The sequence below is a fragment of the Cellvibrio sp. PSBB023 genome (assembly GCF_002007605.1).
GTDB lineage: Bacteria > Pseudomonadota > Gammaproteobacteria > Pseudomonadales > Cellvibrionaceae > Cellvibrio.
Window position 1 is genome coordinate 3,096,715 of record NZ_CP019799.1, and the last position, 57,671, is coordinate 3,154,385.

Annotated in this window: 42 protein-coding genes (2 of these 42 only partly in view); 14 read left to right on the forward strand and 28 right to left on the reverse strand. The window is 51.4% G+C overall.

The annotated features are described in order from the left end of the window. Positions 1-2,098 carry the final stretch of an alpha-2-macroglobulin gene (locus B0D95_RS13500; protein WP_078044380.1) on the forward strand. The gene continues 3,563 nt to the left of window position 1, outside the view, so the window shows 2,098 of its 5,661 coding nt (coding positions 3,564-5,661); the start codon falls outside the window, past its left edge; the stop codon is at positions 2,096-2,098. 210 nt (positions 2,099-2,308) lie between these two features. On the opposite strand, the gene B0D95_RS13505 is transcribed toward B0D95_RS13500, so the two are convergent. Genes B0D95_RS13505 through B0D95_RS13530 form a run of 6 tightly spaced genes read right to left on the reverse strand, consistent with a single transcriptional unit; the run spans position 2,309 to position 9,496 of the window. Then, complete coding sequence (locus tag B0D95_RS13505) at positions 2,309-3,187, reverse strand: dienelactone hydrolase family protein (RefSeq protein WP_078044381.1); 879 nt, start codon at positions 3,185-3,187, stop codon at positions 2,309-2,311. A gap of 27 nt (positions 3,188-3,214) precedes the next feature. Further along, positions 3,215-3,874, reverse strand: a complete 660-nt coding sequence (locus tag B0D95_RS13510; RefSeq protein WP_246841607.1) for a cytochrome b/b6 domain-containing protein — start codon at positions 3,872-3,874, stop codon at positions 3,215-3,217. Positions 3,875-3,886: 12 nt separating this feature from the next. After that, the gene (locus tag B0D95_RS13515; RefSeq protein WP_078044383.1) at positions 3,887-4,363 is read right to left on the reverse strand and encodes a cytochrome c; all 477 of its coding nucleotides are present in this window, start codon (positions 4,361-4,363) and stop codon (positions 3,887-3,889) included. Beyond that, the gene (locus B0D95_RS13520; RefSeq protein WP_246841608.1) at positions 4,360-5,700 is read right to left on the reverse strand and encodes an ankyrin repeat domain-containing protein; all 1,341 of its coding nucleotides are present in this window, start codon (positions 5,698-5,700) and stop codon (positions 4,360-4,362) included. Before B0D95_RS13520 ends, B0D95_RS13515 begins: the two co-directional genes overlap by 4 nt. Before the next feature lie 21 nt (positions 5,701-5,721). Continuing rightward, complete coding sequence (locus B0D95_RS13525; protein WP_078044385.1) at positions 5,722-7,077, reverse strand: DUF1552 domain-containing protein; 1,356 nt, start codon at positions 7,075-7,077, stop codon at positions 5,722-5,724. Then, on the reverse strand, positions 7,049-9,496 hold the full coding sequence (locus B0D95_RS13530) for a DUF1592 domain-containing protein (protein WP_078045764.1): 2,448 nt from the start codon (positions 9,494-9,496) through the stop codon (positions 7,049-7,051). The genes B0D95_RS13525 and B0D95_RS13530 overlap by 29 nt, the downstream gene beginning before the upstream one ends. A 545-nt stretch (positions 9,497-10,041) precedes the next feature. On the opposite strand from B0D95_RS13530, the gene B0D95_RS13535 reads away from it, so the two are divergent. The 3 genes from B0D95_RS13535 (at position 10,042) to B0D95_RS13545 (ending at position 20,571) form a co-directional block, all read left to right on the forward strand. Continuing rightward, positions 10,042-17,280 (forward strand): FG-GAP-like repeat-containing protein, encoded by a 7,239-nt coding sequence (locus tag B0D95_RS13535; protein WP_078044386.1) that lies wholly within the window; start codon positions 10,042-10,044, stop codon positions 17,278-17,280. A gap of 9 nt (positions 17,281-17,289) precedes the next feature. Further along, the gene (locus tag B0D95_RS13540; protein WP_078044387.1) at positions 17,290-17,586 is read left to right on the forward strand and encodes a DUF1963 domain-containing protein; all 297 of its coding nucleotides are present in this window, start codon (positions 17,290-17,292) and stop codon (positions 17,584-17,586) included. 396 nt (positions 17,587-17,982) lie between these two features. Next, positions 17,983-20,571 (forward strand): exo 1,3/1,4-beta-D-glucan glucohydrolase, encoded by a 2,589-nt coding sequence (locus B0D95_RS13545; protein ID WP_078044388.1) that lies wholly within the window; start codon positions 17,983-17,985, stop codon positions 20,569-20,571. 85 nt (positions 20,572-20,656) lie between these two features. On the opposite strand, the gene B0D95_RS13550 is transcribed toward B0D95_RS13545, so the two are convergent. The 6 genes from B0D95_RS13550 to prlC form a co-directional block, all read right to left on the reverse strand. After that, positions 20,657-23,392 carry a TonB-dependent receptor gene (locus B0D95_RS13550; RefSeq protein ID WP_078044389.1) on the reverse strand — a complete coding sequence of 912 codons (2,736 nt, stop codon included), beginning with the start codon at positions 23,390-23,392 and terminating at the stop codon, positions 20,657-20,659. 338 nt (positions 23,393-23,730) lie between these two features. Continuing rightward, positions 23,731-25,164, reverse strand: coding sequence for a tryptophan halogenase family protein (locus B0D95_RS13555; protein WP_246841792.1), 1,434 nt, complete (start codon positions 25,162-25,164; stop codon positions 23,731-23,733). Between the two features lie 215 nt (positions 25,165-25,379). Further along, complete coding sequence (locus B0D95_RS13560; RefSeq protein WP_078044391.1) at positions 25,380-26,105, reverse strand: SapC family protein; 726 nt, start codon at positions 26,103-26,105, stop codon at positions 25,380-25,382. Positions 26,106-26,260: 155 nt separating this feature from the next. Next, positions 26,261-29,278: a TonB-dependent receptor gene (locus B0D95_RS13565; protein ID WP_078044392.1), complete on the reverse strand. Its 3,018-nt coding sequence runs from the start codon at positions 29,276-29,278 to the stop codon at positions 26,261-26,263. 368 nt (positions 29,279-29,646) lie between these two features. Next, positions 29,647-29,901, reverse strand: a complete 255-nt coding sequence (locus B0D95_RS13570; protein WP_078044393.1) for a YheV family putative zinc ribbon protein — start codon at positions 29,899-29,901, stop codon at positions 29,647-29,649. Beyond that, positions 29,901-31,958 (reverse strand): oligopeptidase A, encoded by a 2,058-nt coding sequence (gene prlC, locus B0D95_RS13575; protein WP_078044394.1) that lies wholly within the window; start codon positions 31,956-31,958, stop codon positions 29,901-29,903. Before prlC ends, B0D95_RS13570 begins: the two co-directional genes overlap by 1 nt. Positions 31,959-32,040: 82 nt before the next feature. Here prlC and B0D95_RS13580 point away from each other — a divergent pair, with 82 nt between their 5' ends. Next, complete coding sequence (locus B0D95_RS13580) at positions 32,041-32,595, forward strand: gamma carbonic anhydrase family protein (protein ID WP_078044395.1); 555 nt, start codon at positions 32,041-32,043, stop codon at positions 32,593-32,595. Beyond that, complete coding sequence (locus B0D95_RS13585) at positions 32,592-33,263, forward strand: fumarylacetoacetate hydrolase family protein (RefSeq protein ID WP_078044396.1); 672 nt, start codon at positions 32,592-32,594, stop codon at positions 33,261-33,263. The genes B0D95_RS13580 and B0D95_RS13585 overlap by 4 nt, the downstream gene beginning before the upstream one ends. A 2-nt stretch (positions 33,264-33,265) precedes the next feature. Here the strand turns inward: B0D95_RS13585 and B0D95_RS13590 are convergent, their stop codons facing one another. Together B0D95_RS13590 and B0D95_RS13595 are read right to left on the reverse strand one after the other, a co-directional pair. Continuing rightward, the gene (locus tag B0D95_RS13590) at positions 33,266-33,958 is read right to left on the reverse strand and encodes a pirin family protein (protein WP_078044397.1); all 693 of its coding nucleotides are present in this window, start codon (positions 33,956-33,958) and stop codon (positions 33,266-33,268) included. 86 nt (positions 33,959-34,044) lie between these two features. Continuing rightward, on the reverse strand, positions 34,045-34,479 hold the full coding sequence (locus B0D95_RS13595; protein WP_078044398.1) for a DoxX family protein: 435 nt from the start codon (positions 34,477-34,479) through the stop codon (positions 34,045-34,047). 175 nt (positions 34,480-34,654) lie between these two features. On the opposite strand from B0D95_RS13595, the gene B0D95_RS13600 reads away from it, so the two are divergent. Further along, a complete protein-coding gene (locus tag B0D95_RS13600) occupies positions 34,655-35,575 on the forward strand; it encodes a LysR family transcriptional regulator (protein ID WP_078044399.1) in 921 nt (306 codons plus the stop codon). Here the strand turns inward: B0D95_RS13600 and B0D95_RS13605 are convergent. The 7 genes from B0D95_RS13605 to B0D95_RS13635 all read right to left on the reverse strand — a co-directional run bounded on the left by B0D95_RS13605 (position 35,569) and on the right by B0D95_RS13635 (position 41,870). Then, positions 35,569-35,994: a YqaA family protein gene (locus B0D95_RS13605; protein WP_078044400.1), complete on the reverse strand. Its 426-nt coding sequence runs from the start codon at positions 35,992-35,994 to the stop codon at positions 35,569-35,571. The two genes, B0D95_RS13600 and B0D95_RS13605, sit on opposite strands and share 7 nt — an antisense overlap. Positions 35,995-36,016: 22 nt before the next feature. Next, positions 36,017-36,946, reverse strand: a complete 930-nt coding sequence (locus tag B0D95_RS13610) for an amino acid ABC transporter substrate-binding protein (RefSeq protein WP_149867916.1) — start codon at positions 36,944-36,946, stop codon at positions 36,017-36,019. Positions 36,947-36,950: 4 nt separating this feature from the next. Continuing rightward, entirely contained in the window at positions 36,951-37,781 is an 831-nt protein-coding gene (gene aroE, locus B0D95_RS13615; RefSeq protein WP_078044402.1) for a shikimate dehydrogenase, read from the reverse strand. 91 nt (positions 37,782-37,872) lie between these two features. Continuing rightward, positions 37,873-38,793, reverse strand: a complete 921-nt coding sequence (gene hemF, locus B0D95_RS13620; protein WP_078044403.1) for an oxygen-dependent coproporphyrinogen oxidase — start codon at positions 38,791-38,793, stop codon at positions 37,873-37,875. Between the two features lie 120 nt (positions 38,794-38,913). Beyond that, the gene (locus B0D95_RS13625) at positions 38,914-39,483 is read right to left on the reverse strand and encodes a Sua5/YciO/YrdC/YwlC family protein (protein ID WP_078044404.1); all 570 of its coding nucleotides are present in this window, start codon (positions 39,481-39,483) and stop codon (positions 38,914-38,916) included. Between the two features lie 105 nt (positions 39,484-39,588). Then, a complete protein-coding gene (gene dprA / locus B0D95_RS13630; protein ID WP_078044405.1) occupies positions 39,589-40,773 on the reverse strand; it encodes a DNA-processing protein DprA in 1,185 nt (394 codons plus the stop codon). A 53-nt stretch (positions 40,774-40,826) separates the two neighbouring features. After that, entirely contained in the window at positions 40,827-41,870 is a 1,044-nt protein-coding gene (locus B0D95_RS13635; protein WP_078044406.1) for a LysM peptidoglycan-binding domain-containing protein, read from the reverse strand. Between the two features lie 154 nt (positions 41,871-42,024). Between B0D95_RS13635 and def the strand changes: the two genes are divergently transcribed. From def to B0D95_RS13665, 6 genes are all read left to right on the forward strand, one after another. Next, on the forward strand, positions 42,025-42,534 hold the full coding sequence (gene def, locus B0D95_RS13640; protein ID WP_078044407.1) for a peptide deformylase: 510 nt from the start codon (positions 42,025-42,027) through the stop codon (positions 42,532-42,534). An 84-nt stretch (positions 42,535-42,618) separates the two neighbouring features. Then, positions 42,619-43,590, forward strand: a complete 972-nt coding sequence (fmt, locus tag B0D95_RS13645) for a methionyl-tRNA formyltransferase (RefSeq protein ID WP_078044408.1) — start codon at positions 42,619-42,621, stop codon at positions 43,588-43,590. After that, a complete protein-coding gene (gene rsmB / locus B0D95_RS13650; protein ID WP_078044409.1) occupies positions 43,584-44,882 on the forward strand; it encodes a 16S rRNA (cytosine(967)-C(5))-methyltransferase RsmB in 1,299 nt (432 codons plus the stop codon). The genes fmt and rsmB overlap by 7 nt, the downstream gene beginning before the upstream one ends. A 104-nt stretch (positions 44,883-44,986) precedes the next feature. Continuing rightward, the gene (trkA, locus tag B0D95_RS13655; protein ID WP_078044410.1) at positions 44,987-46,372 is read left to right on the forward strand and encodes a Trk system potassium transporter TrkA; all 1,386 of its coding nucleotides are present in this window, start codon (positions 44,987-44,989) and stop codon (positions 46,370-46,372) included. A 42-nt stretch (positions 46,373-46,414) separates the two neighbouring features. After that, positions 46,415-47,836: a dihydrolipoyl dehydrogenase gene (gene lpdA / locus B0D95_RS13660; protein WP_078044411.1), complete on the forward strand. Its 1,422-nt coding sequence runs from the start codon at positions 46,415-46,417 to the stop codon at positions 47,834-47,836. A 328-nt stretch (positions 47,837-48,164) separates the two neighbouring features. Next, a complete protein-coding gene (locus tag B0D95_RS13665) occupies positions 48,165-49,790 on the forward strand; it encodes a methyl-accepting chemotaxis protein (RefSeq protein WP_078044412.1) in 1,626 nt (541 codons plus the stop codon). Positions 49,791-50,007: 217 nt separating this feature from the next. Here B0D95_RS13665 and B0D95_RS13670 read toward each other — a convergent pair whose 3' ends face one another. The 4 genes from B0D95_RS13670 to gmk form a co-directional block, all read right to left on the reverse strand. Further along, positions 50,008-50,391 carry a RidA family protein gene (locus B0D95_RS13670; RefSeq protein WP_078044413.1) on the reverse strand — a complete coding sequence of 128 codons (384 nt, stop codon included), beginning with the start codon at positions 50,389-50,391 and terminating at the stop codon, positions 50,008-50,010. A gap of 22 nt (positions 50,392-50,413) precedes the next feature. Continuing rightward, positions 50,414-52,528, reverse strand: coding sequence for a bifunctional GTP diphosphokinase/guanosine-3',5'-bis pyrophosphate 3'-pyrophosphohydrolase (spoT, locus tag B0D95_RS13675; protein WP_078044414.1), 2,115 nt, complete (start codon positions 52,526-52,528; stop codon positions 50,414-50,416). Positions 52,529-52,588: 60 nt separating this feature from the next. Beyond that, a complete protein-coding gene (gene rpoZ, locus B0D95_RS13680; RefSeq protein WP_007638626.1) occupies positions 52,589-52,840 on the reverse strand; it encodes a DNA-directed RNA polymerase subunit omega in 252 nt (83 codons plus the stop codon). 131 nt (positions 52,841-52,971) lie between these two features. Beyond that, positions 52,972-53,589: a guanylate kinase gene (gene gmk, locus B0D95_RS13685; protein ID WP_078044415.1), complete on the reverse strand. Its 618-nt coding sequence runs from the start codon at positions 53,587-53,589 to the stop codon at positions 52,972-52,974. Between the two features lie 195 nt (positions 53,590-53,784). On the opposite strand from gmk, the gene B0D95_RS13690 reads away from it, so the two are divergent. Next, entirely contained in the window at positions 53,785-54,006 is a 222-nt protein-coding gene (locus B0D95_RS13690) for a hypothetical protein (RefSeq protein WP_078044416.1), read from the forward strand. A gap of 36 nt (positions 54,007-54,042) precedes the next feature. On the opposite strand, the gene B0D95_RS13695 is transcribed toward B0D95_RS13690, so the two are convergent. The 3 genes from B0D95_RS13695 to B0D95_RS13705 form a co-directional block, all read right to left on the reverse strand. Next, positions 54,043-55,194 (reverse strand): TRAP transporter substrate-binding protein, encoded by a 1,152-nt coding sequence (locus B0D95_RS13695; RefSeq protein WP_078044417.1) that lies wholly within the window; start codon positions 55,192-55,194, stop codon positions 54,043-54,045. Positions 55,195-55,295: 101 nt separating this feature from the next. Next, positions 55,296-57,518 carry a DNA helicase II gene (uvrD, locus tag B0D95_RS13700; protein ID WP_078044418.1) on the reverse strand — a complete coding sequence of 741 codons (2,223 nt, stop codon included), beginning with the start codon at positions 57,516-57,518 and terminating at the stop codon, positions 55,296-55,298. A gap of 108 nt (positions 57,519-57,626) precedes the next feature. Continuing rightward, positions 57,627-57,671, reverse strand: partial view of a hypothetical protein gene (locus tag B0D95_RS13705; RefSeq protein ID WP_078044419.1) — the 3' end only. 378 nt of this gene lie beyond the right edge of the window; the window shows 45 of its 423 coding nt (coding positions 379-423); its start codon lies off the right edge, out of view — the gene reads right to left on this strand; its stop codon occupies positions 57,627-57,629.

Sequence of the window (57,671 nt, forward strand, 5' to 3'; positions counted from 1 at the left end):
ACGCCGCGAGCGTCGCTTCCCACCGGTTGTAAAATTCCTTGGTGCCTTTGCATTAAAAGCCGGAGAAACCCGCGAGCATAAAATCACCCTGCCACCCTACATGGGTGCTGTGCGCATTATGTTAGTGGCCGGTGATACAAGCCTTAACAATACTGCAACCAGTGCTTACGGCAGTACGGAAAAAACCGTAACCGTCACGCAACCGGTCACACTGTTTGCCACCTTGCCGCGAGTACTTGGCCCCGGTGAAGCGGTGAATTTACCGGTCAATGTATTTGTGAGCGAAAAAAACATTCGCGATGTCAATATTTCGGTGGACACCAATGAAATGTTTAGCGTGGAAAAAGGTGCAGCGACACTCACCTTCAGTGAGCCAGGTGATGCCATCGCCAGTTTACAATTGAAAGTGAACGATCGCCTCGGCAAAGGTCGTGTGAAAATTACTGCCCAAGCTGTTAATAGTGAAAAGTCGGGCAATGAAACGGCCACGCAAGAAATTTACATCGATGTGCGCGCCGCGAACCCGCCAACCAGTGTGTGGCAAAGCAAATTATTGCAGCCGGGCGAAACCTGGCAATCACCCCTACAAGCTCACGGAATGATTGGCACTAATCAGGCGAGCCTTGAAGTAAGCACCTTGCCGCCGCTGAATTTGGAACAGCGTCTGGATTATTTAATCAGTTATCCACACGGCTGCCTGGAGCAAGTCACCTCATCCGTGTTCCCACAATTGCGCCTTGCACAATTGGTGAACCTGAGTGATGCGCAAAAAATTGAAATCGATAACAACATTAACGCCGGTATTAAGCGTTTGCAGGGTTTCCAACATGCCAGCGGCGGATTTAGTTATTGGTCGGGTGATGGTTATGTAAATGAATGGGCATCCAGTTATGCCGGTCATTTTTTAGTGGAAGCCAAACACGCCGGTTACGCCGTACCCGCTGCACTCTTAAATGGCTGGATAAACTATCAGCGCAATGCGGCGCGCAATCCGCAAATTCAAGGAAATTATTACGATGAGATGGTGCTCGCCTATCGCCTCTATACACTTGCCTTAGCGGACAGTGCCGAACTACCGGCGATGAACCGGTTGCGCGAAACCTTTAAAAACAATCAACAAAACCAGCAGGACTTCCGCATGCCCGCCCGTTGGTTATTGGCCATGTCTTATCAACATGTTGGCTTGAAAGATGCCGCGCAGGATGTAATGGGCACGATTGCGAAGAGTGTACCCAGCTATCAGGATTCAGGTTACACCTATGGCTCCGAAATGCGTGACCGCGGATTGCTGTTAGCGGCGCTGGTAAGCTTGAATGCCAACAAAGAAACCACTTGGGAAGTGGCTGAACAAGTGGCAACTGAATTATCCAGCGATGGTTGGTACTCGACGCAAAGTATTGCCTGGGCATTGTTAGCGATGAGTGAATTTGCCAGCGCTAACCAGAGCAGTAACGGCGTGAAATTTTCGTATCAGCAAACCGGTGAAAAAGATTGGATCACCCAGGGCAGTAACAGCCCTGTGTTCCGTCGTACGCTGGACACACCACAGGTTTCAGTGCGCAACGATCACGACAAACCCATTCGCGTCGTGGTGAGTAACCGCGGCACACCAGCCAATTTACGCGAGGAAGCCAGCAGCAATGGATTGGGCTTGCAGGTGAATTTTTTAACACTGGCCAACGAACCACTGAACGTTGAACAACTGCCACAAGGCACGGATTTTGTTGCCGAAGTCACCATCAGTGGCGAGTTCGATAAATTGCTCACCAGCAATATCGAAAACATCGCACTCACAGCAGTAGTCCCCAGCGGTTGGCAGATTCGCAATGAACGATTGGAGGGATCACAACTGCCCAAAGGCATAGATTATTTGGATATCCGCGACGACCGCGTACTGGGTTATTTCAGTTTATGGCACGACTACTACTGGAATTACCGCTATCAGGAACGCAATCAAACCAGCGTTACCTTGCGCATTATTCTAAACGCGAGTTACGCCGGTAAATTCTACTTACCCGGCTGGACAGCCAGCGCCATGTACAACGAAAAAATACAGGCGAAGAGTAAGGGCTATTGGGTGGAGGTTGTGGCGAAGTAATTTTTATATACGATAAAAATTTATGTTGTTTGAGTAATGCATGTTGCGGTTCGTTCCTCACCAGCAACCTACAAGGTGCTACGTAGGTTGCTGGTGAGGAACGAACCGCAACATCTCCATCTCTATCTCCAAATATTTATCAAATACCTTTCAAAACTCCCGCCCATAAAAAAACCGCCACTGGCGGTTTTTTTGTACCTGATATTTAAATTACACCAATCTCTCATCAAATAACACCAACAATCGGCTCCAGGCGCGTTCTGCCAGCTCCTGGTTGTAGACGCGCGAGTCCGGTGGGCACCAGCCGTGGAGTGCGCCGGTGTAGACTTCCACCTCTGCTTTTATTTTGGCGTCGGCGAAGCTTTTGCGTAATACGTTTTTTGCTTCCAGATCGCGCTGGTCGTCGTTTTCGGCGATGGCAATCAGGAATTGCGCCTGGGTTTTCGGAATTAATAAGTGCGGGCTGTCGGGTGTGGTGTTAACCAAACCGCCGCCGTGGAAACTGGCAACAGCGCCAACGCGCTGTGGCAAGGCGGCAGCGGTGCGGAAGGCAATGGAACCGCTCATGCAGTAGCCCATGGTGCCTATTTTTTTGCTGCTATCCACCGCCGCTTGTTGGTCAAGAAAGCTGACAAAGGCTTTGGCATCTATCACGTGGGTGGCAGGGCTGAGGGTTTTGGCGAGGGCAGTGACCGCCGTGCGGGTGGCTTCGTCCTCATAGGAGGCACCGGGGCCCACGACGGGGGCTTTTTGGGTGCGATAAAACGGATTCACCACCAGTACAGCGTAGCCGGATTGGGCGAGGCGTTTACCCATCAATTCAAACGCGGGGCGCAGGCCGAGAATATCGGGCCAGAGAATCACGGCGGGGTATTTACCGCTGGCGGGATGCACAAAATAGCAATCAGCAGTGCCATCGGGAGTGGCGACATTTACCGTGGATTCCGTCACGCTCATCGCATTGGCGTTGAGGGGTAAATACATGGCCAAACTGGCGCCCACCATACCCGCGACAAATTGACGGCGGTTGAGCTGTCCGTGGGTTTGCGCGTAGCGTTGGTTATCGTCCAGCGTCAGATCGTCACACATAATTTGCCTCGCTCAGGTTGATGAAAGTTACATAATGATGGGCCACAGGATAGCTGCCACCAGCACCACACCTATCGCCAAACGCCAGTGACTGGCTGGCTGCACCGGCGCCGCAATAAACGCTTTGCCGTGCAGCATGGCGGCCGTTAAATTCTGGCGACGCCATAACAGATAATAAATTACTGCGATTAAATGTAGCGCGATAAAACCTAGCAGCAGATTAAATGTGACTTCATGCCAATCCGTGATCCAACGACTGGTTTTGAAACTGAGATAATCGGCAAAGGGGCCGCCATCAAAGCCGTCGACATCGATGGAAAATAAACCCAAACCAATTTGCAGCAGCAATAAAAACAGCAGTGCCAGTGCGCTGTAACCGCCGAGTGGATTGTGTCCTGCAGAGGACGGCACATCGCGCCGCGTTATAGTTTTTAAATACTGGAATGCCACTGCTGGTGTTTGCAAAAAATGACTGAAGCGTGCACTGCTGCTGCCGAAAAACCCCCAGTAAATCCGAAATAGCACCACCCCCAACAGCGCGTAGGCGCAGTAGCTGTGATAGACAATCTCGTGGTTTTCCGCCGTCCACCAACAGGCGGCGACCAATAACACCATTGACCAGTGGCAAATGCGCACCGGCCAATCCCACAGCATTTTTTTGCTCACAACCGGTTCAAGCGCAGACATAGTCATGAACCATTAATCCACGCGGAAACTGTCGTGGCAAGACGAACAATTATCGCGCAGGGTGCCTAATTTCTTTTGCACGGCCGCGGTATCGCCACTGCTTGCCAGTGAGGCCAAGGCTTTGGATTCCACAATCAATTCTTTGCTGATTGCGTCGAACTTGTCTTTGTTTTCCCAAATGTACGCGCGCGCGTCCGTTTTCAAACCGGATTCCGGGCCACTGCCCGCTGGAAACCATGTGGGTAATTTTTCTGCCAGTAACACCAAATCATTAGCCGCCGTGGTGATGGCGGCACTGTCGGGCTTGCCGCGTTTTAATTCGTCGCGCAGGGTTTTCATGGCGGCGCCCATGTCTTTAAAACCTTCCTGGCGCGCATCGATCACCTCTTGCTGGGCATAGGCGGGCAGTTGCAACAACAGCAGTGCGCTTAAGAGGCCACTTTTTATTAGCGATGGTGTTAATAAGGCTTTACGGGGTGTGAGCATCATAGTTGTACCTTTGAAGACAGATGGAAGGCGCTGGCAAATTCCGCTTTGGCTTTGAAGTCCTCGCGTTTGGCTATATCCAGCGGCGTTTGACCGCTGCTATCCGCGAGGCTGATTCGTGCACCTTGTGCGGCTAATACCTCAAACATCGCCGCAATTTGCTCGATGGTCATTGGCATATAAAAGCTGTAGCCCAGCAATAAATGCAGCGCCGTTTTGCCGCTGTTGTTGGTGATGTTAACGTCCGGCGCAAGCGACAGGGCCAAGGATAATGCGCTGGCGTTACTGCGTACAGCGGCCAGCACCAGGCTGGTGCCGTCCTGCGCGCGGAAATTCACATCGGCACCGGCAGCCACCAGCGCGCGCATGATATCGGTATCGCCCAGCTCCGCCGCCAACAGCAGCGGGGTTTGCGGGTAGGTTACGTAGGGGCGGCTGGTGAAGTTCACTTCATAGCGCCAGACCACCGCCGAGGTGCCGGTGAGTGCATTGGGGTTGGCGCCCTTGGCGAGTAATGTTTGCACCAGTGGCAGTTGGCGATTGCGCACCGCCGCGTGTAGCAATTGGTTACCGTTGCGGTCGTAGGCTGTGAGGTCTGCTCCGCGCTGGATCAGCCGCTCCGCTACTGCAAATTGCTGTTGGTAGATGGCCATTTGCACCAGGCTAGTGCCATCGGGTGTAACGTAATCCGCATTGGCGCCTGCATCTAGCAGCATCAGGGCGGTATCCGGGGTTTTGCTGGTCAGCGCAAAAAACAGCGGCGTAAAGCCTTTGGCGGTGACGCGATTGAGCTCCGCGCCATTATCGAGCAGGAGCTTAACAGCCGCCCCCTGACCTTTGGCTGCGGCCCACATCAGCGGGGTTTGACCTGTGTCATCGGCTGCATCCACCTTGGCTCCCAGCGCCAGCAAACGCTGCACCATGGCGACAGTGGAGTTCCCCGCGCACAGTGCCAAAGGTGAGATGCCAGTGCTGGTGGTGCGATTGACATCGGCACCGGCATCCAACAGGGCCGCGACAATCGTTGGATCACCACGCTGGCAGGCGACAACCAGCGGGCTAAAGCTCGGGGGTTGCTCACTGGCCGGATTCACCTTGGCCCCCTTGCCCAACAGCAGGGAAACCAGTACCGGGTTTTGTGTCTCTACCGCCCAGGCCAGCGGCAGTGAGCCATCGGGGCGCGGTTTATTCAGGTTAGCACCGCGCTTGAGCGCTTGGGTCACCTTGGCCGTGTCGCCCGCGTAGATGGCACGCATTAAGGCATCATCGGCAGATTCAGCCTGCGCCACACTGGTCGAGCAGAGCGCGGCCGCTAAGGCCAGCATAGGGATTAACTTCACATAAACTCCTGATTCATCTCACTAGGCGTAGAGCGCTTGCAGCGGCCCGGTGCTATCGCCAAAGCGCTCTGCCGGAACACCCATTTCGTGCATCAGCGACAACATCAAGTTACTCATGGGCGTGTCTTTGGGTTCTTTAATGTGACGCCCGCCGCGCAGGCCACCACCGGCGACCAGAGCGGGCAAATCCATGTTGTCGTGCACATTGGGTTCGCCCAGGCTCGCGCCGCCGAATACCAGGGTGCTATCGAGCAGGGTTTGCTCACCATCGGCAGTGCTGCTCAAACGGTCGAGCAAATAGCCAAACTGCGCCATGTGGTACTGGTTAATCTTGACCAGCTTGGCGATTTTTGCCTCGTCGCCACCGTGGTGACTGAGGCTGTGATGGGAATCGGGCACACCGATTTCAGCGTAGGAGCGATTGCTCAGCTCGCGCCCCAGCATAAAGGTGCTCATGCGCGTCATATCACTTTGCAGTGCCAGCACTTGCAGGTCGATCATGATGCGCACGTGTTCTTCAAAGTTCTGCGGGATGCCCGCGGGCAGGGCTAATTGGCTGGTATCCACCTCATTCGTCTGGCGACTGGCTTTTTGGATGCGCTGCTCCACGGTGCGGATGGAGTCCAGATACTCCTCCAGTTTGCGGCGATCATTCATGCCTAAACGCGGCGACAGGCGCGCGGCATCCTCCAGTACAAAATCGAGGATGCTGGCCTTGGTGGCCAACTGGGCTTTGCGGCTTTTTTCATCCAAGGCGCGGGTATCGCCAAACAGTCGCTCGAACACATCACCCGGCTTGACCGATACCGGCATGGGCGCGGTGGGGCTGCGCCAGGACAGGGTATTGGTGTAGGTGCAGCTGTAGCCCACATCGCAACTGCCGAGCAGGCTGGGCGGCTCTATGCCCAATTCCAGTGAAGCGAGCTGGGTGTGTTGGCCAATGTGGTTGGCGATGACCTGATCCATGGAAATACCGCAGTAAATATCGGCGCCCTCGGTGCGTTTGGGGTGCGCGCCGGTGAGATAGGCACCGCAACTGCGACCGTGGCTGCCGGGGCCATCGCCCAGGGCATTGGCGTTGTAGTGTGCCAAGCCAGTGATCACCGCAAACTTATCGCGATGGCGCGCAATAGGCTCCAGAATCGGCGTCAAGGCGTAATCGCTCCCCGCCACCGCCGGGGTGAATTGGGGCATGCGCAAGCCGTTGGGGATATAAAACACGCTCAGTTTTTTCGGGCGATTTTCCAACACTGTGTTGGCCAGCGCCGAGGGAATCAGGGATTCCATCACCGGCAAACTGATGGCGGCACCCAAACCGCGCAGCAAACTGCGGCGCGACAACAAGGCGTTAGTGAACTGCGGCGGTCGTTTTTTCATGGGCTGGCACCATTCGGTAGTTGAAGGGTTCGCTGGTTAAGATCCCCAGAATAATCTCGTGCATGGGGTAGTTGTTGGCGCGGGCGGCGCGAATAATCTGGCGCACCTTGGGCTGATCGTTAGCTTCCAAACCCCGGCCCAGCGCGTAGATCATCAAGCGTTCGGTAAAGGCACCGGCAAATTGCTCGCGGCTGTCCATCAGCACATCCTGCAGGCCGTAAAGGCCCTCAAAGGCGCGGCCATCGGGCATGGCGGTGGTGACATCAATCGGGCGACCGGCATCCAGTTCACGCAGGCGGCCAATCGCATCGTATTTCTCCAGCGACAGGCCGATAGGGTCCATGCGCACATGGCAGGAGTGGCACGCCGGGTCTTTGCTGTGCTGCGCCAACTGTTCGCGCGCGTTGAGCGCCTTGCCACTGGTGGATTCCGCCTTCAGCGCGGGCACATCCGGTGGCGCGGGCGGCGGTGGCGCGGCGAGTAAATTGGCGAGCACCCACTGGCCACGGCGCACTACAGAGGTGTGGTTGGCGTAGGAGGTGACCGTGAGAATACTGGCCTGCCCCAAGAGCCCGCCGCGCATGGAATCCGGTGCCAATTGCACCCGACGCAACTCCGGGCCTTTTACCCCGGCGATGCCGTAATGTGCTGCCAACCGCTCGTTGAGGAAGGTGTAATCACTTTTGAGGAAATCGAGAATACTGGCGTTGTTGCGCACAATCGAACTGAAAAAGAGTTCGCTTTCGCGCTTCATCGCATCGCGCAGGGGCACATCAAAATCGGGGAATTCCTTCACGTCGGGGCGATGGAATTCCAGGTTGCGCAAGTACAACCACTGCCCGGCAAAGTTCTGCTCCAGCGCCAGTGCGCGGTCATCCGTCAACATCCGCGCGACTTGCTGTTGCAGCACTTTTGGCTCGCGCAACTTGCCTTTTTCGGCAAGGCTCAGTAACTCCTCATCGGGCAGGCTGCTCCATAAAAACAGCGCCAGCCGCGCGGCGTATTCCACGTCGCTAATACGATGTACTGTGCCGGGCGCGGCGTCCTGCGGGTCGCTCTCGTAGAGGAATAAAAAGCTGGGCGAGACCAGTATCGCCTGAATCGCCGCCGCTATGCCCTGCTCGAAACTGCTATTGCTCTGGGTTTGGGCTTGGCGATAAACCTTCATCAATCGTTCAATATCATTGGCCTCCACCGGGCGACGATAAGCCTGACGCGCCAACTTGCCGAGGATCTTTTGCGCGCAATAGTTTTCCGTAAAAGGCCAGATGCCGGGCGTACAGCTGAAGATTTTGGCGCGGCTGGGCGTCACCCCGGGGCCGATAACCTCATAGGGGCCAGCGACATTGATCTCCAATACATCGCGCGGGAAGTTGTGCTGCGCATAGCGCGGCGACATGTAGTAAGACGGCACTTGGGTGCTGCCTACACGGGCGCCATCCACCACAAAATCCAGCGTCAGACTTGTGGGTGGCGCGCTGGGTAACGGCACTTCCTCGGTGGTGTTGTGCAGGATTTGTACCTGCTCATCCAGCGCCAGATCTTTGCGGAAAGTCATACCGATGTAGTGAGCACCGGCGGTGAGCGGCACGCGCAGGCTGACACGGTTATCCTCCAGCCGATCCACCTCATTGTTGGTATTGGCATTGAGGTAACCGCTAATCTCGTACTCACCATCCTGCGGTGCGTAATACTCAAATACGCCACCGCCTCGTGAATCCAGCGGCAGGTAATGGCTCATACGCTCGTCGTAAGAGGGCACACCCTGATTGAGAATCGAACCGTCTTTGGGTAATTGATAGGTGGTGGTATAAGGCTGATCGGAACCCAGCCCGACGGCCAAACGGCTCACTTTGCCCGCCACCGCGAGGTAGCGATCCATCAGCACCGGCGAAACCGACAACACATCAGCGATATTGTCAAAACCATAACCCGAGTCATCGGCGGGCAGGGCTTCACTCAGGTCCTGATTGATGTGCAGCAGGTCGCGCACCGCGTTGCTGTATTCATTGCGATTCAAACGGCGCAAAGTAGCGCGACCGGGGTTCGGGTTGGCAGACGCATAACCGTCAAGCGAACCCTGCAACCAATCGACAAACCCTTGCAGCTCTTCATGGCCGGGTTTTGGGCGACTGGCGGGCGGCATTTCACCGCGCTGGGTCACGCGCAGCACGCTCTCCCAATCAGCCAGATTCATGCCCTTGCTCACATCATCCAAGGCGACATCGGAAAGCGTCCAATTGCCCGCCATGCGCTCATCGTTATGGCAGCGGGCACAGTGTTTTTCCAGAAAGGCCTCAGCCTCCTCGTTATATTGCGGCGCGCTGGCAAACACAGCACTCCCCAGAACAGCGGTAACTAGCGTAGCGGCAGCGGCTGGCACAACCACCCGCACCAGACAGGTTGGGATTTTCATCATATTGTTTTGACTGCAAGGTTTTGATGAGCGACCAATAGGTAAATTGGGGCGACAAACACACAGCCAGAGGAATAGCAAAACCCAGTCCAATTTCATGACCATATGGTCAATATTTAGTTAATTTTTGTTTTTATTATTTAAATTCAAATACTTATAAATATTTATTTGCTGCCTTGGCGAGCAGGAGTCAGCTGAAGAGAATCGCGCCCCGTGCACACTGGTCGCGCATCACACGCGCGGTTGAACCAAATGCGGGCATAAAACAAGCCCTGTGTTCCCCCCCTCCTGCCACATTGAATCACTCAAGTTGCATATAAAAGATCGCCATTTTTCTGACGATCAAAGCAAGTTTCCACACTACTATCGACCACCAAGCTCAACAAATTTCAAACACTCACGTCAGACTTCTTCCGCAACAGAAGCCCTGTAACTATGGCTATTTTTGTGGATAACTAATTATGAATTTTTCAATGTAGATTGACGTAATGTTTATATTGTTGAGATTATAGATAAATTTACATATCAATAATTAAATAGGGGCAGCTATGCGATCTATCGTAGGGATATTGTTTTTTTGGGCATTGGGAGCTAGCTTCGCGGGAGCTGTCACAATAGATTCCAATTTCAATAAATATAAAGTTTACCAATCTGATTTAAACGGTGATGGCAGACCTGACTACTACTTTCACGGGGTTTCGCTATTCGTACTTATACACGGAGATATAGCTACTCCTATCGCCTTACCCGCTCCTGAAAGTTTTGTTCTTTATAGTCATGGTGATAAATTTCTAACGCCAATCGCAGAAACATATACTGATGCGCAAATAGCAACCAAAAATCTACAAATTACTTCTACAACATCCTCAAACCTACAATCCTTTATTGCCAATGCCACGATTGATCCCAATTCAACGGGTATTGTTCAAACTCCTGTTGCTCCTGAAATAGCGGCTGTACCGGCTGCAGTTAGTTCGATTGATTTAACACGTGCTATACCGGCTGAATTTGATGTAAATAATAGCGGCCAAGCCACTTACAAAATTCCCGTTATTACTGCACCTGGTTCAGCAGGTTTAGTACCGAATGTAAGCCTGAATTATTCCAGTGGTGGCGGCAATGGAATTGCGGGATTGGGTTGGTCGCTCAGTGCGTATGGTGCAATTAGCCGTTGCCGCCAAACTGAAGGGGTGGATGGCGCAGCTAAACCCATTACTTGGACGAACGAGGATCGTTTTTGTTTGAACGGCGATAGGTTACTGCTTGATTCTGGCACTTATGGTGCTGCAGGTAGCACCTATAAAACAGAAATTGATTCATTCGCTCGCGTCACTGCTGTCGGTGGTATTTCAGGTCACCCGGATTATTTTACTGTCGAATATAAAGACGGAATTATTGAAACCTACGGTAATACTAGCGATTCCTATAATTCAAAAAACCAATTGTCGGCTAGCAATTCAAATACTGTTTTGGATTGGGCGCTTAGCAAACGTTCGGATAGTGCAGGTAACAAAATTGTTTATAACTATGTAAAAGATAGTGATGGGCAACGTGTCGACACGATTGATTATGCCTTTGGCGCAACCAGCACTCGTGGTGCCTACCTGCAGTTCAATTATGAATCTCGCAATGATCCGATTTCTGGATACGTTGCTGGGCACGGGTATAAAACAGGAAAGCGTGTCAACAATATTAAATCTTACAATGGCACAACAGAAATCCGTGCTTATTCTCTCACTTACAATCAAAATTCTGCATATACCACTAACGATAAATTAAGTCGTCTTAATAAAGTTCAAGAGTGTGTGGGTTCCACTTGTTCACCGGCAACTGAGTTTGAATGGGAATTGCCGGATTATCAATTGGCGGCAACGACTTATACCAAAGGATTTCCAGACGGTATTAGTGTCCATGCAATGGGCGATTTAAATGGTGATGGAATATCAGATTTGGTCTGGCTTGATCAAGCCACTGCCGGTAGCCACCAGCAGGCAGGTATGTTTCTGCCACGCAAAATTCGCTACGCATTTGGTGTTATCGCAACGAATGGACAATTTGAACTCCAGGAACAATTATTTAGCAATATTTCCATTAACCGCCCAATGCTTAATGCAAGAAGCATAAAAATTATAGACATTAACAATGATGGAAGAATGGATGTAGTAGTCGGCAACGAATATAAACATGGAAGTAGTCAAGTGGTTACTGATTACGCAGCGTATTTATCTATTCCTATGCCTGACGGCACTTGGAAACTAAGCGCGTCAGCCAGCGAGTCTTACAGCAGTCCACAAGAACTATTAGATTTAACATTAGTAAACACTTCTACTATTGAATCGGATTTAAATGGAGATGGCCTTCCCGATGCGATTGTCTGGCCTATCGGCGACTTACCTTGGGATTCAGAAACCTTTGGTCAATATCCGGCATCTTATGTTGCATTGCGGAGCTTTACGGAGGGTTATAGCAAAAAGACGCTAAATCATATATTAGGAAGTCCGTCGTTGATTGCAGGTGTGACCTATGAGAATCAGCCTAATGCCAATTTTACTAACAATATGGATACGGCACCCATTCTAAAACCCGTAAATTTGCACGGTGATTTTAACGGAGATGGATCGGTAGACTTAATTGCAGATGTTTGGCGCAGTTATGATGGCTGTTATATGAGGGATGACTTCTACCGCGCATGCGACCGAATGGATAGTGCAACCGTTATTTACACGATACATAAGTCAAATACAGGCGTTTACGACTTACGCTATCACTCATCCAATTTGGGATTCATTTTAGACAATTGGGATGCCGCTATTGACTTAAATAACGACGGGCTTACTGATATTGTGAGTCGCAGTTTAACATCTGGCTGGGGCATAAGTCTTAACAACGGACTACAACTACCTACAGTTCAACCAATAAGTGTTCCAAAAAACCAATTCAACCTTGATTATGCGTCTCAAGCAAATTATGAGTCAGCTATTGCAGATATAAATGGAGACGGGTATCAGGATTTTGTTTGGGAAAAGCCTCTAAATCCTGCATCACTCACAGGCTCCAGTGAACTCAGAGTTAAGTACTGGGATCCGTCCATTTCCCACTTTGAAGCACAAGAACACGTTATTGGTTCTTTGTCTTATAAAATAATTCAAAACTATAACAACTCAAGACAAGACCCTAGAATGTTGAATGTTCTACGATTTAAAACAGATCAATTTAAAATGACCGATGTTAACGGAGACGGAATTCCAGATTTAGTAACAACACCGAATACTCAAACTAATGATAGCGTTGTAACCATTCGCCTCGGGGTAAATACCAAGAAAAATATCAATAAGATAGTTTCTATTACCAATGGTTTGGGTGAGAAGAAGAAAATTTCCTACGAAAGAGTAAATGAATCGAACCATTATTCAAGATTGGATGGAATTAATTCAAGCTCTACAGAAATTGAAATGTGTGAGAACGTTGATCACTCTGGCGTAGGTGACACTTATTACACGGAGCGTATATGCTGGAAAGAATCTATAGCGAGTGTAGACGCAACTCAATTCTATAAAAATATTCACGAGCCTTGGCATTATTTCACCACTGATGAACAATCATTACGTCCTGCTTCACCAGTATTGGAAGCATTTGGTCCTATGTCAGTTGTTACTGATGTAGAAGTGACTGCTCCTAGTGGAAGTAAAACCAGCCCTCAACAAATAGACACGTCTTCTACCGCTAAACTAAGCTACTACTATGGCCACGCAAAAATGCAGGCCGGTGGGCGCGGTTTTTTAGGGTTCAAAAATTTCACTGTGGTAAATCGCGAGACAGGAATACGCACTGAAACTGAATATCGGCAAGATTGGCCTTTTATAGGCCAAGTGAGGAAAATAAAAACATTTACCGGAAAAGGGCACAAGCTTAGCGAACAATTTAACATTTGGGGATTTGTTAACTGTCACGATGCACTTGGCAATCCTAATACAAGCTGTGTAACCAGCATGAGCACCCAAGTAGATGCCTCCGGTACTGGCGTATTAGGTGCGGTTAAACCTTTCCTACGCAAAAGCATTACTGAAACTCGCGCACTTACTGAAAATGACATCGCAGAAGGTGCGGTGATTAGCACCAGCACGGAAACCAATATCTATGACACTAAAGGCAATGTGCTTGAATCCAGTTCCTTCGTCACGAGTGATCTACCTGTAAAAGCGATTAGCAAAAAGACAGTTAATACTTACGACTACTCTGGCTCAACATGGAGCATGCAGCAAGGCCGCTTACAACGCTTGGCCGTTACTGCTAATGATGCGACCTATGGTGCCGTTACCAGAACATCCAGCTTTACTTATTACACAAGTGGAGCAGCTATAGGTTTACTGCAAACAGAAACTATAGAGCCGGATAACTCTTCATTTACTGTAACTACTACACACACCTATAACCTTGGCAATCGCACTAAATCTGTAACTACTGCCAACAGCCAGACCCGACAAAGCGAAGTCGCTTATGACTCGCGCGGGCGTTATGTGGATACCACCTACGGTTTCTTCACCAATGGCACTACCCCTGATACACCAGTTCGGCGCCTCCTTTCACAGGTTGTTAGCCGCGATAAATATGGTACGCCGACAGAATCACGCAATTACATCAGCACCTCTGCTTATGTGACTAAAAGGACTGCGACAACTGCATTTGGTACACCTTACTTCACAGCAGACAGCACTGGCGCTGCTGTAGAAATCAAAATGGGCACGGGTACTGATACCTACGGTGTTTGCACTAACGATACAAAAGTCTGGTCTATCAGCCAGGTTGCTGGTGGCGGAACAAGTATTCAGTGTTCAGATATTTTGGGGCGTACGCGTCGCGCAGGCACCATTGGTTTTGATGGAACTAATTGGAGCCTGGTCGATACTGAATACGACAAACTTGGTCGCACCCTACGAACCAGCGCACCTTACTGGCGTAACTCCACTGAGCGCTACTGGACGTCCTATGGTTATGACGTGTTGGGGCGTGTGATCGAAACCCGCACTCCATACAAAAGTAGCTACGTCACTTCGACAACAAAATACACAAACTTGGATGTTGAGATTAAAAACCCTAAAGGCCATATTCGCACTGAAAAACGCGATTTATCTGGACAGGTTATCGAGGTTGTTGATCCGAATAATGGCATCACAAAGTTCGCCTACGATGCACGCGGCAACATGCGCGAAATGCGTGACCCTGCGCTAAATACTACGACAGTGGGTTACGATTTGCGCGACCGCAAAACCAGTATGTCTGACCCCGACAAAGGCAATTGGATTTATAAATACAACAGCTTCGGTGATTTGGTTTGCCAAATGGATGGCAAGGGTCAAACCAACGTGCAGCGTTACGATATTGCAGGCCGCGTATTTAGCCGCACAGATCGCAACACGGGTGGTAACTGCGATAACCCAACCGGATCTGTCGATAAATATACGCAATGGACTTACGACACCGCAACCAATGGCCTCGGACAATTGGCCAGTGTATCGGATAGCGCAAGTGTTGGTGGTAGTGCCCTATACCAACAAAGTTTTACCTACGATAGTTTTGGTCGTGTATCGACAACTACCACTACTATTCCCGGCCATTTGGGTGCACTAGGCAGCCATTATGAAAAAATTACTTATGACCAATATGGTCGCGTATTCCAATCATTCGATGCAGCGCGCACCAGTGCCAGCTTCACCACTAACGGTGTGCAAAATATTTATAACGCGCAAGGTTACTTACACAAAGCGGTTGATGCGGTGAGTTATGGCGGAACACAACAAGCGTATTACACCGTGAAAACCATGAATGCGCGTGGCAACGTAACTAGCGCAGAGTACGGTAACGGTGTTATTCAAGCTGCGAATTATTATCCAGAGACCGGCCTGACCAAAACATTGCGGGCAGACCGTGCATTGGTGTCATTACCATTACAAGACATCACCTTGGATTGGGACGAGCTCGGCAATTTGGACTGGCGGGAAGAGCACGGTACTGCAGGCGATCCAGTACGCCGCAATATTCGCGAAGACTTTGATTACGACAGCCTCAACCGTTTAAGAACCTGGGTCAGCTCCGGTGACCTGTCAGCAAACGAAACCGCAAATTACAACAGCATAGATAACATTACCGACAAAACCGGTATTGGTAATTACCTCTACGGCAATCAATGTGGTACAAGCACCAATGCTGGCCCACATGCACTCTGTCGTGCAGGTACAACTAATTACAATTACGACAAAAATGGCAATATGCTGAATGACTCAGCTGGCCGCACCCTGAAATACACCAGCTACGATTTACCGAGCGAAATCAGTAAATCCAGTCATAAAACAGAATTCAGTTATGGCCCAAGCCGTGCGCGTTATAAACGTGTTGATACCTCATCGACGGGTCAGGTCACTACAACTCTGTATTTGGGTTCGGTGGAAAAAGTTCATTATCCAGATGGCAGCATTCAGTGGAAGCGTAATATTGCCGGTGTGGGTTTAATTACCCAAACCGTGAATAACAGTGGCGTAAAACTCGGTGAAGCACAACGCTATCTAATTAAAGATCACTTGGGTAGTTTGAGTTTAATTACCGATGAAATTGGTGCAGTTGAACAAAGCAATTACTTTGACCCTTGGGGCCGTGAACGTAAAATTGTTACTAGCGGCGCCATAAAACAATGGCTCGCGGATAATGCTAATTTCCGCATATCAAGCAAACCAATTACGACTCGCGGTTTCACTGGTCATGAACAATTAGCCGAAGTCGGCTTGATTCACATGAATGGCCGTGTATATGACGGCGCGCTCGGACGTTTTATTCAAGCAGATCCAATTATTCAAGATCCAATGCGTGTACAGAGTTTGAATCGCTATAGCTATGTGTGGAATAACCCGCTGAATGCAACTGACCCGAGTGGGTTTAAATGTGTTGGCTCTCAAACTGGCGAGGAAGAATGTACACAAACTAAAGAGGATAAGGTCGAAGAGGTAGAAGTTACCGGCAAAAAAGAAGAGCGGGCAAGATCTGTAGTAACGCTAACATTTGTTTCAGGAACCACTTCTGGAAATTCTTTTTCTGGATATGCATTTTCAGGACAAGGCTACACAGCATTTGTTAGTGAGGATATTGTTAAAAAATATTCGGGGGGTGACTTAAAAAATATCACCCAGAAAGATATGGATAAAATGTTAGCAGGAGCGGCTGCTAACAATTCCTTGGCTGTATTTTCTGATGCCGCGTTAGACGCTCTTGGTGATGTGGGGGGCATAGAAAATCTAGAGGGCAATCCCTTCTTGGGCGCAGTCGCAGTTGTAGCAGAGCAATTCACAATGGGAATTGTTTTTGGTGATACTTCAATATTGTCATTACGCACAACACCTCAGATAGAAGCAAATAAAGCAGCTGCAATGGAAGGAAAGGCAGGAAAACTACTCAATGCAATCGCTATGGTGGGAATGGTTAGGGGTGGTTTTTTGAAGGGATTGCCGAAAGCCAGAACAATGGATCATCATTTATTACCACAGCAGTTTAGGAAGTTCTTTCAAGCTCGAGGAATTGATATAGAGCAACACACTATTACTCTTGGTGAGAAAACACACCTACTGGGTATTCATGGTCGCGGACTTGGTAAGATGCCTGGCGGATGGAATGATCGCTGGCGAAGCTACATAGATGCAAACCCAAATGCATCAACTAAAGACATATATCAACAATTAGGGCGGATGATAGATGATTTTGATTTGAATAAATATCAAATCCACCCCTATCTGAAAAAGTAGGATTTGAAAATGAAAAAAATTCCTCCATTTAAATTACACCCCATACCATTATCAAATGAAGCTGCTTGTTTACCAAAATTCAAGTGGGCTAACGATGATGTCGGTTCAAGACATAAACTAGGTGGAAGTCCAGATTTTATTCAGAGTGAAGACATACCAATTTGCGATGATTGCGGCGAATTAATGACCTTCTATGCCCAGCTCGATTCGATCAATGATGACTATTGCATTGCAGATTGTGGGATGATCTATACGTTCGTATGCTTTCAATGCAATACAGTTAAATCAATCATTCAATCTGGTTAGTTTGTAGAAAAATAGGTTCTGGGGTTTCAAGAGTAAGTCCAGTTGTGTAACTCAAAGCCTGCTTTCGTGGGCTTTTTGCACCGTTCGCAATTCTCTGGCATTTTTTAATCAACCTTAGCCCTGCCCCTCCCGTAATGACAGTCTTTTCTCTGCCTGAAACGCTTGCACCAACCTGCCTGTTTTTCAACCCAAACAATCATTAAAAGTAAAATTGATTCGCTAAAAACCACCAAAATGCTACCTTTACAGAGCGTGCATCTACAGTGCAACCACCGCTGGCGCGTCTATAAACCGGTTTTCGCATGGATGAATACTATTTCAAACTATCAACAGCATCCGCCTGACGCGAACAATCCGCTACTTCTTTGTCTGGTTCGTTAATAGGTCATACCCACTATGAACAATAAATTTGCTCTTCGTGCGCTCCTGCCCGGCGCGCTGTTGCTCTCGCTACTCGCGGGTTGTGACACCAAAAAAACGGAAGCACCCACCACTACTGAAAGCTCCGCCGCTACAAGCACGGCGGAAAAAGTGACATGGCCGGCAATTGCCAGCGCTGTCAAAAAAGACCCGGCGGTAGAAACACGCATCGATGACTTGCTGGCGCGCATGACGCTGGAAGAAAAGATCGGTCAGTTGGTACAACCGGAAATCAAATTCCTGACCCCTGAGGATGTGAAGCAGTATCACGTTGGCTCAGTGCTCAATGGCGGCGGCAGCACTCCCGGCAGCAACAAATACGCGACCATGGAAGACTGGGTCAAACTGGCCGACAGCTACTACAACGCCTCGGTAGATACCGCCAATGGTCGTATCGGCATTCCTATTATGTGGGGCACCGATGCGGTACACGGCTTGGGTAACGTGATTGGCGCCACCCTGTTCCCACACAATATCGCCCTGGGAGCAACCAATAACCCTGAATTGCTGAAAGAGATTGGCCGTGTGACCGCGGTTGAAATCGCCGTAACCGGCCTGGATTGGGACTTCTCGCCCACCGTTGCCGTTGCGCGCGATGATCGCTGGGGCCGCGCTTATGAAAGCTGGTCGGAAGATCCGGAAATTGTGGGTGCCTTTGCGGGCAAAATGGTGGAGGGCTTGCAAGGCAAGGGCGGCAGCGAGACCTTTTTATCCAATGATCACGTGATCGCCACTGCCAAACACTTTATCGGCGATGGCGGCACCCTGAACGGCGTTGACCGTGGCCCAACCCAAGGTGATGAAAAAGAACTGCGCGATATCCATGGCGCTGGTTATTTCAGCGCGCTGGAGTCTGGCGTACAGGCGGTGATGGCCTCCTTCACCAGTTGGGATGGCACTCGCATGCACGGCCACAAATACCTGCTGACCGATGTACTCAAAGGCCAAATGGGCTTTGACGGTTTGGTAGTAGGCGATTGGAGCGGCCACAGTTTTATCCCCGGTTGTACGGCGGTGGATTGCCCCGAATCGCTGATGGCCGGTCTGGACATTTACATGGTGCCCGAACCCAACTGGAAAGACCTGTACAACAACCTGCTGGCACAAGCCAAATCCGGCGAGATTACCGCCGAGCGCTTGGACGACGCGGTACGCCGCATACTGCGTGTGAAAATCCGCGCGGGTCTGTTTGAAAAAGGCGCGCCCTCTACTCGCCCATTGGCGGGCAAAAAAGAATTGTTAGGCGCACCGGAGCACCGCGCGGTCGCCCGTCAGGCGGTACGCGAATCACTGGTGATGCTGAAAAACAAAAACAACCTGCTGCCTTTGGCGCGCAACCAGAAAGTACTGGTCGCGGGTGATGGCGCCGACAACATCGGCAAGCAAAGCGGTGGCTGGTCTGTCACCTGGCAAGGCACTGGCAATGTGAACTCCGATTTCCCCGGCGCCACCTCGATTTATGCAGGCATCAATGAAGTCGTCAGCGCCGCAGGTGGCAAGGCAACCCTGAGTGTGGATGGCTCGTTCAAAGAAAAGCCGGATGTCGCCATAGTCGTATTCGGTGAAGACCCCTACGCCGAAATGCAGGGCGATGTGGGTATGCTCGCCTACAAGCCACGCAACCCTGCCGACTGGGAACTGCTGAAGAAATTGCGCAGCCAGGGCATCCCCGTAGTGTCGCTGTTCATTACCGGTCGCCCACTGTGGGTCAACCGCGAAATCAACGCCTCCGACGCATTTGTTGCCATCTGGCAGCCAGGCACCGAAGGCGGCGGCGTGGCCGATGTGATCTTCAAAAACGCCAAAGGCGAAATCAACTACGACATGAAAGGTCGCCTGAGTTTCTCTTGGCCAAAGCATCCGGATCAAACACCGCTCAACCGTGGCGATGCCAACTACGACCCACTCTTCGCCTATGGTTATGGCCTGAGCTACGCCGACAAGAACACCCTGGGTGATGACCTGTCGGAAGACGGCCCCAAAGCCGCTGAAGCGCTGGATGTGATGGAAATCTTCAACCGTCGCCCCATGGATCCATGGCAGTTGGAAATTATTGGCTTCCAAAACGATGTTGTGCCCATGAACAGCAACACCGTCAAAGCCTCATCACTGATGATCCAGGCAGTCGACAGCGAAGTGCAGGAAGATGCACGCCGTGTTGTGTGGAATGGCGCAGGCCCCGGCCAGGTAGCACTCTCGGTAGGCAACCGCCAGGACTTCATCAACTACTACAACAGCGATTCAGCCCTGGTGTTTGACGTTAAAGTAGATTCAGTGCCCAGCGCGACCACTTACTTGCGCTTGGGTTGCGGCTCCTACTGCGCCTCGGACATCGACCTGACCGAGAAACTGAAAGGCTTCTCCGGCCAAGGCTGGCAGACGGTTACCATCCCCTTCCGCTGCTACCCAGACTCAGGCGCCAACTTTGGCGTAGCACAACCACCAGCAGAATATTGGACCCAAGTCCTCGCGCCCTTCTCGCTGGTAACCAGCGGCGAGCTGGATCTCAGCTTCGCCAAGGTCAGCGTAGTAAAAGGTGCCGGTAAAGATATCGCCTGCCCCTGATCAATGCTGATTGCTAGCTAATAAAAAACCCCCGCATGGCAACATGCGGGGGTTTTTGTTGGTAGAGGTTTAAACTGCTCTCAAATTAGAAGCTCGCTCTAACGCCCAACGCATAACGGCCTACGCCTTCACCCACGTAGAACATGTGGTTCTTTTCACGACCGTGGATACGTGAACCTTCCTCAGTGACGTTGATGCCTTCCAGGAAGATGCTGACGTTGTCAGTTAAATCGTAGCTCATGGAGATATCGATTTGTGAGTAATCTTCCACTACCACCGGCTCGTTACTGGTGCTGGTGTAGTAGTACTGGAAGCCACGAACAAACGAATCGCGCCAGTTATAGGCAATACGAATCTGGAAAGGACCATTTTCATAGAAGCCCACCAGGTTGGCGGAATCGCTCACACCTACAACCGCATCGGCGGTTGGTATCTCGCCCAATGGTGTCTCGAAATCATAGTCAGGATCAGCAAATACGAAGGTAGCGTTGGCGATTACGCCAAAACCTGTATCACCAAAAATATGCTGACCACCAACTTCAATACCGCTGACTTTTTTGGTGTCAAGGTTGCGTGGACGACGCATCTCATAGACCACATCCTGACCGGTTGATGGGTCGATCACGCCGGAAATGGTTTCTGGCAAACCTTCTGTCACCACAAAGTTGTCGATAGATTTGGAGAAGGCACCGATAGAGACGTAATCAAAATCGTTAACATACCACTCTGCCGACAAATCAAAGTTGTCTGACATAAACGGCTTGAGGTTCGGGTTACCCGCGCTACCGACACCAGTTTGCCCTTCTCTGACATCACCCAACGTACGTGCAGACTTCAGGTCACTCAGCTCAGGACGGGTAATAGTGCGAGAGGCACCAAAGCGCACAACAACATCATCCATCAAGTCATATTTGAGAGACAAGTTAGGCAGGAACACATCGTAGCCATCACCATCGGTGAAAGGAACGCTATCACCATAGACTCGAGTATAGGATTCACCGGCAACAGCTGGTGGCGTGAGCGACACCAGGGTTTGCTCGAGAGAGGTTGAATCGACAGAGGTATCTTCGTAGCGAGTACCCAGCACCACGGTCAAGTCGCGGCCATTCAGATCAAAGGATTTGGTCGCCTCAACATACACAGCAGTCGTCTGCTCATTAATCTCAGACCAGTTAGGCTGAAGCTCCAATGTCGAGTTGGCTGCATCTTTCTGTGCGGCGGTGGCACCAGCATCTTGCTGTGCGTAGGCTATCCAGTCGTTAAACGCCAGCGGATCAAAGGAGAAATACGCCAGATTGCCCAGAATCGCATGGTTCATGGTTTTTACAGCGTAACCCGCGTTTTGCGCGTCAGCTACCGAGCGATAGATACTGGCGGCTGGATCGGCACCAACAAGGTTGTATTTGCCTTGCAACACAGTGCCCGCCTTCGCCATGTACTGCTCAATGGTTTTGGTTTGATCGGTGAACATCAAACCGGCTTTCACTGTCAGGCTGTCTTCGGTAAAGGTGTAATCCACACGCGACTGCTTGATTTCATCAGTACGTGGATCAGAGTAACCGTCGTATTGCCAGATACGCGCATTGGCCAGCGAGATATCGGTATTGTCGTAATAGTGACTGGCTACGTCATCGCGAATCTCAAAGGTGAATGACAGCGGTGAAGCTTGAACATCAGAGCGGCTGATATTGGCTTGCTTATCCGGCTGCGCTTCCGCTTTGGATTGACTGTAGCCCAGCACCAGTTTGGAGGAGTCACTGATATCCCAATCCACTTCCAGGCCAGTGCTTAAACCAGTCTCCTGGGTAACCGGGTTGTTAACAAAGAAATCCAGGCCAGCATTGGTCACTGTGCGGTTGACGATGGTGGCGTTTTCGTCGATTTCGTACTGCTCGTTATTGCCATAGCCATACCAAGCGGCACTTTCATACTCCATGCCTTCCTGCTGCAAATCCGAGTACTGGGCATCGAGGGTAATCGACAGGTTATCGGCTGGCTTGTATTCAAATACCAGGCTGCCGTTCAAACGCTCACGTTCAAATTCCTGACGTTTTACCGCCGTCTGGGTAGGGTAAAAATCGGCATTGATAGGGTTGCCTTGCGCATCAGGCAGAACCAGATAAGACCCCTGGGTTGCCGGGCGGCGAGAACGCCAATCCCAACGGCGCTGCTCTACCGAATCGGTCTGGTATTGACGCTCTTGATAGCTCACAGCAGCCAGCACACCAAAATTGTCGTTGAAGGTAGTGCTTACCAAACCGGAAATGGCGGGGGTAACGTCATCCAGGTTGGTTTCATTCAAGCCTTTTACCGAACCGGCAAACTTGGTACCCAAGTCCAGTGGCTTAGCCGTTTTTACGTTGATGGTGGCACCAATACCACCAGACTGGGTCGTCGCTGTTGAGGTTTTGTACACCTCAACACCACTCACCATTTCTGCAGCAACCGTATCAAAGTTAAAACCACGGCTGGCGTTAGCGTTGGGCATTTGGCGACCATTTAACAGCACAGTATTGAACTGTGGGCCAAGGCCGCGCACCGTTACCTGACGACCTTCACCACCACTGCGGTCAATCGACACACCAGTGATACGCTGCAAGGATTCGGCGAGGTTAGTATCGGGGAATTTACCTATATCTTCAGAGCTGATGGCGTCTACCACACCGTTGGAGTCGCGCTTGGTATCCAGCGCGCTTTTCAAGCTCGCTTTATAACCAGTCACCACAATCTCTTCCAACGCCTGCTCTTGTGCTTGCGCACTGGCAGCGATAGCAAGGCTAAGCACGCTGATTTTAAACATTGGTTTTGTGTATTTATTCATCTGAGTTTCCACGCTGATTGCTGATTATTGTTAGCTATTGCAACACCCAAACGCCAGAGACGCATGGGGTTGACGCCATGTAGTGCACTTGTATACATGGTTATGGTTGCAAATACTATTACTTGTATGCAAGTGGGTCAATAGACGATGGCAGGAGAATCACTTTTTTACGCCACGCCAGATTCATGGCCAATAAGCAGGATATCGGGGGTTTTACTGCGGAGATCGCAACAGAAGGGGGATGTATCGATTAAAATAAAAATCCCCCTTGCAGGAATAACCTGAGGGGGATTTTTATTGCCAGGCAAAAGGAATAGTACAACTCTTCCGCAGAATAGTTATTCCATTTGTGCACGGCAATATTGCCGCACAAATTCTTCATGAAGCGGCAATTTTTCGGTAGCGTCTCTGATACTTTCTTTCATACGCATTAAAAATTGCCGCAGTTCCTGCTCACTCATCAACTGAGCAATATGATGATATTGCTCAGGCATAACGCGCTGCCCAAATAATACTTGGGTCCAAGAATCGATTCGAAATAGCTCGCCTTGTGCTTGATATGCATGCCCGGTTTTTTTAAATAGCTTCATACGATGCGCCAAAGTTGCAGGCACCTCCATATTTCTGCAGTAACGCCAGAATGGACTATCATCACGCTCGGTTGCCTTGTAATGCATGATGACAAAGTCGCGAATAGGCTCAATTTCCGCAAGCGTTTCACGATTATATTCATCAACCAGGACAGGCTCGACACCACTGAAAGGAAAAAAGCGCATCAAGCGCGTAATTGCCATAATAAATAAATGAATACTGGTCGACTCCAGCGGCTCAATAAAACCGCTCGCCAAGCCCAAGGCTACACAATTTTTATTCCAGCTTTTGCGGCGACGACCAGTGCGAAATTTAATCAGCCGAGGCTCATTGACTCGCGGGCCGTTAATGTTCTGCAACAGCGTCGCACGCGCCTCCTCATCCGTCATAAAATTGCTGCAATACACCAAGCCATTCCCTACCCGATGCTGGAGAGGGATTTGCCACTGCCAACCAGCGTGATGAGCAATAGCACGCGTATAGGGAACCGCTGGACCAACCGATTCTGTTTGTACCGCAAGTGCGGTATCACAGGGCAGCCATTGTGACCAATCTTCGTACCCGGTACGTAATGTCTGCTCAATTAATAAACCACGAAATCCCGAGCAGTCAATAAAAAAATCACCCTCAACTACCACTCCTGAAGCCAACACTAATGCCGAAATAAACCCGGTATCATGATCCTGCTTAACTTCAATTACTTTCCCCTCTATTCGTTTTGCACCGTATTTTTCACTCATCGCCCGTAAAAATGTGGCATAGCGCGAGGCATCCAAGTGATAAGCATAATTAATATCTGCACCCGGACCGGTAAAAAATTTATTTGCCTGTGCCGCCTGAAACTCCAGACAAAAATCACCAAACTCAAAATCCATTCCCAATTCACGACTACGTAACCAAAAATGATGAAAATCCCCCAGCCATGTCTCTTTGCCCGTTTTACCAAAGGAGTGAATATACTTGTCGCCTTGCCTTGCCCAATTTTCAAATGAAATCCCAAGCTTGAAGGTGGCTTTGGTCGCGCGCATAAATTCCTGTTCATCAATTCCCAGCAATTTATGAAATACCCTCATTGGTGGAATAGTCGCCTCACCGACGCCAACAGTGCCAATCTCATCAGACTCCACCAATGTGATCTCAAGCAGCTCACCGAATTTTTTAGCAAAGGCAGCCGCCGCCATCCAACCGGCGGTACCACCACCGGCAATCACAAGCCTTTTAACGGAATTTGCGTGCACAAGAGACTCCTGGGTTGCATTAACTGTTGTGACTATTGAATGAGTATATCTTGCTGCATCCAGACGCTAAGGATGTAGCCATTTTCCAGCTGTTAATAGTTAGTCACAAGCGATTACGATATAAATTATTTATGCGTTCTTCACCTATTAGGCCAGCATTACGTGCGCGTATTTTTGAGCTGGATCAATCGTTGAATATTGCCAAGTGATTCCATCGCCAAATACGCACAGCGCAAAAATCCGGAGCGATGCAAGTGCGCTATATCCTTATCACCTAATGCCGCCAACTTTGATGCACTGATAGTGTAATTGCCTTGTAGGCAATATTGTTCGCGCTCATTGATTTGAATCTCAAGCGTGACAGGTTCTAGTAAATCCAGCGCTAAAAACGCGTCGAACATAGCATCACTGATTTGCATTCCTTCATAGATGCGTAGCAATAATTGATTGATACGATCAAGGTAGGGACTTATGCCTCCGTGCTCCAGAAAAACCGCCTTACCCTCAATTTCACTCACGCGCGGATTATCCAAGTCCACATGTACTACTGGCGCCCGCTCTGAACCACCATCGACGCGTTGATCCTGAAAACCAATTAAAAAAGGACCGCGCTCAATGACTGCCGGAATATAGTCAGCTTGCCAACCGCGGAATTCATCGAGAAATAAATTTTCGTCTGGTTTAAAGCCAAGAAGTACTACCGATTGGAATTTTCCATTAGCCGATTCCTTGCGAAATAAAATGGGGTATTCGCGCTGTATATCACCAAATTCCGTAGGAAAGGTCAGAGTACTACCAAGATTATCGCCAAAGCGCGCCGAATATTGAGTGATGATCTTGAGGTCTTTGTGGGCAATATTATTGAGTAATACATGTTTTGCCATAACTGCTCCGAATAATACTCCGTCATCGATAAATTATTGTGACATTAATGGAATGCTGCCTGCTGCGAGGACAATTTCTCGAGCAAAAAAAAGACCGCTACGAGAGCGGTCTTTTCATTGGAACAACGAATCAAATCCACTACATGACTTGCAGATTAGAAGTTATAACGTGCACCAATTTGATAACGAGCTCCCAAGTCTTCAAGGTACCACAATTGACTTTCTGAGCGGCCATACTGACGAATATTTTCTTCGGTCAGGTTCAAACCTTCAAAGAATACTGTCAGCTGCTCGTTAACATTGTAGCTAACGTTCAAGTCAATTTGTGAGTAAGCCTCTACGTACAATGGGTTTTTGGAGTTACCACGGTTAGTTGCACTGAGGTACTTGTCACGCCAGTTGTACGCCAGACGAGCTTGGAATGCATCGTTTTCATAGATGGCAACGATGTTAGCAGTATCACTCAAACCGGTTAAGGCGAACTGTGAAACACTTGGATCAGTCACATCGCTAAAGCCAATATCACCGCGCACCAAGGTGTAGTTCGCTTGTACACCAAAACCGGTATCACCAAAGAAGTGTTGAACAGCGAATTCAGCGCCGTAAATTTTGGCTTCTTTATTGTTAACCGGAGTAGAGGTACGGAACACCATTTCCGGATCGCCTGCAACAGGAATCAAATCATAGGCAGTAGCAACATCAATCTGGAACTGCGATGAGTTGACATAATCATTTGCACCGCCGGGGAATGCGGTTGGATTATCCAATACCGCCATCATCACAAACAGTGATGTGTCATCCACTGGGATATCGCGGGCAATCAAGGCTTCTGCGGCAGCTTGTGCACGAGGGCCATTGGTTTGATCCAACACACCAAAGTGGTTTTTATCAACCTGCTCAGTACCCACAAAGTTGGCTACACGTTTTTCAAACAAACCGACAGATGCATAGCTTGAATCGTCGTAATACCACTCAAGGGATACGTCAAAGTTGTTCGACTCCAAGGGCACCAACTGCGGGTTACCTTCGTTAGCCGTTGGACGTGAACCCAGATAAGTAGAACCAATGGTCCCATAGTTACTGACAGAAGCTTGCAAATCACCATAACCTGCACGAGCGATGGTTTTACTATAAGACACACGACCTTTCAAATCCTCGCGCAATGCAATATCGAAGTCCACGCTTGGCAACAGGTGATCGTAGCTTGTTTTGCCAGATAACACAGTCACAGTGCTCTCTCTGACAGTTTGGAAGTCGTTGTTGTCTTGCCACAACAAATAGCGCGGCAACAGCGAATCAGAACTAGAGTACACATCGGTTGTTTCATAGCGGAAACCAGTCAAATAATTGGTTTCCATACCCGCCAACTCACCCTTAACCGCAACCTGGAAGTAGAAGGCATCGGTGTCTTCTTTCACAATGTTGTTTTGTGAGAAATCAGGATTGTAGGCAAGCGCATAACCGTTTGCCGATGTACCGTATTTATCAACACCCCATTGAGTCAAAGCAATTGCATCACCTTTGAAACCAATTTGCGATGAAGCAGAGGTATTGTAATCGTCATACTCACCAGCAAGGTTGAAGTCCTGAATCAAGTCAGCAGGAATTTCACCTGGGCTGGCAATACCCCAGTCACCCAAGCCCATGTAACGGTCAGATGCTTGTTGCGTGGTTTCCATTGAACGCGATTCAACACCGAATTCAAAACGACCGTCTTCAAACTCAAAACCACCGTCAATTTTCACTTGGGTAATATCAGTTTTTTGTGCAGCATAGAAAATACGTGCAACTTGCGATCCTATATCACCTTTATCGAGGACACCGTTATTATTGCCGCGGACACTGTCATCAACAACAATTTGATATGTGGGCAGGTCGCCACTGTAGTTAACAACTTGTGAGGCTAATACTGGTGCCCCCATACTGAATGCAATTTCACCGGATTTACCTGGGCCAGTTGGCAAGCTTTCCATGCTGGAATCATGCGCATCCAACGCCAGAGAGAAGCGGTCATTTACTTGCCACTCGACGTTCAAACCTGTCGATTCCAATGTATTGGTCTGCTCACGGTATTGCTGCTCAAAACCGTGATCTTTACCACTGAGCTTTTCAGAAATAATTATTGGAGAAGCAACAGGCGAGTTATCAAACTCCAAACGATCTACCGAGTTACCGTTGGCAAACCAGATAGTAGCTTCACCGCGATGCTCGGAAATATTGTTTTCCGCGTAGGTGTAGTCAACAGTTGTGGTCAGATTTTCTTGTGGCCTGAACTGCAAGGTCAACTGAGCATTGGTGCGCTCACGCTGCGAATCGGAGAATGCATAGCGAATATCGTTAGGACGCGCATAAAGCTGGCCTTCATCCGGTGCATTGATAATTTCTGCATCATCGGCAAAAGAATAGAGATTATTGGTACCCCAACGACCGATATTCCAATCATTTACAGTAGCGTTAGAGTTACCGAAATCACGTTTTTGTTGGCTGGCAGTCAGTGATACACCAAACATATCACTATCGTCCGCCCAGCTCACAATACCGGAAAGTTCTGGCGTTACATCATCACCAGTGCGGTTGGTAGAATCCATTACTGCCTTACCGCCAATGCTGGCTTTAAAACCGCCATTGTCGAGCGGGCGAGCCGTTTTGATGTTTACCGTTGCACCAATACCGCCTGTGGCAATATTCGCTTTGCTGGTTTTATACACTTCTACCGCGCTCACGCTTTCAGAGGCAAGGTTGGCAAAGTCAAAGGCGCGGGTTGCGCCGCCACGAGTACCACCGGAGCCACTGCCGCCGCCATAGGCATTCGCCGCTGGCATCATACGGCCGTTCAGAGTGATCATATTGTTATCGCCGCCAAAGCCACGTACAGTCACTTCCGAACCTTCGCCGTTAACACGACTGATAGATACACCGGTAATACGTTGTAATGATTCTGCGAGGTTAGTATCGGGGAATTTACCCATGTCTTCAGAGTTGATGGCATCAACTACACCAGCCGAGTTACGCTTGGTGTCTGCCGATGCCTCAAGGCTGGCACGAATACCTGTTACCATAACCTCTTCGAGGTTGTCGTCTTGTGCTACAGCATAACCACCCAAACCACTTAACATGGTCGATGCGATTGCTGAAGCAATGAGTTTCTTATTAAAGCGTGCTGTTTTGTTCATGGAGCAACTCTCCTGGAAATTGTTATCGTGTATGTCAGCCCGAGGATGTAGTTAACTTTGGGTGGTTAAACTCCTTAACCGAAAAAGAACACACCAAAAGTTCTGGTTGGCAACTCATCCATTCTCATCAAAAACCTCTCAGCAGTATCGATCAACACTCACTAATGATAAAAACCAGTTCTCACACCGGTGATAACCAATCCGCTGAAATGGTGCCATACAAGTATCATATGTTCATATTGACAACAACATAAAATAACCAAAGATGTTTAGAATTGTTTTGATCTGTTACGAGAATACACAATGTGTAAAAAATGGTGGAAAACAGCGACAGTGCCCACCCCCACATGAAGGTGGGCACCAGGAGATTATTTATCGGACTTATCTACAGAAAAAGGCAAAATATTAACGACTTGTACAACGTGCTTATCGTCTTCTGTTTGATTAACGCGCGTTTCTAATTCGCGATTTTTAATCTTAAAACGCATTTCATCCTTAAAACCACAAGCAATACATTCGCGGTAGTCTTTGCCGTCCTCACTGTAGACAACCAACTTATCCAATTCCGAACAGCGCGGACATACCGCACCTGCGACAAACCGACGTTTCGTGCTGTAAGCCATTATGCAGCCTCCACAACTATGCCGGAGTGACGCAGGAGCGCATCAATTTGTGGTTCACGGCCACGGAAGTTTTTAAATAAATCCATCGGCACTTTGCTACCACCTTGCTGCAAAATTTCCTGCAGAAAACTTTCGCCCGTTTGTGCGTTAAAAATCCCTTCTTCTTCAAAACGCGAGTAGGCATCTGCCGACAATACTTCTGCCCATTTGTAGCTGTAGTAGCCTGCAGCATAACCGCCAGCAAAAATGTGGCTGAAACTATTTTCAAAGCGATTAAACGCGGGCGGCTTGATGACAGCGACCTGTTCACGTACCTGATTTAAAACTGTTTGCGCCGATTGTGGGGCGGCCGGGTTGTACTCGGCGTGCAACCGGAAATCGAACAATGAAAATTCAATCTGGCGAATCATTTGCAAACCGGACTGGAAGTTTTTGGCGGCAAGCATTTTATCCAGCAAGGGTTGTGGCAGCGGCTCACCGGTTTCATAGTGACCGGAAATTAATGGAATCGCTTCCGGCTCCCAACACCAGTTCTCCATAAATTGACTTGGTAATTCCACCGCATCCCAAGCTACGCCGTTAATGCCACTCACGGCAGCGACATCAATTTGGGTAAGCATGTGATGTAAGCCATGGCCAAATTCGTGGAACAAAGTGGTGACTTCATCATGGGTCAACAATGACGGTTTGTTTCCTACTGGCGGGGTAAAATTGCAGGTTAAAAATGCTACCGGTAATTGCACACCGTTTTCGGTTTTGCGGCGCACACGACAATCGGCCATCCAGGCGCCGCCGCGTTTTTTGTCGCGCGCAAATAAATCGAGATAAAAACTCGCTACCTGCTCGCCGTTTTTTTCAATGTGATAGAAGCGTACATCCGGGTGATAAGTATCAAACTCGGCGATTTGTTTTACCTCAATTCCAAACAACCGCCGTACCACTTCAAACATGCCTGCGATCACTTTTTCTGCCGGGAAATAAGCGCGCAATTCTTCTTGCGACACGGCGTATTTTTCCACACGCAATTTTTCGCTGTAGTAAGTAGTGTCCCAAGCTTGCAAATCGGCACAGCCTTGTGCGGCGGCAAAGTCGCGCAGCTCTTGATAATCGCGCTCCGCAAAGGGTTTGGACTTTTGCGCGAGTTCGTTTAAAAACTGGATTACCTGCTCAGTGGACTCGGCCATTTTACTCGCCAGTGAACGCTCGGCGTAATTCGCAAAACCGAGCAGTTGCGCAAGCTCGTGGCGCAGCGCCAGGGTTTCGGCGATCAGCGCCGAGTTGTCCCATTCTGCGGCGGCGGAGCCATCGGCTTTTTTGCCTGCTGCTGACGCGCGTGTCACATAGGCGGTATACATCTCTTCGCGCAGTGCACGATTTTCCGCATACATCATCACCGCGTAGTAGGACGGGAAATCGAGGGTGATCACGTAGCCGCTGAGATTTTTTTGCGCGGCGGCCTGCGCCGCTTGGGCTAACGCCGATTCGGGCAACCCGGTCAGCGCCGTGACATCGTCAAATTGTTTGTACCAGGCCTGGGTTGCATCCAGCACGTTGTTGGAAAATTGGGTGGAGAGCTCTGAGAGGCGTTTTTGAATATCGCCAAAGCGTTTTTTATCGGCTGCATTCAAGGCGACACCGCCCAAACGGAAATCGCGCAGGGCATTATTGATTGATTGTTGCTGCGCCTGACTGAGCCTGGCGAACTCCGCACTGTCTGCCAGTTGTTGATAGGCTTGGTAGAGCGCTTCGTTTTGACTGAACTCGGTAGAGTATTCAGTGAGTAAGGCGACGCTTTCGGTGTAGGCAGCGCGCAGTTCATCGCTGTTGGCGACTGCATTTAAATGGCTTACGGGCGCCCAGGCTTGATCGAGCTTATCGCCCTGGTTTTCCAGTGGTGCGATTAGCGTGTCCCACGTGGGCACCGGGTTTGCCGCCAACAGCTGTTGCAACTGGGCGCGACCATCGGCCACCAAGCTGCTGATTGCCGGGGTGACATGTTCCGGCTTGATCGCACTAAAGGGGGGCAAGCGGTGGGAAACTAACAGGGGATTGGTCATGCACTGGCTCCGTAAAACGAAAATCGGCGGGGTTTGGCGTATCATACACCCATTAAAGACACGCATTTTCAGGAGCATAACTATGGGCGCGATAAGAAGTTTCCAAGGCCTGCAACCGCAATTGGGCGCGCGGGTGCTGGTAGATGAATCGGCGGTGGTCATTGGCGATGTGGTGCTAGGCGATGACAGCTCCGTCTGGCCCTGTGTGGTGATTCGCGGCGATATGCACCGCATTCGCATTGGCGCACGTACCAGCGTGCAGGACGGTTCGGTACTGCACATCACCCACGCCAGCGATTACAACCCTGCCGGCCACCCGCTCACCATTGGCGACGATGTGACTGTCGGCCATTCTGTGTGCCTGCACGGCTGCACTATCGGCAACCGGGTGTTAGTCGGCATAGGCTCAACCATCCTCGATGGCGCCGTGGTGGAGGATGAGGTGGTGATTGGCGCCGGTTCACTGGTGCCTCCGGGCAAGCGGCTGGAATCCGGCTTTCTCTATGTAGGCTCGCCCGCAAAACAAATCCGCCCGCTGAAGGAATCCGAACGCCGCTTCTTTACCTACTCGGCGACCAATTACGTGAAATTAAAAGATGCCTACCTGCAAGACGGCACTACTCAGGACAACGAATGAAGTATTTATTGCCAATCCTCGACAGCACAGACACCTTTGCGGTGAATAAAATTATCTGCATTGGTCGCAACTACGCTGAACACGCGCGCGAAATGGGCCATGATCCGGAACACGAACCGCCGTTTTTCTTCTTCAAGCCGCAGAGTGCACTGGCGCAGAATGGGGCCGATTTTATCTACCCACACTACTCGCAGCAGGTTGAACACGAGCTGGAACTGGTGATTGCGATTGGCAAATCCGGCTATCAGATCGCTGAAGATCAGGCCGGTGAATGGGTAGCAGGCTTTGCGCTGGGGTTGGATATGACCTGTCGCGATATCCAGAAAGCCGCAAAAGCCATGGGCCGCCCCTGGGAACTGGCTAAAGGCTTTGATGGCTCAGCCCCTTGCAGCGCGATTCAGCGTGCATCCCTGGCGGATTTGGAGCCCTTTGGCGAGCTGGTATTAACGCGTAATGGCCGCGAAGTGCAGCGTGGCGACTGGCGCGATATGGTGTGGTCAATTCCGGCATTAATTGCCGAAGTGTCGCGCTATGTTCGGCTGGAAGCGGGGGATTTGATTTTTACCGGCACACCCGCCGGTGTGGGGCCGGTAGAACCGGGCGACGAATTGGTCGCCCGTCTTGAAGGCTTTACAGAGGAGCTCCGCTTGCAGGTTGTCGCGGCCTAGCCTCAAGGCAAATCAAATACCAGCGCCTGTACGGCTTTGGCTTGCGCTTGCAACGCCAAGTGGTCGATACGGGTCAGCTTGGCACCATCGCCCGGCGTTACCAACTCGCCATCCACCAACAACTCGCCTTTGATCACATGCACGTAATAGTGGCGTTTGGTGGAGGCGGGTAGCTCCGCCTGGCTGTGGGCATCCAGCAACAGTTGATACACCCGTGCATCCTGCTTGATAACCAAACTGCCCTCGGCACCGTCCGGGCTTACCGCCAGGGTCAGGCCTTTGTTGCGACCAAAATCTTTTTGCTGGTAACCCGGCGCCTCACCGTACACATTTGGCTGAATCCAGATCTGCAAAAAGTGCAGGGGCTTGGTGTCGGATGGATTGAATTCGCTGTGGCGAATTCCACTGCCCGCCGACATCAACTGGAACTCACCCGGCGGCAGGGTAGCCACATTGCCCTCGCTGTCCTTATGGGCGATTTCACCATCCAGCACATAGCTGATAATTTCCATGTCGCGATGACCGTGAGTGGCAAAACCGGCACCGGGGGTGACGCGATCATCGTTGATTACCCGCAGGGCAGAAAAGCCCATATGGCGCTCGTCGTAATAGTTGCCAAATGAAAAGGTGTGCTTGCTATCGAGCCAACCAAAGTTGGCGCCACCGCGTTCATTACTGCGTCGAATACTGATCATAGGTCACCTCATTTTTTACCGGCAGCGCCCCCATTGGCGCTGCGAATAGCGAATTGTGTTTGTTACGCCTGTATCAGTCCTGCTACTCAGTGCTTGGCCAGCAGGCGATCGATACTGGCGCGACCACCACCGGAGATCAGCAGGGATACTGTACCGGCCAACAACGCCAGACCAAATTCGTAACCGTTATTGCTCATAAACAGGCCATTGCTGATGTGTACGGTGAAAATCGCCACCAACATGGTCACCGCCAGTACCAGTGCCGCCGGGCGAATCAGCAAACCCAGAATCAGCGCCAGACCACCAAAAAATTCCGCCGAACCGGACAGTGCAGCCATCAGCACGCCAGGGCCAAGGCCGATAGATTCCATCCACTGACCAGTGCCTTGCAGGCCATAACCGCCAAACCAGCCGAACAGTTTTTGCGCGCCGTGGGCGGCGAAGATGATGCCCAGAGGCAGGCGCAGGGCCAGTGCTGAAAAGGAGTTATTGGTGGCCAGTGTTTTGTTGATGATGCTCATGATGTTCTCCAAAAAGTTTGAATAAAAAATCAGGGTTCATGTGGGCTTTTGCGTTGTTGATTTCGCGTTTCGCCTCACTTGTTGCCTAGAGTAGGCTTGATCCTGGCAGGAAAAAAGCGGAAGATTTTGAGCCATTAGTTCAAATTTTTTGAACACCCATTGAGAACCCTTCGCTATGCACCACGCCATCACCCTTGATGCCCTGCGGGTATTGGATGCCATCGACCGCAAAGGCAGTTTCGGCGCCGCCGCAGAGGCCCTGTTCAAGGTGCCCTCGGCGCTGTCCTATACCGTGCAAAAACTGGAGTCGGATTTGGGCATCACCCTGTTTGATCGCCGTAAACAGCGCGCCCAACTCACCGCTGCCGGTCGCCTGCTACTGGATCAGGGGCGCCAGTTGCTGCAAGCCGCCAGCGCGATTGAGGATGCCGTTCAACAACTGGAGTCCGGTTGGGAGACCCGCCTGCGCATCGCCAAGGACACCATTCTGCCGCTGGCGCCACTGCTGCAACTGATCAACGCGTTTAATCAGTTGGATAAACGCGTGGCGATCAATATCGGCGAGGAAGTGTTGGGTGGCACTTGGGATGCGCTGATCGCCGAACGCTGCGACCTGGCCCTGGGTGCCAGTGGCGATTTGCCTAAAGGTGTTTTTGAATATCGCTTGCTCGGTGAAGTGGAATTTGTATTTGCTGTGGCGCGCAATCACCCCTTGTGTTTGCACAAGGGGCCGGTGGATGCGGCGGCCATTCAAGCCTTCCCCACCATTGTTGCCGGGGACTCTTCACTCAGCTCACCGGGGCGCTCATCGGGGTTATTGGAGAGCCGGCAAATCATCCGCGTCGCGAATTCATCGGCAAAAATTCTGGCGCAAGTGATGGGCGTAGGCGTGGGCTTTTTGCCCACTCATTTGATTCGCGCGGAAATAGCCAGGGGCGATCTAGTCTTGCTGGAATGCAGCGTGCCGCGCCCCAATATTCCGCTCTATCTGGCTTGGCGCAAAGACCACGGCGGCAAGGCGCTGCAATGGTTTATCGATGCCTGCCTGAACGCCAACTGGTTTGGGAGCGAGACCGCACAATTGCCAACTCAGTGAATCAGCCCCAAGGTGAGGGCGATAACCAATGCATAACGCAGGGATTTGCCGAGAGCAACCAACACAACGAATTGCCAAAAGCGAATACGCATTACACCGGCAAAGAAAGTCAGCGGGTCACCAACCACAGGCAACCAGGCGAACAGCAGAGACAAGACGCCATAGCGCTGAAACTGTTGTTGCGCACGTGCCAGTTGTGCAGGCGAAAATGGAAACCATTTTTTATCTTGCCAGCGCAAACATTCACGCCCCAAATACCAATTCACACAGGAACCGAGGGTATTACCGCTGGTGGCAACCAGCCACAACAGAAAAGGTGAATAACCTTGATACAAGAGTGTCGCCAATAAGGCTTCAGAAGAGAGTGGAAACAATGTTGCAGCGATGAAGGCGGTCAAAAATAAACTGGCATACACCATAGTCAAACCGCACTCACTGTATTTATTGCAGATTGGTTTTATTGTGAATGACTAACACCTGCTGCTGCGCATCACGCAACAACGAATAGCCGTATTGAAAACCGGGCATGCTAAAAAACAACGCATCAAACGAGCCATCCGCCAGCGCCAGACGCAAGCCGCGCTCAATTCTATCGGCCAGTGCCTTATTTTCTTTGTTCACAAAAAAACAGTAGTGAACCGGGTGATCGTATTTGAGTAACAGGTGTGGTGCCTGTATCAAACCCAAATCGCCATAGGCCGCGAGGTCGCTGTAAATTTCATGCAGCCCGCGCGAGAAAAAATCAAAGCGCCGCAAGCTGAGCATTTTAAATAGCCCACCGTAATTGGAACCATAGGTGAGCATAAAGCCGTTGTCCTTGAGGATAATCCCATCCGTCCAATAGGGGCCGGTGCCGGTTTTGAATTTCTTTAAATCATGCAGTGTTTTTACGCTGGCGAATCGCGCTTTGTTATTCTGGTGAATTAATAAGGCGCGATAATTATTCAAACCTTTCAATAAATCGATATCGATTACGCGCAATTTTTCCGCGCGCTCGCGCGTCACTGAGGCCCACATAGCATCGATGCCAGCACCGGCAATTAACATCGCCCTGTCGCGTTCAATTCCGCCGCCGTGGTCGTGAAAGTTAATGTCAAAATCGCCATCGGTAGCCCGGGTCTTTTCCAATGCCAAACGCAGCATATTCACATAATAGGCATAGGGATCGTTTGTATTGGTAATGCCATTGCCAGAGAGAGTAACGGTGAGCACTGGCGAGACTGACGAGGTACTCGCCACCGCGCTGCCCAACGATAGGCTAACCCCCAATAGCAGCAATGTAAGTGCACCCCACCGGCGTAACAAACGGTCGGCGCGCCAAATACTCGCACTCCCCGATTGAACGCTGGGCAGGGTTAAGATCCACATCACCGGGTTATTTTTTCTCCGCTAACTGCCGACGCAGGGCCGTAATCACCGGCACAACTTCGGGGCGAATTTGTCGCCATACATAAAATGCCTCGGCAGCCTGGCCAATTAACATGCCCAAACCATCAGTAGTGTGCGCCGCGCCCTGCGCTGCGGCCCAGTTTAGAAATACGGTTGGCTCTGCGGCGTACATCATGTCGTAGCAGCAGGCGTTGGCGGCGAGCAGATTATCCGGCAGTGGTGGCAACTCACCCTGCATACTGGCAGAAGTACCGTTAATCACTATATCAAAATGGTCGCCATTGAGTTGCGCAAAACTTTTTGCACTGATGTCGCCCAGATCGAGGAAACTTTTTGCCAGGGCTTCCGCTTTTTCCAGGGTGCGATTGGCAATCACCACCTGTGCCGGATGTTCTTCCAACAGGGGCTGCAAAATACCGCGCACAGCGCCGCCCGCGCCAAGAATTAATACGCGCTTGCCTTCCAATTCCCAGCCGAGGTTGTGCATATCGTGAATCATGCCGATGCCATCGGTGTTGTCGCCAAGGATGGTGCCATCACTGAGTTTTGCCAGCGTATTTACCGCACCTGCACGCTCTGCACGTGACGTGCGCTTCTGTGCAAATGAAAACGCATTTAATTTAAACGGCACAGTAATGTTTAAGCCTTTGCCGCCCTGCGCAAAAAATTCTTGCGCGGCAGTTTCAAATTCACCTTCATTCACCAGCTGTTTGTTGTAATGCATATCCTGCCCGGTCTGCTCGGCAAACTGGCGATGGATAGCGGGGGACTTGCTGTGATTAATCGGGTTGCCAAAAACGGCATACAAATCTGTCATGGGGTATCCGTTGTCTATTCGCGTTAGGGGTTCACGCGGTGTATTCACTTGTCGAATGGTTTACTCAACTGCGCTGCAACCTACATTATTTTTATTTCAACCAATCGCGATGAGGTAAAAATTTTTCGTAGAGTTCTGCTTCTGCACTGCCCGCTTCCGGTTGCCAATTGTATTCCCAGCGCACCAGTGGCGGCAGCGACATTAGAATCGATTCCGTGCGCCCGCCGGTTTGCAAACCGAACAGGGTGCCGCGGTCATAGACCAGGTTAAATTCCACGTAGCGACCACGGCGATAGAGTTGGAAATCGCGCTCGCGTTCCGTAAACGGCTGATCTTTACGCGCATTAACAATGGGCTGGTAGGCGGGCACGTAGCTGTCGCCCACCGCGCGCATCAACGCAAAGCTGTGCTCAAAGCTGTTCGCGTTGTAGTCATCAAAAAATAAACCGCCCACACCGCGCGCTTCACCGCGGTGCTTGAGAAAAAAGTAATCGTCGCACCAGGTTTTGAATTTAGGGTAGAGGTGTTCACCCAGAGGATCACAGGCGTTTTTGGCGGTCTGGTGCCAATGAATAACATCAGCTTCATTGCCATAATAGGGCGTTAAATCGTAGCCGCCACCGAACCACCACACAGGCGGCGCGCCCTCTTTTTCAGCGATAAAAAAACGCACATTGGCGTGACTGGTGGGCACGTAGGGATTGTGCGGGTGAATCACCAGCGACACCCCCATGGCCTCAAAAGCACGCCCTGCCAGTTCCGGGCGATGGGCCGTGGCTGAAGCAGGCATTTGGGTGCCGTGGACATGGGAAAAATTCACACCGCCTTTCTCAATCACCTTGCCATGGGTTATCACCCTCGAGCGACCGCCGCCACCTTCGGCGCGAGTCCAGGCGTCTTCAACAAAGTCGGCGCCGCCATCTTCCGCCGCCAGTGCAGCACAAATGCGGTCTTGCAGGTCAAGCAGGTAGGCTTTTACTGCTGCTTTATCGGGCCCATGGGAATTGCTCATAGGAAATCCTTGCGAATAAGAAGGTCTAGTATAGACGAGCCTAAAAGGCCGCCATTCTACTCAGCCACATAGCAAAGCAGTACTACAGAAATGCCAAAAAAAGGCGGGCGGCGCGAAAACCTAACTGGGGCGAACAATATCGCCCGTGAGCAAATCGCGAATCTCGGAGGGATTTTTGCGCTTGCCAACAGCACCGGCGGTAATCGCCGATAACTGATTGCCAAAGTAACGATGCACTTGATGGATATCCCGCGCCGGTTCACGCCCCTGGGGGTTGCAAGAGGTGGAGACTATGGGCCCGCCAAACGCGCGCGACAGGCCTGCAGCAACCGGGTGATCGGTGACACGCAGGGCGACACTGGTGAAGTTACCGCTGATCCAATAGGGAATTAGCCCATTGGCAGGCACCAGCCAGGTGATGGGCCCCGGCCAGCTGTTTTTCAAGCGTTGGCGCTGAAGATCATCTAAATGATCGAGAAAAGGAGCGAACATCTGGAAACTCGCCGCCACCAGGATCAGCCCTTTTTGCACCGGACGCGATTTCAACGCCAGCAACTCAGTCACCGCCAACTCATCAAACGGATTACAACCCAAGCCCCAGACGGCTTCTGTCGGGTAGGCAACTACGCCACCAAAACGCATTTGGCGGGAAGCATATTGAACGCGGGGGTGAATCGACCAATCGAGCATAAGCAATTACCTGTGAGGCTGTATCAACATCCGGCGGCGGTGCCGTCTGGCGCGAATCTACCCCAGCCACAGCCCAAGCTCAACCCACAGTCAGCCAATCCGTGCTTAACAGCGCTGATAGGAGGCGCCCACTTGCTGCACCAAGCCTTTTATTTCAAGGCCAATCAACGCAGCCGAGAGGGCGCCTACCTCCTGCCCGATACGCTCCGCCAATAGATCCAGCGGCAACGGGTCATAACCCAAGGCCTGCAGTAATTGCTGTTCTTGCGCACTGAGCGACGGCGGCGCAACAGGGGGCTTGGCGGCGGGCGGCGTAGCCTTTGTTGTTGTCGAGGTGTCATCCTGAAAGAAGTCATCCCGTTGGCTGGCCTCGCTCAGTTCCTGCCGCTTATAGCTGATTAGACCGGACAGTTGATCGACTATATCTTGCGCCGTTTCCACCAGTGTCGCGCCCTGCCGGATTAGCTGATGGCAACCGCGCGCCAGTGGGTTGTGAATAGAGCCGGGAATCGCAAAGACTTCACGATTGTGCTGTAGCGCATAGGACGCCGTAATAAGCGAGCCGCTTTGCACTGCCGCCTCAACCACCAGAGTGCCACCACTCAAGCCGCTGATAATACGATTGCGCTGGGGAAAGTGACTGGCGTGGGATGAAGTGCCCAGCGGAAACTCACTGACTAATGCACCACCGCCATCGACAATGGCCTGCGCCAATTGATGATGACGGGAGGGATAAATCCGGTCGATACCGGTTCCCATCACCGCAATTGTAATACCACCTGCCGACAGCGCGCCGCGATGTGCCGCCGCATCAATGCCCAAAGCCAAACCACTGGTGATGGCTAAACCGCACCCCGCCAGATACGCCGCAAAGCGCTCGGCATTTTCGTTGCCACCCCCACTGGGGCTGCGACTACCGACAATCGCCAACTGCGGCAAGCTCAGGCAATCCGGATTGCCGCGCACAAATAACAGCGGCGGCGGCTTGGGAATTTCACGCAATAATCGCGGGTAGCGCGGGTCATCAAATAACAAGCAATGGAGCGATGGCTGTGCATCAAGGTAGGCCAAATCAGTGGCCAATAACCGCGCCAGATGGCTGTGCGGGTTGGCTTGATAGTCAGCCAGAGCTTCTATCGCCACCGGCTTTAGGTAGGGCGCCAAACTCCGGGCGGGAAGATTGAGCAATTCCTGAGGGCTGGCAAATACCTCCATCAACTGCCAGTAGCTGGCGGTTCCGGTATCGGGCAGGCGAAGCAAGAGTAAATGGGCAGCGAGAGGGGAAAGCATTGCATCATCCTTGAAGCTGGCTGCCCGCAATGGGGCAGCGCGATAAACTCAGATTAGGGGTTGCGCACCTTGTCCCTGACGGCCAATGGGCGATCAGATTCCAGTACCAGTGCAAAACTCATTTTTTCAAAGGTGCGGAACACCATCAATAAACCGGCATGCTCGTCAGGCAAAGCCACTTTTCCACCGCGTACGCGGTCAGTGACAATTTCACCTGCCTTGAAAATGGCCATGACATTGCCGATTTGCAGACCTTCGCGCTCGCCCTTGTTAATCATCACCACATTGAACTTACCAATCTGGCTCACCCCGCCCTCCACCGCGATGATCTGGGCTTCTACATCCACATCCGGCGCACTGGGGAAGAAAATAGAATCCACGGAGCGGTCTTCGCTGGGTAGCAGGTTGTCACCGGGGCGAACCTCTTCATAGGTGCGCAACACATCCAGGGTGGCAATATCACCCGTCATTTTACCAATAGCGACGGTGCCAATACCCTGGGCATAGACCCCAAGCACTTCTTTAGTAATCGGATCCTTAAATAGTTGGCCTTTACGATACACACCATAGTTGGTGTAGTTGGCATCAAATAAACCGCGGGCATAACCGCGATCATCTGCACCGACAATCAGGCGCTGCTGCTGGCCAGCGAGCATGTAGGGCGCGGCTTCGAGCACGCCCGGCTCCACAATACGGCTGCGTGACAGAAAGGCATCGATCCGATCCAGCGGAATAGCGCTGATGGCTTCATCCATATGCTGCACACGAATACTGGGGCTGAGTTTGGTGGCGCCAGCAGCACCGGGCACCAGTTTCATGGTGCGCTCAAGTGTCAGGCGTGGCTGGCCGTCGAGGTAGATCAATTTGATCAAGTCGCCGGGGAAAATCAGGTGGGGGTTTTCAATCTGGGGGTTCACGTGCCAGATTTCAGGCCACATCCAGGGGCTATTTAAGAAAGTGCCGGAAATGTCCCAGAGGGTGTCACCTTTTTTAACGGTATATTCATCAGGGTGACCCGTTTTAAGCAGTGCATCATCTGCCCAGGCAAAAAGGCTGATCAACGAAGCGGCCGCAACAGCCAATAATATTTTTTTCATAGAAACCGATCCTGTTTTATTCGGTCCTGAGGCAGATAGACGTATAATAATAAGTTAAAGTCCATGCTGTTTCCGTGTGCACCGCATAAATCCTGTGCGATCATCATGTTAGCAGCGCTTATTACCTTTTTACTAGAAGTTTGTCACAAACACTATGGCCTTGTTACCTATCCTTGAATTTCCCGACCCGCGGTTGCGCACTGTCGCCAAACCCGTCACAGAAGTGGACGATAAAATCCGTCAATTGGTAGCCGATATGTTCGATACCATGTATGACGCACCCGGTATTGGCCTCGCCGCATCGCAGGTGAATGTGCATAAACGCGTGGTCGTTATCGATGTGAGCGAAGACAAGTCCCAGCCGCTGGTCTTTATCAATCCTGAAATTGAAGTGCTCGACCCGGAAGTGAGCGAGTACGACGAAGGTTGCCTGTCAGTTCCCGGCTTTTATGAGACCGTGGTGCGCCCCAATCACATTCGGGTAAAAGCGCTGGATCGCGATGGCAATCCCTTCGAAATAGAACCCCAAGGGCTACTCGCGGTGTGCATCCAACACGAGCTGGATCACCTGAATGGCAAGCTGTTTGTCGACCATATTTCACCACTCAAGCGCACCCGTATTCGCGCCAAGATGGACAAAAAACACAAGGCAGAAGCGCGCTAAATTCGCGCGCAGTCAATAAAGGCGCTACTGGCGCCTTTTTTATTTCTATCGCTTCAACGATTCCCTGAATTCAAAAGGTTAGTCATGGCTCACGGTTTGCGTATCATCTTTGCGGGCACCCCTGAATTTGCAGCAGCCCATTTAACGGCACTGCTCGGTAGTCACCATCAGGTCATTGCCGTCTACTCCCAGCCGGACCGCCCTGCCGGACGCGGCAAGAAACTCACTGCCAGCCCGGTCAAAGAGGTGGCACTGGCGCACAATATTCCGGTCTATCAACCACTTAATTTCAAAACCGCAGAAGCGGTGGCCGAACTGGAAAGCTTGGGGGCCGATTTAATGGTGGTGGTGGCTTATGGGTTGATCCTGCCCAAAACCGTACTCAACGCACCGCGACTCGGCTGCATCAATGTCCACGCCTCGATCCTGCCACGCTGGCGCGGCGCCGCACCCATCCAGCGCGCCATTGAAGCGGGCGACAGCGAAACTGGCGTGACCATTATGCAAATGGATGTAGGCCTGGATACCGGCGACATGCTAATCAAGTCATTTTGCCCGATTTTGCCCGAGGATACCGGCGGAAGCCTGCACGATAAGCTCATCAGCATAGGTACACCGGCACTGCTACAAGCGCTCGACCAGATTGCAGCAGGTAATGTCACCCCGGAAAAACAAGACGACAGCCAGAGCAACTACGCCCCCAAGCTCAGCAAAGAGGAAGCCGTACTCAACTGGCAGCTTTCCGCGCCGGAACTGGCACGCAAGGTACGCGCCTTTAACCCATTCCCCGTGGCACATACCAAACCGGCTGGCAGCAGCGATGACCAGCGCATCCGCGTATGGGCAGCCGAAGCGGTGAATAAGCCCCATAGCGCCACACCCGGCACCATTACCCATATTGACGCCAGCGGCTTGTTGGTCGCCTGCCGCGAAGGGCAATTGCGACTTGAACTGCTGCAACTTCCAGGTAAAAAGGCGATGAATGTCGGCGATATCCTGCGCGGCCATCCAGACCTGTTTACAGTGGGCGCACAACTGGAGCGCCCCTCATGTTAAGCGTGCGCGCTGCAGCGGCGCAGGTGATTACGCAGATACTGGCAGCAAAAGGCTCGTTATCCAGCCTACTGCCTGCCATTTCAGCGAAAATTGCCGAAAATGATCGTCCATTACTGCAAGAATTGTGTTTTGGCACTTGTCGCTTTTACCCGCAACTTCAGGCATATACCGAATGCTTGCTGGACAAGCCACTGCGCACCAAAGATGGCGACGTACAGGCACTCCTGCTGCTTGGGCTCTATCAACTACTGCACACCCGCATTCCCGACCACGCCGCCATCGGCGAAACCGTGGAAGTCACCCGGGCGATCAAAAAGCCCTGGGCAACCAAACTGGTGAATGGCGTATTGCGCAATTTTCAGCGCGACAATGCCAAGATCAACGAATTACTCAGCCAAAATCGTGCATTTCAAAGCAATCATCCCGCCTGGATGGAAGCCATGATCAGCAAGTGTTGGCCATTGCAGTTTGACTCCTTAATCGCCGCCAACAATCAACACCCGCCATTTACCCTGCGCCTGAATACTCGCAAGGTCAGTCGCGATGACTATCTGGCACTACTGCAAGAAGCAGGAATAAGCGCCGGCGCAACTTCATACAGCCCCTATGGCATCACCCTTGAGCGAGCCTGCGATCCACGCAAGCTGCCGCATTTCGCCGAAGGCTGGCTGAGCGTGCAGGATGAAGCCGCGCAACTCAGTGCCGATTTGTTGGAATTGTCGCCCAATATGCAGGTATTGGACGCCTGCAGCGCACCGGGCGGCAAAACCGGGCATCTACTGGAGCGCGAACCCAGCTTGCAAGTGACGACACTGGATGCCGACGAGCGTCGCCTGACACGGGTGCGCGATAATCTGGCACGCCTCGGCGTGAGCGCCAGGGTTGTCTGTGGCGACAGTACCGCCCCCGATAGCTGGTGGGATGGCGAAACCTATGACCGCATATTGCTCGATGCTCCCTGCTCCGCTACCGGCATTATTCGTCGCCACCCCGATATAAAAGTGCTACGCACCCCCGAGGAACTCGACAAACTCGGCGAACTGCAAGCACGGCTCCTGAAGAACCTGTGGCCACTGCTCAAACCCGGCGGCGTAATGCTTTACGCCACCTGTTCGATCATGCCCAAAGAGAACACACGCGTTATTGAAGCCTTTCTTGCGCGCCAGAAAGACGCCAGTTGCGATACGCTCGATGTCGCTTGGGGCATGACACAACCCTGCGGCCAGCAATTGCTGCCCCAAATGAACGGTCATGACGGTTTTTATTACGCGCGATTGCGAAAGGCGCGCTAACCAGAACATTGTCACTACCGAAACAAATTAGCCGACGATAGCGGCAGATTGCCGCCAAGAGCACTAGACTTGGCAGCACATGAGGATGAACACACAGGCACTTTATGAAAATTATCATTCTTGGCGCCGGACAGGTTGGCGGCAGCCTGGCCGAACATTTGGCAAGCGAGTCCAATGACATCACCGTGGTGGATACCGATGAGGCGCGCCTGCGCGAATTGCGTGACCGCCTCGATATCAGCGTGATTACCGGCGAAGCCTCTCACCCCGATATCCTTGAGCAGGCCGGTCTGGAAGATGCCGATATGCTGGTCGCGGTGACCAGCAACGACGAAATCAACATGATTGCCTGCACCGTGGCCGAAAACCTGTTTCACACCCCCACCAAAATTGCGCGGGTGCGCGCCACCGCCTACCTGACCCATCGCCAACTGTTTGAAACAGCGGCGATTCCTATCGATGTCCTGATCAGCCCCGAACAACTGGTCTCCGAATATATTTTCCGCCTGATTGAACAACCCGGCGCCCTACAGGTGCTCGACTTTGCCGAAGGCAAGGTGCAATTGGTGGCGGTGAAGGCCTATCACGGCGGGCCATTGGTAGGGCAGGAACTGCGTTTCCTACGCGAGCACATGCCATCGGTAGAAACGCGGGTTGCCGCCATTTATCGGCGCAATCGCGCCATTATGCCGACAGGTACGACGGTGATCGAAGCCGATGACGAAGTCTTCTTTATCGCCGCCAAGGCCGACATCCGCGCCGTCATGAGCGAGCTGCGCCGCCTTGAAGTCGCCTATAAGCGCATCACTATTGCCGGTGGCGGCAACATTGGTTTGCGCCTCGCCAAAATGCTGGAAGGCCGCTACAACGTGCGCGTGATCGAATACAACAAGCCGCGCTGCATTCGCCTTTCGGAGCAGTTGGAGCGGGCGATTGTGATTCAGGGGAGCGCGTCAGATAAGGACTTGCTGATGGAAGAGAGCATCGAAGACACCGATGTGTTCCTCGCCCTCACCAACGACGACGAAGCCAACATTATGTCCTCCATGCTCGCCAAGCGACTCGGTGCGCGCAAGGTGATGACACTGATCAATAACCCCGCCTATGTGGATGTGGTACAAGGTGGCGACATCGATATCGCCATCTCGCCCCAGACCACCACCATCGGCAGCTTGCTGACCCATGTGCGTCGTGGCGACATAGTCAATGTCCACTCACTGCGGCGCGGCGCGGCCGAGGCGATTGAAATCATCGCCCACGGCGACGCCAAATCCTCCAAAGTCGTGGGCAAGGCACTGGAAGATATCGACCTGCCCGAAGGCGCCAACATTGGTGCGATTGTGCGCCAGGGACCGGACGGCGACGAAGTAATCATCGCCCACGACGATGTGGTGGTGCAATCCGGCGACCATGTCATCGTGTTTCTGCTACAGAAAAAACACATCCGCGATGTGGAAAAACTCTTTCAGGTGGGTTTCAGTTTCTTTTAAGCTCATCGACTTACCCGTTTTCCCTTTCCAAAGGAGTAGTAAATGTCTGCGATTAAAACCCAACTCGTTGTACTCGGCAGCGGCCCCGGCGGCTATTCGGCGGCATTTCGCGCTGCCGACCTCGGCCTGGATGTCACCCTGGTCGAGCGCTACTCCAGCCTTGGCGGCGTGTGCCTGAATGTTGGCTGCATCCCCTCCAAAGCCCTTTTGCATGTCGCCGAAGTCATTAATGAATCACACCATGCCAGCAACCTTGGCCTGAGCTTTGGCCCTGTGCAACACGACCTGGACAAGGTGCGCGCCTACAAAGACTCAGTGGTCAGCAAACTGGTTTCTGGTGTGCACGCCATGGCCAAAGGCCGCAAAGTGCGTGTAGTGGAAGGCTATGGCAAATTTGTAAGCGATAACCAACTTGCCGTCGTCAAGGGCGATGAGACCACCCTGATCGACTTCGATAACGCCATTATCGCTGCCGGTTCACGCAGCGTGAAATTGCCCTTTATCCCTGAAGACCCCCGTATTTTTGACTCAACCGGCGCCTTGGAACTGCGCTCGGTACCACCGCGCCTGCTGGTGATTGGCGGTGGGATTATTGGCCTGGAAATGGCCACAGTGTACGAAGCGCTCGGCAGCAAAGTCACCGTGGTGGAATTTGCCGACCAACTGGTACCCGCCGCCGACAAAGACCTGGTAGCGGTTTACAGCAAATACAACAAAGACAAATTTGAAGTGCTGCTCTCCACCAAAGTGGAAGCCGTCAGCGCCAAGCCCGAAGCCATTGAAGTGGCCTTTAGCGGCGCCAATGCGCCCGCCGAGCCACGTCAGTTTGATGCCGTTTTGGTTGCTGTCGGGCGTGTGCCTAACGGCAAATTGATTGACGCCGAAAAAGCCGGTGTGAATGTGGACGAGCGCGGCTTTATCGCCGTCAACCCCTACCTGCAAACCAATGTGCCGCACATTTATGCGATTGGCGACATCATCGGCCAACCCATGCTCGCCCATAAAGCCACCCATGAAGGCCATGCCGCCGCCGAAGGTGTTGCGGGCCATCCACATGCATTTGACCCTATGGCGATCCCCTCCATCGCCTACACCAACCCGGAAATTGCTTGGGTCGGCCTGACCGAGAAAGAAGCCAAACAACAAGGGCTGGATTACAAAACGGCCGTATTCCCTTGGGCCGCCAGTGGCCGAGCTATCGCCGCCGACCGCAGCGAAGGCAAAACCAAGCTCATTTACGATGCAAAAACCGATCGTTTACTGGGAGCGGGATTAGTCGGAGTACATGCAGGCGAACTGCTGGGCGAACTCACCCTAGCCCTGGAATTTGGCGCGAGCGTAGAAGATATCGCGCTCACCATCCACGCCCACCCGACGCTGCACGAATCTGTCGGCCTGGCAGCGGAATTGGGCGCCGGCACTATCACCGATTTGCCAAATCCCAAGGCCACGCTGAAAAAGTAATTCGATTATTCTGCTGTTAAGCCCAGCGGGTAATCTCGCTGGGCGCACTTCATTCGAGGAAGAGCGACGGAAAGCCTTTTCCGACCGGAGATCTTCACAAGTAGCTTATTCCAAGACAGCACACCAAGGGCTTTACGGCGAATTTCTTGCTGGGCAATCAGGCAGTATCTACACTCCATTCACTACCTACATTTAAGAGCCCACATGAAACTCTTGAATGGGGTACATAAAACCAGTTTTACAGGTGCTAGCTTAAGCAAAAAACCGTCGTGCACGGAACACTAATTTAAGCTACAAAATTGTTGGTTGTGCTAACGAGTTAATTCCCATGTTAAATCAAATGTCGGTAAAGAGCCGCTTGTTGCTGTTGGTTTGTTTGCCATTACTACTGTTAATTGCTATCAGTGCAATTTCGATTAAGGAGATGGGATTTTTAAGTGATGGAGCCACCAGTATCTATCAAGACCGCGTGGTGCCCTTAAAACAAATTAAGCAGGTAGCCGACGCCTATGCAGTAACGTCGGTTGATTTGCTACATAAGTATCGTGGTGAGTTGCTTGGCGCCTCGGAAGTGATGCAACAGCTGCAGCAGCAGAGCCAGTTTGCGGATCAAGTATGGCAGACTTATCTGGCCACAACCTTGACTGCTGAAGAGGCCGTTTTGGCGGAAAAGGCCAAACAGCAGATATTGGTATTCCGACAAAAGTTGCAGGATTATCAACCCCAAATTGCCGACGGCTCATTGTTGCAACGCAGCGCTAAAGATTTTAATACTGAACTTTATCAGCTAGCTGATCCCCTGAGCCTTTCGCTTGCGAAATTAATTGATGAGCAACTAATCGAAGCTGAAAAGTTTAAAGTCACAGCAGCCGAGCAGTACCAGTTTTTTCTGCGATTATTTGTGATCGCCTTATTGGTAGTGTTTATTTGTTTAGGCATTTTATCCTGGTTTATTTATCGCTCTATCCACAGCCCACTCAATCAATTGCAGCATGCCATGTCTGTGGTAGGTGATCAGTCTGATTTAAGGGTTAGAGCTCAAATCACCGGTAACGATGAAATTGCCATCACTGCCCGCGCTTTTAATCAGACAATCAGCCGTGTGCATCAATTTTTCGGCGAGTTAGGTGATGCGGTATCCCAACTTGCGGCGGCATCAACGCAAATGAATCAGATCAGCCAACAAGTTAGCGGCACCGCGGTGGAGCAGGAACAGCAAGCCAGTTTAATCGCAGCAGCAGTGCATGAGATGTCGGCTGCTATCCAACAAGTAGCAAACAGCGCTTTGGCCACCTCAGAACAAGCCAATGATGCGGATCAGAAAACCCAGCAGGGGTATCAAAAAGTAATTCAAAATGTTAGTTCTATTGAGCAACTCTCCACAATGGTGGATGGTGCCAGTAGGGTGATTGAGCAACTCAATGGTGAGTCAGAAAAAATCACCCAAGTGCTGGCAGTGATCCAGACAATAGCAGGTCAGACTAATTTACTCGCATTAAATGCTGCAATTGAAGCAGCACGTGCTGGTGAGGCAGGGCGAGGCTTTGCTGTGGTAGCCGATGAAGTTCGAACATTAGCAACTAACACTCAAAAAGCCACCGAATCGATCCGCACGATGATTGATAACTTACAGGGGGCAGCGAGTGAAGCCGTGCAGGCAATGTCTCGCTCTGGACAGTACGCCAGCATCAGTGTAGCCAATGCACAGGAAGCCGGTCAGGTATTGGAAGATATTAAATCTGCCGTGGGTACTATCGTCGATATGAATGTGCAGATTTCAGCGGCTACCGAAGAGCAAACCGTAGTAGCAGAGGACATCAATAAAAATATTAGCGAATTTAGTGTCAGTATTGGCGAAATGACTCGCAGTGCAACCTACAGCGCAGATACTAGTGCGTCTTTGGCTCAGTTAGCCGCACGCCTGCAACAACAGGCTGCATCCTATCGGGTTTGAGTCCCATAGCGGCATGGCGCTTTAAAAAAGCACTGCTGCGTTTTTAAAAAATAATTAAAAATAAAAAGACCGATTAGCATTGCTAATCGGTCTTTTTATTTGCGTCGCCATTTTGCGTTAATGAACTGCTACAGCATGATCTTTTTTTACCGGCAAACATTTATCGCAGACAAAAAAATACCCGGCGAGCCGGGCATTTTTGTCAGTAAGCATTTATTTAAATCACCATAATCCCATCCGCCTCAATCAGCGAAGCGCGGGGGAGTTGGTTGATGCCGATGGCGGCGCGTGCAGGGTAGGGTTGTTGGAAATACTGGCCCATCACTTCGTTCACGATTGGGAAGTTTGCCAAGTCGGTCAAATAGATATTTAGCTTAACTACATCTTTCAGGCTGCCATCAGCGGCTTCACACACGGCCTGCAGGTTTTTGAATACTTGATGAGCTTGCGCAGCAAAATCGCCATCGACTAATTGCATGGTTTTAGGGTCAAGTGGAATCTGGCCAGAGAGGTAGACAGTGTTGTTGACCTTAACGGCCTGGGAATAAGTGCCTATAGCGGCAGGAGCGTTATCGCTGTGGATAATGGCTTTATTGGTCATGGGAAAACCTTATAGTGGGTGATTAATTTTTAGAGCGATTCACGCGAATCACAAAACTCAGGGTGCGGATACGACGCATGATGTTGGCGAGGTGGATGCGGTTGTGTACGCCGATACAGAGGTGAATGACGCTGTTGTGGGCGTCGCGTTCGTGTACGTTGATATGCTCAATGCTAGCGCCCTGCTCGGTAATACGCGTGGCGAGGGTAGCGATAATACCGCGCTCACTTTCCACCTCAACACGCACATCTACCAGGAACTCGCCGCTAACCGTAGCCGCCCAGTTCACCTGGCTGATTTTATCGGGATAATTGCGGATTTCCGCGATATTGCGGCAGGTATCCTGGTGGATGACCAGTCCTTTGCCGGAGCTGACGTGACCGATGATCGGGTCGCCGGGAATCGGGCGGCAACAGCGGGCGAAGCTGATCATCATGCCTTCGGCGGAGTCGATGGTAATGGCAGAATTCGCTGAACCGGTGCGCGGTTTCAGCTCGGCATCCGGCTGCAGCAACTTCACCAGCGAATACACGACCTTGTTGCCCAAGCCTATCTCTTCGTACAGCTTGTCCATGGATTCCACTTGAGCGCCACTGAGTAGCTTTTGTTGAAGCTCATCTGGAAGGTGCTCCAGATCCAACTGGATTTCGTTCAGGGCACGGCTGAGCAAGCGCTTGCCCAAGCTGACGGACTGGTGATGACGCTGGTGTTTAAGGTAGTGGCGAATTGCTGAGCGCGCCTTGGCCGATACCGCAAAATTGAGCCAACTGGGGTTAGGCTGGGCACCTTGGGCGGTAATAATCGCCACTTTTTGGCCAGATTGCAGCGGTTGTGACAAGGGAGCCATGCGATCGTTAATGCGGCAGGCAACGCAGGTATTACCCACATCAGTGTGCACCGCGTAGGCAAAATCGACGGGGGTGGCGCCGGTTGGCAGCTCTACAATCTTACCTTTGGGGGTAAAGACATAAACCTCATCGGGGAAGAGGTCAATTTTCACGTTCTCGATGAATTCGAGGGAGTTCCCTGCATTTTTCTGCATTTCCAGCAGACCTTGCACCCATTGGCGCGCACGGTTATGGCTGGCATTGACGGGTTCGTCGCTATTGGATTTGTAGAGGAAATGGGCGGCGATACCGCTATTGGCCATTTCATCCATTTCCTTGGTGCGGATTTGTACTTCAATCGGCACTCCGTGCATGCCCACCAGCACAGTGTGCAGGGACTGGTAACCGTTGGTTTTGGGGATAGCGATGTAATCCTTGAACTCACCGGCGACGGGCTTGTAGAGATTGTGCACCACACCCAGCACTCGATAGCAGGTGTCCACCGAATCCACCACTATGCGGAAGGCATAGACATCCATGATCTCTTTGAAGAACTTTTTCTTCTGGCGCATCTTTTCGTAAATGCTGAACAGGTGCTTTTCGCGGCCAATGACAATTGAGTTGATATTCTCTTTGGCCAGACGCTTTTCGAAAGAGGTTTGGATCTGCTCGACCAATTCTTTGCGGTTGCCGCGCGCCGTTTTAAGTGCAGCCTGCAAACGGGTCGCACGCAGCGGGTACATACAGTAGAAGCTGCGATCTTCCAGCTCCAGGCGCACCTCATTCATCCCCAGGCGATGGGCAATGGGGGCGTAGATTTCCAGGGTTTCTTTGGCGATACGACGCTTTTTGTCGGGCGGCATGGCGCCCAGGGTGCGCATGTTGTGTAAGCGGTCGGCGAGTTTGACCAGAATCACCCGCAGGTCATTGGCCATAGCCAGGGCCATTTTCTGGAAGTTTTCCGCCTGTTTTTCCGCGTGGGATTCAAATTCGATCTGGGTCAGCTTGGATACGCCGTCCACCAAGTCAGCAACCGCATCGCCAAATTGGCCGGAAATCGCTTTTTTGCTAATCCCGGTATCCTCAATCACATCGTGCAGCATGGCGGCCATCAAGCTCTGATGATCCATGTGCATGGACGCCAGAATATCGGCAACGGCGAGGGGATGGGTGATATAGGCTTCGCCGCTGCGACGTTTTTGTCCGTCGTGGGCTTGTTCGGCATAGAAGTAGGCGCGCTTCACCAAATTGATTTGGGAAGGTTCCAGATAAGACGATAGCCGGTGGCTTAAAGCCTCTATGGTTTGCACGCCCTTCTCCAGACAGAATTGCCGCTATGGGGTATAGCGGCGACTGGCATGATCAAAATCTTAAATGTCGTTCTCGTACACACGCTCAGGCTTGGGTTGTGGCAGTGTGTCTTTCTCCAACAGAATGCTGGCATCGATAAAACCTTCTTCGATTTCGCGCAGGGCGATAACGGTTGGCTTATCGTTTTCCGGGGCAACGTGCGGCTCTTTACCACCGATTGCCAATTGACGCGCGCGCTTGCTGCCAACCATAACCAGTTCAAAACGGTTATCAACGTGATCCAAACAATCTTCAACGGTAATACGTGCCATAACTTTATGTGCTCTACTTTCTAGGTGTGATCTATAGGCGCTTGGGTAAACGCTGCCTCTGTATCCGGTCGGCTATTATGCGTCAGTGGCGAGGTCTATGCCAACCGCACTGGGCATATTTAAACCAATAACTAAGCCAATAATTCTGTTAATAATTGGCTATGACGTTCGATTTGGCGCGCCCGGCGAATATGTTGACTGGTAATCAGCGCCTGGAACTGTGCCAGTGCCACCGTGAAATCGTCGTTGATGATCAGGTAATCCGCCTCAACATAGTGCGAAATCTCACTGATTGCCTCGCTCATACGCGCTTCAATCACCGCGGTATCGTCTTGCCCGCGACCGGTCAAACGCTGGCGCAAGCAGGCCAGTGATGGCGGCAGAATGAACAGACTGACGGTATCCGGCATCAACTTGCGGACCTGTTCGGCACCTTGCCAATCGATCTCCAGAATTACATCAATACCTTGCTTCAGGGTATCGACCACCCACTGCTGCGAGGTGCCGTACAGGTTGCTGAACACCCGCGCATGTTCCAGAAATTCCCCGCGCTCCAACATGGCCTCAAAAGTAGCGTGATCGACAAAATGGTAATTCACACCGTCAATTTCACCGGGGCGCATAGGGCGCGTGGTGTGCGACACCGACACGCAGACCTCGGGGTTGGATTTCACCAGCGCGCTGACCAGACTGGTTTTGCCAGCACCGGAGGGTGCAGAAACGGTGTAAAGGGTGCCAAGGTTAGCCATAAGAGAACCTATCAAACAAAAGTGAGCGTGGGTAAACCGATAATGAGGCAAATTATGGCACAGCCAGCCATAACGCACAGCTGTCAAACCATTCAGCGGCGGAGGCTGCCGCGAAAGAGCGCCGCAAGAGGCATAAATCCGGCGGCAACTGTGGCATAGTAATCCACTCCACTGATTCCATCCCGCAGGCGCCCCATGTTACGTCAACTGCTTTCCATCACCCAAACCGCTGAACGCCTGCGTGTGCGCCCTGAATATGTGCATGAGCTGGTCGCCAAAAAGCGGCTTGAATTTATTCACGGAGAACAGTTGGATGCCGCGCAGGTGGAGCGCTTGGCATTGCTGATGGAGAAGTTGCGCAAAAACGGGATTGCCACGTTGGTAGAAATTTGCGCGCAGGATGACATCGAAAAATAAGGCGCGGCTCAACACTCGCCGCGCCAGAATAGTGGCTTACTGCCGCTGTTGTTCGCGCACCTGATAATAGGTTTGCTCGGAAATTTTTTGATAATCCGCCGAGTCATCCATAAAGGCTTTGTAGGATTCGTAAACCTTTTTGAATTGCGGGTCTTTCGCGGCTTGCTGCGCGTAGACTTGTTGGGAAATATCGTAAAAGCGTTTTAAAACCTCATCGGGCAATTTACGAATTTCCACCCCCTGCTGCTCCACCAATTCTTTTAAGGCGCGACTGTTGTTGGCGGTGTAGCTGTCCAGCATATCCTGACTCATGGCGCGCGCGGCGTAAGTCACTATTGCCTGCAAGTCTTTGGGCAAATTTTCAAACGCGGTTTTGTTGATGATCAATTCCATGGATGGCCCCGGCTCATGCCAGCCGGGATAGTAGTAATACTTGGCGATTTGCTGGAAGCCAAAAGCCAAATCATTCTCCGGGCCAACCCATTCTGCCGCGTCTATCACACCGGTTTGCAGAGCAGTATAGAGTTCACCGCCGGGGATATTCACCGAGGTGCCGCCTGCCAGGTTAAATACTTCACCCGCGAGACCGGGAATACGCATTTTTAACCCGCGCAAATCCGCCACGGAATTGATTTCGCGATTAAACCACCCTGCCATTTGCACACCGGTATTACCGACAGGAAAGGGAATCAAATTAAATGGAGCATAGAGTTCACGCCACAATTCCAAACCACCGCCGTGGTTGATCCAGCCATACAATTCTTGCGCATTCATCCCAAAGGGCACAGAGGTAAAAAATTGCGCGGCGGGCACTTTGCCGCGCCAGAAGTAACTGCCGGAGTGCCCCATCTCCACACTGCCGGACGATACTGCATCAAACACACCCATGGCGGGCACCAGTTCGTTGGCACCGTAGACATGAATTTGCAAACGCCCACCTGACATTTCATTAATCACCCGCGCCACATTTTCAGCGCCCACGCCCAAGCCCGGCGTATTTTTCGGCCAGGAAGTTACCATTTTCCAATGGTAAGTTTGCCCCGACATCACACCGGATGCCGCGTCGCTGTGTATTGCTGAGGGTTTAGGTTTGGTTTTTTCCAATACCAAGGCCGCAAAAACCGCTACCAAGGCAGCGATTAAGAGGACGATAACCAGTGGGTACCAGTTAATGGATTTAGTATTCATAGTTCCTTCACTGCAGAGTGTTTTATTAGATTTTTTGCTGTAGCTAAATGCGCTACAGATGTAGCTTAATTAGCTACATCTGTATGTAAATATTCCAGTATTTACAACCCCGTCAACTTCGCATACTGCATTACCAAGCGCTTGATGCCGGATTCTGCAAATTTAATTTGAATCACGGCGTTGGGACCCGAGCCTTCAAATTGCAAGATAACACCTTCGCCAAACATGGGGTGAGTGACGCGCTGGCCAAGACGGAAGCCGGTGTCTTCGCCAGTGTCATACATGGGTTGGCGATTGGACGGCTGGGTAAGTGGGCGTTTGACGCTCACAGGGCGGGTGACCGCCGTTTTTAAACGCACTTCTTCGATACAATCTTCAGGAATTTCTTTCACAAAACGGGACACCGCGTTAAAGGTTTCATTGCCGTACAAGCGACGGGTTTCGGCATAACTGATAAATAACTTTTCCATAGCACGAGTGATGCCCACGTAACACAGGCGTCGCTCTTCTTCCAATCGATCCGGGTCGTCCGCCGACATTTTATGCGGGAACAACCCCTCTTCCACACCGGCTAAAAACACCAGTGGAAATTCCAGCCCCTTGGCCGAGTGCAGCGTCATTAATTGCACTGCATCTTCAAATTCATCGGCCTGGGTTTCACCGGCATCCAGCGCGGCGGTATCCAAAAATTGTTGCAGCGGGGTGAGTTCGCTGTCTTCCTCTTCAGCCTCAAAAGCGCGGCAAGCGGTGATTAATTCCTGCAGGTTTTCGCCGCGCGCCTGGCCTTTTTCACCTTTTTCATTTTGATGGAATAGCAGCAAGCCGGTGTCTTCTATCACCATTTTGGCGATGGCATCCAGGCCCGGCGTATCGCCGTGAATATCAATGTCATTGGCGTCTTGCGCGAGCTTGTTAATCAAACTTAAAAAGGATTGCAGTGCATTGCCTGCGCGCGCCGTGAGCACTTTGTTGGCGAGCATTTGCTCTGCCGCTGCCCAGAGTGAGCAACCTTGTTCGCGTGCGAACAGGCGAATATCGTCCACGGTTTTACCGCCAATACCGCGCGTAGGCGTGTTGATTACCCGCTCAAAACCAGCGTCATCGTGGCGGTTGCTGATGAGGCGCATATAGGCGAGGGCATTTTTAATTTCTAGACGATCATAAAAGCGCTGGCCGCCGTAGATGCGATAGGGAATGGCCTCGCGCAGCAGCGCCTCTTCCAATACCCGCGACTGGGCGTTGGAGCGATACAAAATCGCAATGGTTTTTTTCGCGTGCCCTTTGCGCGCCCAATCCTGAATACGCTCCACAATAAAACGCGCTTCGTCCTGCTCGTTGTAGGCGGCGTAAAGTGAAATAGGATCGCCCTTGTCGCCCTCCGTCCACAGTTCTTTGCCGAGGCGCCCGTAGTTGTGTTTGATCACCGCGTTGGCGGCTTTGAGAATATTGCCGGTGGAGCGGTAATTTTGTTCGAGGCGATAAATATGGGTATCGGCAAAATCCTGCGAAAAGCGCTGGATATTTTCGATTTTGGCGCCGCGCCAACCGTAAATGGATTGATCGTCATCGCCCACCGCGGTCACGCGCGATTCTTTACCCGCCAGCATCCGTAACCAAGCGTATTGCACACTGTTGGTGTCCTGGAATTCGTCCACCAAAATAAACGGAAAGCGCTGGCGATAGTGCTCAAGGATGTGCGGTTTGTTGAGCCACAATTCATGGGCCCGCAGCAGGATTTCGGCAAAATCCACCATGCCGCCGCGCTGGCAATCCTCTTCGTAGGCGCGATAAATCTGCAGCATAGTGCGCACAAAAGGATCGGCAGTTTCCTGAATGTGGCGGGAGCGCAGGCCTTCGTCTTTTTGCGCGTTGATGTACCACTGCGCCTGTTTGTGCGGCCATTTGTTTTCATCGAGGTTGAGCGCTTGGTAAATGCGCTTGATCAGGCGCAACTGGTCGTCGCTGTCCAGAATCTGGAAGTTTTGCGGCAGGTCGGCGTCCTGCCAATGGGCTTTGAGCAGGCGATGGGCCAAGCCGTGGAAAGTACCTACCCACATGGCGCGACTGTTGATGTATTGATTGTTCTGGCTGAACAGTTCATCCAACCGGCTGCGCATTTCGCGCGCGGCCTTGTTGGTAAAGGTCACCGCCATGATCGAATAGGGCGACATCTGCTCCACCTGAATCAACCAGGCGATGCGGTGAACCAATACGCGGGTTTTACCGCTGCCCGCACCGGCGAGGATGAGCTGGTTGGTCGCCGGAGCCGACACGGCTTCGCGCTGTTCGGTGTTGAGTTGATCGAGGAGGAGGGAAACGTCCATAACCTAAGCCAGTAAATGCATGAATGCGGGGATTTTACTGGCTAGATATACATATGACTATCTTTGTTTTGGCTTGGGGCTCAGGTTTGTGGAATGGCGCTGGCCACATCACTTGTTATTGAGGCTTTTGGCGCGGATTAAAAACACCGCTAC

Bases quoted from the DNA above. Each gene is read 5' to 3' on its own strand.
- B0D95_RS13505 (WP_078044381.1), bottom strand. From the start codon at position 3,187: ATGTGTGACGATCTGACGCTGGACGATAACCAACGCTACGCGCAAACC.
- B0D95_RS13510 (WP_246841607.1), bottom strand. From the start codon at position 3,874: ATGTCTGCGCTTGAACCGGTTGTGAGCAAAAAAATGCTGTGGGATTGG.
- B0D95_RS13515 (WP_078044383.1), bottom strand. From the start codon at position 4,363: ATGATGCTCACACCCCGTAAAGCCTTATTAACACCATCGCTAATAAAA.
- B0D95_RS13525 (WP_078044385.1), bottom strand. From the start codon at position 7,077: ATGAAAAAACGACCGCCGCAGTTCACTAACGCCTTGTTGTCGCGCCGC.
- B0D95_RS13530 (WP_078045764.1), bottom strand. From the start codon at position 9,496: ATGATGAAAATCCCAACCTGTCTGGTGCGGGTGGTTGTGCCAGCCGCT.
- B0D95_RS13535 (WP_078044386.1), top strand. From the start codon at position 10,042: ATGCGATCTATCGTAGGGATATTGTTTTTTTGGGCATTGGGAGCTAGC.
- B0D95_RS13540 (WP_078044387.1), top strand. From the start codon at position 17,290: ATGAAAAAAATTCCTCCATTTAAATTACACCCCATACCATTATCAAAT.
- B0D95_RS13545 (WP_078044388.1), top strand. From the start codon at position 17,983: ATGAACAATAAATTTGCTCTTCGTGCGCTCCTGCCCGGCGCGCTGTTG.
- B0D95_RS13550 (WP_078044389.1), bottom strand. From the start codon at position 23,392: ATGAATAAATACACAAAACCAATGTTTAAAATCAGCGTGCTTAGCCTT.
- B0D95_RS13555 (WP_246841792.1), bottom strand. From the start codon at position 25,164: ATGGCGGCGGCTGCCTTTGCTAAAAAATTCGGTGAGCTGCTTGAGATC.
- B0D95_RS13560 (WP_078044391.1), bottom strand. From the start codon at position 26,105: ATGGCAAAACATGTATTACTCAATAATATTGCCCACAAAGACCTCAAG.
- B0D95_RS13565 (WP_078044392.1), bottom strand. From the start codon at position 29,278: ATGAACAAAACAGCACGCTTTAATAAGAAACTCATTGCTTCAGCAATC.
- B0D95_RS13570 (WP_078044393.1), bottom strand. From the start codon at position 29,901: ATGGCTTACAGCACGAAACGTCGGTTTGTCGCAGGTGCGGTATGTCCG.
- prlC (WP_078044394.1), bottom strand. From the start codon at position 31,958: ATGACCAATCCCCTGTTAGTTTCCCACCGCTTGCCCCCCTTTAGTGCG.
- B0D95_RS13580 (WP_078044395.1), top strand. From the start codon at position 32,041: ATGGGCGCGATAAGAAGTTTCCAAGGCCTGCAACCGCAATTGGGCGCG.
- B0D95_RS13585 (WP_078044396.1), top strand. From the start codon at position 32,592: ATGAAGTATTTATTGCCAATCCTCGACAGCACAGACACCTTTGCGGTG.
- B0D95_RS13590 (WP_078044397.1), bottom strand. From the start codon at position 33,958: ATGATCAGTATTCGACGCAGTAATGAACGCGGTGGCGCCAACTTTGGT.
- B0D95_RS13595 (WP_078044398.1), bottom strand. From the start codon at position 34,479: ATGAGCATCATCAACAAAACACTGGCCACCAATAACTCCTTTTCAGCA.
- B0D95_RS13600 (WP_078044399.1), top strand. From the start codon at position 34,655: ATGCACCACGCCATCACCCTTGATGCCCTGCGGGTATTGGATGCCATC.
- B0D95_RS13605 (WP_078044400.1), bottom strand. From the start codon at position 35,994: ATGGTGTATGCCAGTTTATTTTTGACCGCCTTCATCGCTGCAACATTG.
- aroE (WP_078044402.1), bottom strand. From the start codon at position 37,781: ATGACAGATTTGTATGCCGTTTTTGGCAACCCGATTAATCACAGCAAG.
- hemF (WP_078044403.1), bottom strand. From the start codon at position 38,793: ATGAGCAATTCCCATGGGCCCGATAAAGCAGCAGTAAAAGCCTACCTG.
- B0D95_RS13625 (WP_078044404.1), bottom strand. From the start codon at position 39,483: ATGCTCGATTGGTCGATTCACCCCCGCGTTCAATATGCTTCCCGCCAA.
- dprA (WP_078044405.1), bottom strand. From the start codon at position 40,773: ATGCTTTCCCCTCTCGCTGCCCATTTACTCTTGCTTCGCCTGCCCGAT.
- B0D95_RS13635 (WP_078044406.1), bottom strand. From the start codon at position 41,870: ATGAAAAAAATATTATTGGCTGTTGCGGCCGCTTCGTTGATCAGCCTT.
- def (WP_078044407.1), top strand. From the start codon at position 42,025: ATGGCCTTGTTACCTATCCTTGAATTTCCCGACCCGCGGTTGCGCACT.
- fmt (WP_078044408.1), top strand. From the start codon at position 42,619: ATGGCTCACGGTTTGCGTATCATCTTTGCGGGCACCCCTGAATTTGCA.
- rsmB (WP_078044409.1), top strand. From the start codon at position 43,584: ATGTTAAGCGTGCGCGCTGCAGCGGCGCAGGTGATTACGCAGATACTG.
- trkA (WP_078044410.1), top strand. From the start codon at position 44,987: ATGAAAATTATCATTCTTGGCGCCGGACAGGTTGGCGGCAGCCTGGCC.
- lpdA (WP_078044411.1), top strand. From the start codon at position 46,415: ATGTCTGCGATTAAAACCCAACTCGTTGTACTCGGCAGCGGCCCCGGC.
- B0D95_RS13665 (WP_078044412.1), top strand. From the start codon at position 48,165: ATGTTAAATCAAATGTCGGTAAAGAGCCGCTTGTTGCTGTTGGTTTGT.
- B0D95_RS13670 (WP_078044413.1), bottom strand. From the start codon at position 50,391: ATGACCAATAAAGCCATTATCCACAGCGATAACGCTCCTGCCGCTATA.
- rpoZ (WP_007638626.1), bottom strand. From the start codon at position 52,840: ATGGCACGTATTACCGTTGAAGATTGTTTGGATCACGTTGATAACCGT.
- gmk (WP_078044415.1), bottom strand. From the start codon at position 53,589: ATGGCTAACCTTGGCACCCTTTACACCGTTTCTGCACCCTCCGGTGCT.
- B0D95_RS13690 (WP_078044416.1), top strand. From the start codon at position 53,785: ATGTTACGTCAACTGCTTTCCATCACCCAAACCGCTGAACGCCTGCGT.
- B0D95_RS13695 (WP_078044417.1), bottom strand. From the start codon at position 55,194: ATGAATACTAAATCCATTAACTGGTACCCACTGGTTATCGTCCTCTTA.
- uvrD (WP_078044418.1), bottom strand. From the start codon at position 57,518: ATGGACGTTTCCCTCCTCCTCGATCAACTCAACACCGAACAGCGCGAA.